The 57501-nt window shown below is 55.3% G+C and carries 51 protein-coding genes, 2 pseudogenes and 1 riboswitch (2 of these 54 only partly in view); of the genes and pseudogenes, 22 read left to right on the top strand and 31 right to left on the bottom strand.

Annotated elements, in window-relative coordinates; translation table 11 throughout:
- Together AC6I8E_RS05835 and AC6I8E_RS05830 are read right to left on the bottom strand one after the other, a co-directional pair.
- Positions 1-497: the 5' portion of a GNAT family N-acetyltransferase gene (locus tag AC6I8E_RS05835; protein WP_497824525.1), read on the bottom strand. It extends 22 nt beyond the left edge of the window; the window shows 497 of its 519 coding nt (coding positions 1-497); its start codon is at positions 495-497; the stop codon falls past the left edge of the window.
- Positions 494-1057 carry an XRE family transcriptional regulator gene (locus AC6I8E_RS05830; protein WP_013357229.1) on the bottom strand — a complete coding sequence of 188 codons (564 nt, stop codon included), beginning with the start codon at positions 1055-1057 and terminating at the stop codon, positions 494-496. The genes AC6I8E_RS05835 and AC6I8E_RS05830 overlap by 4 nt, the downstream gene beginning before the upstream one ends.
- A 149-nt stretch (positions 1058-1206) precedes the next feature.
- On the opposite strand from AC6I8E_RS05830, the gene AC6I8E_RS05825 reads away from it, so the two are divergent.
- Both AC6I8E_RS05825 and AC6I8E_RS05820 read left to right on the top strand, forming a co-directional pair.
- Positions 1207-1941 carry a MerR family transcriptional regulator gene (locus tag AC6I8E_RS05825; RefSeq protein WP_013357228.1) on the top strand — a complete coding sequence of 245 codons (735 nt, stop codon included), beginning with the start codon at positions 1207-1209 and terminating at the stop codon, positions 1939-1941.
- Positions 1942-2028: 87 nt separating this feature from the next.
- On the top strand, positions 2029-2136 hold the full coding sequence (locus tag AC6I8E_RS05820; RefSeq protein WP_013357227.1) for a YohO family small membrane protein: 108 nt from the start codon (positions 2029-2031) through the stop codon (positions 2134-2136).
- Here the strand turns inward: AC6I8E_RS05820 and AC6I8E_RS05815 are convergent.
- From AC6I8E_RS05815 to osmF, 4 genes are read right to left on the bottom strand one after another with little or no spacing between them, the layout of a single operon-like run.
- Positions 2117-2848, bottom strand: coding sequence for an ABC transporter permease (locus AC6I8E_RS05815; RefSeq protein WP_033782410.1), 732 nt, complete (start codon positions 2846-2848; stop codon positions 2117-2119). The two genes, AC6I8E_RS05820 and AC6I8E_RS05815, sit on opposite strands and share 20 nt — an antisense overlap.
- A complete protein-coding gene (locus AC6I8E_RS05810; RefSeq protein ID WP_033782408.1) occupies positions 2836-3783 on the bottom strand; it encodes an ABC transporter ATP-binding protein in 948 nt (315 codons plus the stop codon). The genes AC6I8E_RS05815 and AC6I8E_RS05810 overlap by 13 nt, the downstream gene beginning before the upstream one ends.
- Positions 3776-4951, bottom strand: a complete 1176-nt coding sequence (locus AC6I8E_RS05805; protein WP_497824524.1) for an ABC transporter permease — start codon at positions 4949-4951, stop codon at positions 3776-3778. Before AC6I8E_RS05805 ends, AC6I8E_RS05810 begins: the two co-directional genes overlap by 8 nt.
- 3 nt (positions 4952-4954) lie before the next feature.
- Positions 4955-5866 carry a glycine betaine ABC transporter substrate-binding protein OsmF gene (gene osmF, locus AC6I8E_RS05800; protein ID WP_201251539.1) on the bottom strand — a complete coding sequence of 304 codons (912 nt, stop codon included), beginning with the start codon at positions 5864-5866 and terminating at the stop codon, positions 4955-4957.
- A gap of 306 nt (positions 5867-6172) precedes the next feature.
- On the opposite strand from osmF, the gene AC6I8E_RS05795 reads away from it, so the two are divergent.
- On the top strand, positions 6173-7648 hold the full coding sequence (locus AC6I8E_RS05795) for an MFS transporter (protein WP_497824523.1): 1476 nt from the start codon (positions 6173-6175) through the stop codon (positions 7646-7648).
- Between the two features lie 55 nt (positions 7649-7703).
- Here AC6I8E_RS05795 and idi read toward each other — a convergent pair whose 3' ends face one another.
- The 3 genes from idi to AC6I8E_RS05780 all read right to left on the bottom strand — a co-directional run bounded on the left by idi (position 7704) and on the right by AC6I8E_RS05780 (position 11589).
- A complete protein-coding gene (gene idi, locus AC6I8E_RS05790) occupies positions 7704-8246 on the bottom strand; it encodes an isopentenyl-diphosphate Delta-isomerase (protein ID WP_013357221.1) in 543 nt (180 codons plus the stop codon).
- A gap of 146 nt (positions 8247-8392) precedes the next feature.
- Positions 8393-10288: a methyl-accepting chemotaxis protein gene (locus AC6I8E_RS05785; RefSeq protein WP_110331573.1), complete on the bottom strand. Its 1896-nt coding sequence runs from the start codon at positions 10286-10288 to the stop codon at positions 8393-8395.
- A 191-nt stretch (positions 10289-10479) separates the two neighbouring features.
- Positions 10480-11589: a suppressor of fused domain protein gene (locus tag AC6I8E_RS05780; RefSeq protein WP_201251538.1), complete on the bottom strand. Its 1110-nt coding sequence runs from the start codon at positions 11587-11589 to the stop codon at positions 10480-10482.
- A gap of 675 nt (positions 11590-12264) precedes the next feature.
- On the opposite strand from AC6I8E_RS05780, the gene AC6I8E_RS05775 reads away from it, so the two are divergent.
- On the top strand, positions 12265-13044 hold the full coding sequence (locus tag AC6I8E_RS05775; RefSeq protein ID WP_497824522.1) for a BPL-N domain-containing protein: 780 nt from the start codon (positions 12265-12267) through the stop codon (positions 13042-13044).
- 33 nt (positions 13045-13077) lie between these two features.
- Here the strand turns inward: AC6I8E_RS05775 and AC6I8E_RS05770 are convergent, their stop codons facing one another.
- Positions 13078-13656 carry a TetR/AcrR family transcriptional regulator gene (locus tag AC6I8E_RS05770; protein WP_230299970.1) on the bottom strand — a complete coding sequence of 193 codons (579 nt, stop codon included), beginning with the start codon at positions 13654-13656 and terminating at the stop codon, positions 13078-13080.
- Between the two features lie 155 nt (positions 13657-13811).
- Here AC6I8E_RS05770 and AC6I8E_RS05765 point away from each other — a divergent pair, with 155 nt between their 5' ends.
- From AC6I8E_RS05765 to AC6I8E_RS05750, 4 genes and pseudogenes are all read left to right on the top strand, one after another.
- Positions 13812-14144, top strand: coding sequence for a hypothetical protein (locus AC6I8E_RS05765; protein WP_497824521.1), 333 nt, complete (start codon positions 13812-13814; stop codon positions 14142-14144).
- 461 nt (positions 14145-14605) lie between these two features.
- Positions 14606-14752, top strand: a pseudogene (locus tag AC6I8E_RS05760) (molecular chaperone DnaJ); the annotation flags it as partial.
- A gap of 199 nt (positions 14753-14951) precedes the next feature.
- Positions 14952-15242, top strand: a complete 291-nt coding sequence (locus tag AC6I8E_RS05755) for a Bor family protein (protein ID WP_013357216.1) — start codon at positions 14952-14954, stop codon at positions 15240-15242.
- A 346-nt stretch (positions 15243-15588) separates the two neighbouring features.
- Positions 15589-16470, top strand: coding sequence for a hypothetical protein (locus AC6I8E_RS05750; protein ID WP_147788493.1), 882 nt, complete (start codon positions 15589-15591; stop codon positions 16468-16470).
- 287 nt (positions 16471-16757) lie between these two features.
- On the opposite strand, the gene AC6I8E_RS05745 is transcribed toward AC6I8E_RS05750, so the two are convergent.
- Both AC6I8E_RS05745 and AC6I8E_RS05740 read right to left on the bottom strand, forming a co-directional pair.
- Positions 16758-17168: a hypothetical protein gene (locus tag AC6I8E_RS05745; RefSeq protein WP_201251536.1), complete on the bottom strand. Its 411-nt coding sequence runs from the start codon at positions 17166-17168 to the stop codon at positions 16758-16760.
- The gene (locus AC6I8E_RS05740; RefSeq protein ID WP_497824520.1) at positions 17149-17688 is read right to left on the bottom strand and encodes a hypothetical protein; all 540 of its coding nucleotides are present in this window, start codon (positions 17686-17688) and stop codon (positions 17149-17151) included. The genes AC6I8E_RS05745 and AC6I8E_RS05740 overlap by 20 nt, the downstream gene beginning before the upstream one ends.
- A 554-nt stretch (positions 17689-18242) precedes the next feature.
- Between AC6I8E_RS05740 and AC6I8E_RS05735 the strand changes: the two genes are divergently transcribed.
- Entirely contained in the window at positions 18243-18980 is a 738-nt protein-coding gene (locus tag AC6I8E_RS05735; protein ID WP_497824519.1) for a metallophosphoesterase, read from the top strand.
- A 178-nt stretch (positions 18981-19158) separates the two neighbouring features.
- Here AC6I8E_RS05735 and AC6I8E_RS05730 read toward each other — a convergent pair whose 3' ends face one another.
- A complete protein-coding gene (locus tag AC6I8E_RS05730; RefSeq protein WP_497824518.1) occupies positions 19159-19515 on the bottom strand; it encodes an ArsR/SmtB family transcription factor in 357 nt (118 codons plus the stop codon).
- A 130-nt stretch (positions 19516-19645) separates the two neighbouring features.
- On the opposite strand from AC6I8E_RS05730, the gene AC6I8E_RS05725 reads away from it, so the two are divergent.
- Positions 19646-21079 (top strand): MFS transporter, encoded by a 1434-nt coding sequence (locus AC6I8E_RS05725; RefSeq protein WP_497824517.1) that lies wholly within the window; start codon positions 19646-19648, stop codon positions 21077-21079.
- A gap of 351 nt (positions 21080-21430) precedes the next feature.
- On the opposite strand, the pseudogene AC6I8E_RS05720 reads toward AC6I8E_RS05725, so the two are convergent.
- From AC6I8E_RS05720 to bglX, 4 genes and pseudogenes are all read right to left on the bottom strand, one after another.
- A pseudogene (locus AC6I8E_RS05720) lies at positions 21431-22405 on the bottom strand (alpha/beta hydrolase).
- A gap of 1094 nt (positions 22406-23499) precedes the next feature.
- Positions 23500-23976 (bottom strand): GNAT family N-acetyltransferase, encoded by a 477-nt coding sequence (locus tag AC6I8E_RS05715; protein WP_497824516.1) that lies wholly within the window; start codon positions 23974-23976, stop codon positions 23500-23502.
- 169 nt (positions 23977-24145) lie between these two features.
- Positions 24146-25018: an oxygenase MpaB family protein gene (locus AC6I8E_RS05710; RefSeq protein WP_313679128.1), complete on the bottom strand. Its 873-nt coding sequence runs from the start codon at positions 25016-25018 to the stop codon at positions 24146-24148.
- 96 nt (positions 25019-25114) lie between these two features.
- Positions 25115-27412, bottom strand: coding sequence for a beta-glucosidase BglX (gene bglX / locus AC6I8E_RS05705; protein WP_110331552.1), 2298 nt, complete (start codon positions 27410-27412; stop codon positions 25115-25117).
- Between the two features lie 155 nt (positions 27413-27567).
- Between bglX and dld the strand changes: the two genes are divergently transcribed.
- The 3 genes from dld to AC6I8E_RS05690 all read left to right on the top strand — a co-directional run bounded on the left by dld (position 27568) and on the right by AC6I8E_RS05690 (position 33653).
- The gene (gene dld / locus AC6I8E_RS05700; protein ID WP_497824515.1) at positions 27568-29271 is read left to right on the top strand and encodes a D-lactate dehydrogenase; all 1704 of its coding nucleotides are present in this window, start codon (positions 27568-27570) and stop codon (positions 29269-29271) included.
- Positions 29272-29553: 282 nt separating this feature from the next.
- Entirely contained in the window at positions 29554-30951 is a 1398-nt protein-coding gene (gene chiP, locus AC6I8E_RS05695; RefSeq protein WP_497824514.1) for a chitoporin ChiP, read from the top strand.
- A 50-nt stretch (positions 30952-31001) separates the two neighbouring features.
- On the top strand, positions 31002-33653 hold the full coding sequence (locus tag AC6I8E_RS05690) for a beta-N-acetylhexosaminidase (protein WP_497824513.1): 2652 nt from the start codon (positions 31002-31004) through the stop codon (positions 33651-33653).
- An 80-nt stretch (positions 33654-33733) separates the two neighbouring features.
- Here the strand turns inward: AC6I8E_RS05690 and AC6I8E_RS05685 are convergent, their stop codons facing one another.
- The 3 genes from AC6I8E_RS05685 to AC6I8E_RS05675 all read right to left on the bottom strand — a co-directional run bounded on the left by AC6I8E_RS05685 (position 33734) and on the right by AC6I8E_RS05675 (position 38116).
- On the bottom strand, positions 33734-36175 hold the full coding sequence (locus AC6I8E_RS05685; RefSeq protein ID WP_497824512.1) for a DUF3772 domain-containing protein: 2442 nt from the start codon (positions 36173-36175) through the stop codon (positions 33734-33736).
- 226 nt (positions 36176-36401) lie between these two features.
- Complete coding sequence (gene pbpG / locus AC6I8E_RS05680; RefSeq protein ID WP_013357207.1) at positions 36402-37349, bottom strand: D-alanyl-D-alanine endopeptidase; 948 nt, start codon at positions 37347-37349, stop codon at positions 36402-36404.
- A gap of 179 nt (positions 37350-37528) precedes the next feature.
- Positions 37529-38116, bottom strand: a complete 588-nt coding sequence (locus tag AC6I8E_RS05675) for a Yip1 family protein (RefSeq protein ID WP_013357206.1) — start codon at positions 38114-38116, stop codon at positions 37529-37531.
- Between the two features lie 205 nt (positions 38117-38321).
- Between AC6I8E_RS05675 and AC6I8E_RS05670 the strand changes: the two genes are divergently transcribed.
- From AC6I8E_RS05670 to AC6I8E_RS05655, 4 genes are all read left to right on the top strand, one after another.
- The gene (locus AC6I8E_RS05670; RefSeq protein WP_033782384.1) at positions 38322-38903 is read left to right on the top strand and encodes a DedA family protein; all 582 of its coding nucleotides are present in this window, start codon (positions 38322-38324) and stop codon (positions 38901-38903) included.
- A gap of 202 nt (positions 38904-39105) precedes the next feature.
- Positions 39106-40920: a glycoside hydrolase family 15 protein gene (locus AC6I8E_RS05665; protein WP_135909649.1), complete on the top strand. Its 1815-nt coding sequence runs from the start codon at positions 39106-39108 to the stop codon at positions 40918-40920.
- A gap of 214 nt (positions 40921-41134) precedes the next feature.
- Entirely contained in the window at positions 41135-42247 is a 1113-nt protein-coding gene (locus tag AC6I8E_RS05660) for a L,D-transpeptidase family protein (protein ID WP_013357203.1), read from the top strand.
- 187 nt (positions 42248-42434) lie between these two features.
- The gene (locus tag AC6I8E_RS05655) at positions 42435-44036 is read left to right on the top strand and encodes an inorganic phosphate transporter (protein ID WP_147788501.1); all 1602 of its coding nucleotides are present in this window, start codon (positions 42435-42437) and stop codon (positions 44034-44036) included.
- A gap of 20 nt (positions 44037-44056) precedes the next feature.
- Here AC6I8E_RS05655 and AC6I8E_RS05650 read toward each other — a convergent pair whose 3' ends face one another.
- The 4 genes from AC6I8E_RS05650 to AC6I8E_RS05635 all read right to left on the bottom strand — a co-directional run bounded on the left by AC6I8E_RS05650 (position 44057) and on the right by AC6I8E_RS05635 (position 48242).
- Complete coding sequence (locus AC6I8E_RS05650; protein ID WP_147788502.1) at positions 44057-45244, bottom strand: MFS transporter; 1188 nt, start codon at positions 45242-45244, stop codon at positions 44057-44059.
- Positions 45245-45314: 70 nt separating this feature from the next.
- Positions 45315-46265, bottom strand: coding sequence for a tRNA dihydrouridine(16) synthase DusC (dusC, locus tag AC6I8E_RS05645; protein ID WP_095707520.1), 951 nt, complete (start codon positions 46263-46265; stop codon positions 45315-45317).
- Positions 46266-46267: 2 nt separating this feature from the next.
- The gene (rhlE, locus tag AC6I8E_RS05640) at positions 46268-47632 is read right to left on the bottom strand and encodes an ATP-dependent RNA helicase RhlE (protein ID WP_312217447.1); all 1365 of its coding nucleotides are present in this window, start codon (positions 47630-47632) and stop codon (positions 46268-46270) included.
- A 217-nt stretch (positions 47633-47849) separates the two neighbouring features.
- Positions 47850-48242, bottom strand: coding sequence for a YbhQ family protein (locus AC6I8E_RS05635; protein ID WP_031594396.1), 393 nt, complete (start codon positions 48240-48242; stop codon positions 47850-47852).
- 179 nt (positions 48243-48421) lie between these two features.
- On the opposite strand from AC6I8E_RS05635, the gene AC6I8E_RS05630 reads away from it, so the two are divergent.
- From AC6I8E_RS05630 to AC6I8E_RS05620, 3 genes are read left to right on the top strand one after another with little or no spacing between them, the layout of a single operon-like run.
- Positions 48422-49183 carry an endonuclease/exonuclease/phosphatase family protein gene (locus tag AC6I8E_RS05630; RefSeq protein ID WP_497824511.1) on the top strand — a complete coding sequence of 254 codons (762 nt, stop codon included), beginning with the start codon at positions 48422-48424 and terminating at the stop codon, positions 49181-49183.
- Positions 49180-50424: a cardiolipin synthase ClsB gene (gene clsB, locus AC6I8E_RS05625; protein WP_312217446.1), complete on the top strand. Its 1245-nt coding sequence runs from the start codon at positions 49180-49182 to the stop codon at positions 50422-50424. Before AC6I8E_RS05630 ends, clsB begins: the two co-directional genes overlap by 4 nt.
- On the top strand, positions 50424-51389 hold the full coding sequence (locus AC6I8E_RS05620) for a lysylphosphatidylglycerol synthase transmembrane domain-containing protein (protein ID WP_013357195.1): 966 nt from the start codon (positions 50424-50426) through the stop codon (positions 51387-51389). The genes clsB and AC6I8E_RS05620 overlap by 1 nt, the downstream gene beginning before the upstream one ends.
- A gap of 49 nt (positions 51390-51438) precedes the next feature.
- Here AC6I8E_RS05620 and AC6I8E_RS05615 read toward each other — a convergent pair whose 3' ends face one another.
- A complete protein-coding gene (locus tag AC6I8E_RS05615) occupies positions 51439-52146 on the bottom strand; it encodes a Bax inhibitor-1/YccA family protein (RefSeq protein WP_095707523.1) in 708 nt (235 codons plus the stop codon).
- Positions 52147-52244: 98 nt separating this feature from the next.
- Complete coding sequence (locus AC6I8E_RS05610; protein WP_135909669.1) at positions 52245-53339, bottom strand: DUF1615 domain-containing protein; 1095 nt, start codon at positions 53337-53339, stop codon at positions 52245-52247.
- A gap of 106 nt (positions 53340-53445) precedes the next feature.
- Here AC6I8E_RS05610 and AC6I8E_RS05605 point away from each other — a divergent pair, with 106 nt between their 5' ends.
- Entirely contained in the window at positions 53446-54231 is a 786-nt protein-coding gene (locus AC6I8E_RS05605; protein WP_147788505.1) for an OBAP family protein, read from the top strand.
- 95 nt (positions 54232-54326) lie between these two features.
- Here the strand turns inward: AC6I8E_RS05605 and moaE are convergent, their stop codons facing one another.
- From moaE to moaA, 5 genes are all read right to left on the bottom strand, one after another.
- Positions 54327-54779, bottom strand: coding sequence for a molybdopterin synthase catalytic subunit MoaE (moaE, locus tag AC6I8E_RS05600; RefSeq protein WP_147788506.1), 453 nt, complete (start codon positions 54777-54779; stop codon positions 54327-54329).
- A 1-nt stretch (position 54780) separates the two neighbouring features.
- Positions 54781-55026: a molybdopterin synthase sulfur carrier subunit gene (gene moaD / locus AC6I8E_RS05595; protein ID WP_147788507.1), complete on the bottom strand. Its 246-nt coding sequence runs from the start codon at positions 55024-55026 to the stop codon at positions 54781-54783.
- Positions 55019-55504, bottom strand: a complete 486-nt coding sequence (gene moaC / locus AC6I8E_RS05590) for a cyclic pyranopterin monophosphate synthase MoaC (protein ID WP_147788508.1) — start codon at positions 55502-55504, stop codon at positions 55019-55021. Before moaC ends, moaD begins: the two co-directional genes overlap by 8 nt.
- Before the next feature lie 2 nt (positions 55505-55506).
- Entirely contained in the window at positions 55507-56022 is a 516-nt protein-coding gene (gene moaB, locus AC6I8E_RS05585; protein WP_013357188.1) for a molybdenum cofactor biosynthesis protein B, read from the bottom strand.
- Between the two features lie 14 nt (positions 56023-56036).
- The gene (gene moaA, locus AC6I8E_RS05580) at positions 56037-57023 is read right to left on the bottom strand and encodes a GTP 3',8-cyclase MoaA (RefSeq protein ID WP_061061958.1); all 987 of its coding nucleotides are present in this window, start codon (positions 57021-57023) and stop codon (positions 56037-56039) included.
- A riboswitch (molybdenum cofactor riboswitch) is annotated at positions 57013-57146 on the bottom strand. (Overlaps the previous gene by 11 nt.)
- 204 nt (positions 57147-57350) lie before the next feature.
- Here moaA and AC6I8E_RS05575 point away from each other — a divergent pair.
- Positions 57351-57501: the 5' end (the start) of a gluconeogenesis factor YvcK family protein gene (locus AC6I8E_RS05575; protein WP_033782368.1), read on the top strand. It continues 773 nt past the right edge of the window; 151 of the gene's 924 nt are visible here — the first part of the coding sequence; it begins with the start codon at positions 57351-57353; the stop codon falls past the right edge of the window.

The raw sequence follows: 57501 nt of genomic DNA, 5'->3' as shown, positions 1-57501 counted from the left end.
TAGGTGGTGGCATCCAGCACGCCTGCGATGGATTCGGCATAACAGGGAATCGACCCCGCTACCTGCCAGCCCAGCGAGCGATAGAGGTCGCTCGCGACATCGCCGCTGCGTGTATCCAGCACCAGCAGGGTTTTGCCCTGCGCGCGTGCTCGCCGCTCCGCACGCTGCATCAGTTCACGGGCGATACCCTGACGGCGCGCCTGCGGATGCACCAGCAGTTTACTGATCTCTGCGCGGTGGCGGCCATTAGGCATGCCGCTACGGCTGAGGATGACCGTGGCCACGATGCGACCGTGCTGACGCGCGACGATAAGTTCGCTGTCGCCACTGGTGATGCTGGCGATCCGCTGCTGCCAGAATCGCACCATCACCTCACTATCTTCGGGATCAATAAAGCCGACGCTGGCACCGTCTGCCACGCAGCCCTGCAAAACGTCGGTCAGTTCGCCCAGCAGCTGTTGTGCCTGGGTCGCGCTGAGCGTTGCGTAATCCGTCATGGTTTCGCCACCACCAGTAAGTAACGCGCGCCGTCAGTCAGGTGCGCCTCAAAAGCCGATTTTCCGATCAGATGAAACCGCAGGCAGTCGCCGGGCTGTAGCGTCCACGCCTGAGACCCCATCGTGACGGTGAGACCACCCTCGCGCAGCCAGATATGCTGCTCCAGCCCCTGAATGGGTGGCGCATCATAATCGATACGCGCACCAGGCCGTAACTTGCCCTCTACGAGTTCGCATCTAAAATGAACGGCAGGTGGTGAAATATTCCGGCGGACAAAGCCGCTGGCGTCATCCTGCCACACCGGCTGTTGCTCATTTCTGACCAGCAGCCTGGACTCTTCTTCCACTTCACTGAGCAGGCGCGACATCGTTAAGCCGTAGGCGACACACAGACGATTAAGCAATGCAGCCGTGGGACTGGTCTCGCTTCGCTCAATGCGCGATAATGTCGCGCGGCTGATGCCGGTAGCGACAGACAATTCATCAAGAGACCAGCCGCGTTGCAGGCGTAATTCCGCCAGCCGCACCGCCAGTCGTTGCTCCGTATTCAGCTCCGTCATGGTTTTTTCTCATTTTTGGGAATAATTCTCTTTATTGAGATATAGCTTGGAAAAGCCGTATCAGTCAAGTTGTACATTGAGAAATGTATTGTACAACTTAGTTTGCTTCGTTATGGTAATCGCACTCAGACCAATCGAAAGAGGAATTTATGACCTTATACAGTATCGGTGACGTCGCCGAGCGCTGTGGCATAAACCCAGTCACCCTGCGCGCCTGGCAGCGTCGTTATGGCTTACTGAAGCCGCAACGTACCGAAGGCGGACATCGTCAGTTTGACGAAGAGGATGTGCAGCGCATCGAAGAGATTATGCGCTGGATTGAAAGTGGCGTGCCGGTCGGTAAAGTGAAGGCACTGCTGGAAGGTGGCGATGTTGATGCACACGATGGCTGGACTACCCTACAGGATGAGCTGATTAGCGTACTGCGCCACGTCAGACCTGCTAAACTTCGTAATAAAATTGCCGCGATTGGTCGCGAACATCCTATTGATGCGCTGATTGATCACGTTTTCATGCCGGTGCGCCAGAAGCTGAGTCTGGATCAGAACACGGCCCGCACCATGTGCAGTCTGCTTGATGGTCTGCTGATCGACTATGTTGCATTCTGCCTGACCGCCAGTCGCAAAAAATCGGGTAAAGATGCGCTGATTATTGGCTGGGGCATCGACGATCGGACACGTATCTGGCTGGAAGGCTGGCGTCTGTCGCAGCATGGCTGGCGGATTGATGTACTGGCAGAACCGCTGGATGTTCCCCGTCCTGAACTCTTTCCCGGCATGAATATGTTTGTCTTTACCGGTAAAAAACTGACCCGTCGTCAGCAGGAGCAGCTGTCACACTGGCAGGAACAGGGCTATGGCGTGCGGTTACACGAACCGGCCTGATAACAAAAACGCACGCCGGGCACTTTGCCTCCTGCCTTGCGCGCGCTATTATCCCCGCCTCACTGTTAACAAGCTCAGGTTTCATCTATGAATGTCAAAAAAGCCTTTTTCGCCACGCTGTTTTTCATTATGGCTCTCGGCGGCACCAGCGGTCTGATGCTGGTGGGATACTCTCTTATTGTTCACTCACGCTAAGCCAGCGCTGCAGGCGTTCAAACAGGCGATCGCTCACTATTGCCAGCAGCGCCACCAGTAGTGCTCCCTGAATTACATAAGCTGTATTAAACCCGCTCAGGCCGATAATCACCGGCGACCCCAGACTTTTCGCGCCCACCGTCGAGGCGATAGCCGCGGTGCCGATGTTAATGATTACCGACGTGCGTATCCCGGCGATGATCACCGGTGCAGCCAGCGCCAGTTCAATCTGCCACAACCGCTGCCAGCTACTCATGCCGACCCCGATGGCAATCTCCCGGCTGCTGGCGGGTACGCTATCAATGCCCGCCAGCGTACCCTGTAAAATCGGCAGTAATCCGTACAGCAGCAGCGCCACCACCGCCGGCCACGCGCCAAAGCCCATTACCGGCACCGCAATCGCCAATACCGCCACCGGCGGAATAGTCTGCCCCGCCGCCACGATAGTTTCCATCAGCGGCCGGAAAGCGCGCCCCGCTCGCCGGGTCACCAGCACACCGCTGCCAATGCCGATAACAATGGCCAGCAGGCTGGCGGTGACCACCAGAAACAGATGCGCCAGCGTCAGCTGCCAGAAGCTCTCCTGCTGATAGAGTGGCCGTGCCAGTTCGGGAAACCAGCGGTGAAACAGCGGCCCGCTGTAAGGCATCAGGGTCAGCAGCGCGCCATAGAACAGCACCAGCCACAGCAGCGGATCCCTTAGCCTGCGCATGTTAAGCCCTCGCGCAATTGCAGCAGGTCGCCAAAGTGGAGCACGCCCAGCGGCTGCTGCCGATCGTCAACGACCGGCAGTTTATCAGTGCGCCGGGCGATAAACTGCGATAGCGCATCCCGCAGCGTCAGTGCGGCAGCGATCGGTTCGCCTGCAAACCATTCTCCACGCCGTACCGCATTTCCGACCTGTTCCAGCGACAGCAGCCGGACGCCCATCTCGCTGCGGCCAAAGAAGTCGCGCACAAAGTCATTTTTTGGCTGGGTCAGCAGCTCTGCCGGCCTGCCCTGCTGGACAATTTCACCGTTATCCATCAGCACGATGCGATCTGCCAACGTCAGCGCTTCGTCGATGTCATGCGTCACCAGCACGATGGTGCGGCCCGACAGCCGATGAATACGCAGCATCTCCTGCTGCAGCACGCCGCGCGTCACCGGATCGAGTGCGCCGAACGGCTCATCCATCAGCAGCACTTCCGGGTCAGCCGCCAGTGCCCGCGCCACGCCCACCCGTTGCTGCTGCCCGCCGGAGAGCTGATGCGGATAGCGATTCAGTAGCTGCGCGTCAAGGTTCAGCAGCGCCAGCAGCGCCGCGATGCGCTCATCGATCTGCGCTCTGGACCAGCCCAGCAGGACCGGCACCGTGGCGATATTCTTCCGCACCGTCCAGTGCGGAAACAGGCCAATCGACTGAATGGCATAGCCCATGCGTCGGCGTAATATACGGGCATCGAGCTGGCGAATCGACTCACCGGCAAAGCGGATCTCACCGCTATCAAACTCCACCAGCCGGTTGATCATTTTCAGCGTGGTCGATTTGCCGGAGCCGGAGGTACCGAGCAGTACGCAGAATTCCCCTTTTGCTACCTGCAGCGACAGATTTTTTACCGCCGCTTTACCGTTAAAGGCGCGGGAAACGCCATCAAACTCAATCATCTTTTCTCTCCAGCAGTGAGATCAGCAGGCGGAACAGCGCATCAATGACGACCGCCAGCGCAATCACCGGGATAACGCCCAGCAACACCAAATCCAGCGCACTGCTTAACAGCCCCTGGAAAATAATCGCCCCAAAGCCACCCGCGCCAATCAGCGCCGCCACTACCGCCATGCCCAGCGTCTGCACGACGACGACACGCAGGCCCGCCAGCCAGACCGGCAGCGCCAGCGGCACATCCACCGCGATAAACTGCTGCCAGCCGCTCATGCCCGTACCGCGCGCGCTTTCGCGCACCTCCTGCGGCACCTGTTGTAAACCTACGACCACGCTGCGCACCAGCGGCAACAGTGCATAAAGCACCAGGGCGATCAGCGCCGGGGCCATACCAATGCCGCTGATACCCCAGTCACCGAGCCACGGAAAATGCTGAGCCAGACCGGCCAGCGGCGCAATCAGCAGACCAAACAGCGCCACTGACGGCACCGTCTGAATCACATTCAGTACACCGAAGACGCTTCCCTGCCAGCCGGGCCGCCGGAACAGCATGACGCCCAGCGGCAGCGCAATCATTAACGCAGGCAAGACCGTACCGGCCAGTAGCGTAAGATGACGGCTCAGCGCCGCATCAAACACCGCATGACGGTTGGCATACTCTTTCAGCAGGGAGAGATCGGCGAGCTGGCCACTGAACAGCAGCAACAGCGGCAGGAGCCAGACCTGCAGATTAAGCAGCAGCTGTGCCAACCGATGCGGGGTCAGCTGCCGCACCTGATCGGTGATCAGCAGCAGGATCAGCGCACCGCTGCACCACAGGCCGCTGGCAAAGCTGGTGCGCGCCAGACGGCTGCCCTGCTGACTCAGCAACGTCGCCTGATGACCGCTGAGCCAGATGATCGCCGCCAGCATCAGTTCAGCCGCCAGCAGCGCCACCATCAGCGTGACGCGCCCGGGCTGACGCCACAGCAGCAGCCACAGCGTCACCAGCGGCAGCAGCAACAGCCCGAAGCGGTTTATCTGCCAGCCCATCAGGGGTTCACCCGCCACCAGACGATTCGGGGCGAAGTTAAGGAACGGCAAGGTCACCAGCGTCAGGCTCAGCAGCGTCAGCAGCAGCAAAGCCACCGGCTGCTGAGCCGGACGGCGTATCGCGTCCCGCGATATCTGCATCGGTTACAGCAGCTTTTTCTGCTGCAGCCACTCGGTCGCTACGCTGCTGGCGTCCTGGCCGTCGACCGCAATTTTGGCGTTGAGCTGTTGCAGTGTTTTCTCATCAAGCGCGCTGAACACTGGCTTCAGCCAGTCGGCAATCTGCGGATAGGCTTTAAGTACTGATTCGCGGATCACCGGCGTCGGCGCGTAAATCGGCTGAACACCTTTGGGATCGCTGAGCGTCTGCAGACCCAGTGCCGCCACCGGACCGTCGGTGCCGTAGGCCATCGCCGCGTTGACGCCAGAGGTCTGCTGCGCCGCCGCGCTGATGGTGACAGCAGTATCGCCGCCCGCCAGCGACAGCAGCTGATCCTGCTTGAGGTCAAAGCCGTAGGCTTTTTCAAAGGCCGGTAAAGCATCGCTGCGTTCGATAAATTCGGCTGAGGCGGCCAGCTTGAAGGTGCCGCCCTTTTTCAGAAAGACGCTGAGATCGGCCAGCGAGGTGAGCTGGTTTTTCTCTGCCAGGTCTTTACGCACGGCAATGGTCCAGGTGTTGTTGGCCGGAGCCGGTGTCAGCCACACCAGATGGTTTTTCTCCGCATCCAGCTTCTTCACCTTTTCGTAGCCAGCGGCGGCATTCTTCCAGGCGCTGTCTTTTTCATCATTGAAGAAAAACGCGCCGTTGCCGGTATATTCGGGGTAGATATCAAGCTCGCCCGCCGTGATGGCACCGCGTACCACCTGTGTTGTGCCGAGCTGGATTTTATTGACGGTTTTTACGCCGTGCTTTTCCAGTACCTGAAGGATTACGTTGCCCAGCAGTGATCCTTCAGTATCAATTTTGGAGCCGACCCGCACCGGATCCGCTGCCTGTGCCATCCCCATACTGAGCAGCAACGCGCTGACTCCCACCCAACCCCGAATTCTGACCATGGTCTTTTCCTTATCGCAGTTTGTTGTTTTTGCATGATGTTTTCGCGTGATGACTCGCAAGGCATGAGACGCCTTAACGTTGAGGCTGCTCGCCTGCCGCTGAGAGGGAGACTGACAAGGCGTGCAGCGGAAATAATCTGCCTTAAAAGCGTAGCCTGGCGCGGCGGCGATGCAGCTGACTTTATCGCAAATTGATAACGATTTGGGATTAAAAAATTATTATCTATAACCGAAATGAATTTACGTCTGGGCGTCTAAACGGCTATTCTCGAAAATCTGTTTTTATAATAAAAGACGTACAACATCATGTCCGACCTGACCTCTTCCGCCCATGTGGCAACAGCAGGGAGTTCGCCCGGTGGCGAAACACAGTGGATTCGCAGCGCAGCTGACGTCTCCCGTTTAGTGAACAGCGGCGACAGCGCCCGTAACAATGCCCGTATTGTGGTGGCGATTGCACTGGGCGGCGTGTTCCTTGACGCCTACGACCTGGGCGCGCTGGCGTTTGGCATAAAAGACATCACGCGCGAGTTTAGTCTCACTCCGACCGGCACCGGCATGGTCGCCTCGGCCATCACCTTCGGCGCGATCATCGGCGCGCTGATTGGCGGCTATCTCACCGACAAAATTGGCCGTTATCGGGTCTTTATGGCCGATATGTTCTTTTTCGTGGTGGCCGCCATCGCCTGTGCGTTTGCCCCGAACGAGTCTGTGCTGGCTGGCGCGCGCTTTGTGATGGGACTGGGCGTCGGGATCGATCTGCCGGTGGCGATGGCGTTTCTGGCGGAGTTTTCAAAGCTACGCGGCAAGGGGAATAAAGCCGCCAGCGTGGCGATGTGGTGTCCGACCTGGTACGCGGCGATCAGCATCTCTTATCTGCTGGTGCTGCTGCTTTATGCGGTGTTGCCTGAAAGCCACACCGACTGGCTCTGGCGGCTGATCCTCGGTTTTGGGGCCGTTCCGGCGATTGTTATCATCGCCATCCGCAGCCGTTACATGAGTGAATCGCCGGTATGGGCGGCTAATCAGGGCGATCTGAACGGGGCCGCCGCGATTTTACGCAGTGCCTGGAACATCAACGCGCAGGTGGCACCCGACGCCGGGCTGACCGCTGCCACCCCCGTGCGCAAGGCGAGCTGGCGCAACTATGGCGCGCTGCTGCAGGGCGTTTATCGCCGCCGCACGCTGCTGGCGACCATCACCTCTATCGCCTCGTCGTTTGCCTATAATGCGGTGGCGTTTGGTCTGCCGGTGATTATCTCCAGCTTCTTTGCTCAGTCGATGCTCACCACCATTCTGGTGTCACTGGCGCTGAATCTGCTGTTCGCCTTTGTCGGCGGGATTCTGGCGGTGCGACTGGTGCCGCGTCTGGGTGCGTGGAAGATGTCGGTGGCGGGTTATGGCTGTCAGTGCGCGGCGCTGCTGGGTCTGGCGCTGATTGGTCGTCCGGAAGGCGGTCAGGAAGCCGCGCTGGCGATCGGCATGCTGGCGCTGTTCCTGTTTGGTCAGGGCTTCGGGCCGGGGTCTCATACCATGACCTTTGCGTCGCTGAGCTACCCGACTTCGCTGCGCGGCGTGGGCGTCGGCTTCAACCAGACGCTGATGCGCGGCAGTTCGACTGTGTCGCTGTTTCTGTTCCCGGTGCTGGTTGCCGCGCTGGGCACTAGCGTATTCTGGGTGATCTTCCTGGCCCCGCTGGCCGGACTGCTGGCGCTGCTGGCGATCCGCTGGGAACCATCAGGCTATGATGTGGATGCAGAGGATTTTGAGCTGCCGCGTTAAACAGCGGTCAGGGCGTAAATAGAGCGCAGGAAAACCGCACCTCGGTGCGGTTTTTTTATGCCGTTACGGCCGGGAAAGGAAACTGCTCCAGATAGTCCGGGATACGCGGGAAGGTATGCAAAAACCACGGCGTAAACTGCTGCGGCTGCTGCTGCATCTGCTGCTCAATCAGCGTCATCGGACGATAATCGAAGGCATCTGCTTCCTGCGGATTCAGCTGCGGCAGGCTGTCGCAGACGGCAAAGAAGACATGGCCATATTCATGCTCGGTCAGGCCGTTGCTCAGCTTCAGGTTATAGCTCAGCTCAAATACCGGCGTCAGCGTCACGATCATCCCCATCTCTTCACGCAGACGGCGCTCGGCGGCGTCGCGGGTCGATTCATGCGGATAAGGATGACCACAGCAGGTATTACTCCACAAGCCACCACAGTGATATTTATCGCTGGCACGCCGCTGCAGTAACAGCTCCTGCCGGGAATTGAAGACGTAGACCGTCACCGCGCGGTGCAGTAATCCTTTTTCATGCACTTCCAGCTTTTCCATTTTGCCGGTGGGACGATCGAGGTGGTCAACGAGGATAACTTCAATAGCAGACATGGCTTTTCCTTGAGATTATTCCCAACTATTCTGGCACAGAATGAGCAGTCTGGGGGGAACATCGCGGAATTTTTGCGCGTCTCAGGCGGAGATAAGCAGATGAAGCAGAGAGAAAATCAGGCCAGCAAGGCTGGCCTGAAAGAGGATTACAGTCGGAAGCTCTGAACCACCTGCTCAAGCTGGGTGCTCTGCGACTCCATCGCCTGCGCGGCAGCAGAAACCTGCTCTACCAGCACGGCGTTCTGCTGTGTGGTGCCATCCAGCTGAGTAATCGCCACGTTAACCTGTTCGATACCCAGGCTCTGCTCGCGGCTGGCGGACATGATTTCGCTCATCAGGGTCGTTACGCTGCTTACCCCCTTCATCAGCTCATCCATGGTCTGACCTGCCTGCTCAACCAGCGCGCTGCCGGTATCGATGTTTGCCACGGATTCTTCGATTAGCTTTTTAATCTCACGCGCCGAGTTAGCTGAACGCTGCGCCAGGTTACGTACTTCCGATGCAACTACCGCAAAACCACGGCCCTGTTCACCGGCCCGGGCAGCTTCTACCGCAGCGTTGAGTGCCAGGATGTTGGTCTGGAAGGCGATGCTGTCGATCACACTGATGATGTCGACCACTTTACGGGACGAGTGATGAATCTCACCCATCGTGGTGACCACCTGACGGACTACTTCGGTGCCACGCGCGGCCACCTGCGAGGCATCGCCCGCCAGCTGGTTAGCGTGAGTGGCGTTGTCGGCGTTCTGACGCACGGTGCCGGTCAGCTGCTCCATCGACGCGGCCGTCTCAACAATCGAGCTGGCCTGATCTTCGGTACGGGAGGAGAGATTGGCGTTGCCGCTGGCAATTTCGCGCGAGGCAGCGGTAATCGCCAGTGCGCTGTCGCCCACCTGCTGCAACAGTCCCTGCAGATAGCTGATGAACTGGTTAAAGCTCTGCGCGACAGCGTTGAACTCCGGGCTGTTGCTGGCTGGCAGACGCTGGGTCAGATCGGCACCACCGGTCGACAGCGCTTCGATGTTGCTGTTCAGCACGTTGAGGCGTTTCATCATGGCGCGGACAAAGCCCAGCGACACCAGCAGCAGAATGACCGCCAGTGGGATCTGCACCAGACCCAGACGGGTCAGCATGTTGTGCGACTGCGCTTTCAGCAGGCTGGTTGGCAGGCTGCTGGCGAGATACCACGGGCTGCCAGGAATGGCCTGCACGAACAGGGTCTGCTCGCCTTCGCTGCTGTCATAGGTGGTTTCCAGCGGCTGATTGCCCACGCCGTTCAGCAGCGTTTTCAGCGGTGCGGCCATCGACATCTGCACGTCAGCCAGGTTCTCCAGCTTCGGCGCGGCATTCACCAGCGCGCCATTGCCCACGACTTTGCCGTCGGCTTCGACGATCAGCACATTGCCGTGAATAGTTTCACCCATCTGCTTCGCCAGCTGGTTAAAGAACCCCAGGGTCACGTCGATGGTGGCAACACCCCAGGCCGAGCCATTGCGGTAGATAGCCATGGCGCAGTTGGTACGCGGCTGCGGGCTGGCGGCATCCTGATAGGCTTTTGCCCAGGCGCACTGCCCTTTCGCGGCAGCCAGACCATCTTTGTACCAGGGTTGCTCCCAGTATTTATCGGCGGCGTCGGAGTTCCAGTAGGTGTTGACCTGCAGTTCATTGCTGGCATTGCGGGCAAAGAAGCTGCTGTCTTTCTCTTTGGCCGGATCGCGACGGTTTGGCAGTGGCCAGATACCACCACCAAACACGTTGCTGTCCTGATACTGGTTCACCAGCGTCGGTAACAGGGTGTCGATAGTGGCGCTGTCCATGACAGAGGCGGCTTCGGTAATCGCACGCTGCTGTGCCTGCACGCGGTTCATCTGTTCAACGATGCCGGAGGCGAGTGAATCAACCTGATAGCGGACCAGACGACTTTCGCTGTCGACCAGCTGTGGCGCGACGAACTGATTGATGACCCAAACTGTAACGAGTAAAAGCGCAACAAAGAACGCGATCATTGTTGCGGTGAAGCGGGATTGTGTTGTTTTAAACATCTTTGTTCCCCTGAACCTGGTGCGGCGCGATTGCCTGATCCGGGTTAACGGCTCGCTAAACAGGAACTTGAGATGAGCGGGATCACATATTTGAGAAATGTTTGATTTTTGTAAAAATTTAATTTCATGACGGGACTATCACGTCCCCGACTGTTGCCGGGGATCGCATGAACAGGCGCGTTGTTGCCGGCCTATTCCTCAGGATTGATCACCTGCTGGCGCGGACGGAAGACATGATCGTTGCCCTCCGCTGTTAACAATTCCCGTAACTTCTGGCCGCCATGTTCATCGGCCTGCGCGAACAGACGCTCCGCTTCGGTGACAGGCGTGGTCCAGAGCAAAGCAGGTCGATCGCCATCGCGCTTGGGCAGCTTGAACTGCGCCTGTTCGGTTGCCAGTTCATTCGCCAGCAGGAAGCTTTCAAAGCCGACGGGAGCCACTTCCGACGCCAGCGTGTGGCCCTCACCCAGCCAGGTGAGCCGCGCCCACGGCAGATGCACGAACTCCGCCAGTGCACTCGCCATCTGCACCGCGTTGCCTTCGGTCATGATTTCACCGTCGACCGCCATGCCCAGTTCGATACGGCGATACTGCGGTGCCAGCTCATCAAACAGGTAATCGACCTGCGGCATGGGCCGGATGCTCATGCCGAGCGTCAGGAAATACCATACGCCCTGATGCCAGTGCTGCGAGATCGCCATCGGCGGCCAGCTGCCCTGATCGATCGCGTAATATTTCACTGACTCGCCAAAGCGCGCCTGATAGCAGGCCATAAGATCCTGCTGGACCCTGTCCCACTCGCTGCCGTCGTGCCATTCGCGCCAGAACTGACGCTGATGCTCCGCACGGGCGTAGTAGTCGTTGGTCGATGCTGAACCCAGCGGGGCCGTCAGCCGGTTCTTTTTGATACAGCCCGCAGAGAAGCTCACCTGCTTCTCCTGATAGAGGCTCCAGCCGGGGATCACCGCCAGCAGCTGGCCGTAATACCACAGCGCCGCGCCATCATCAGAAGGCTCCCACAGCACCTGCAGACCCGCCGGGTCCAGCGCGGGCTCCGCTTCCAGATTACGGCAATACTCGGCGCTGAGCAGCGGCGCGATGCCCTGCTCCATCGCCTCGCGATCTTCCTGTGCCGGTGCAGGCAGCAGGTTACGTAGCCAGCAGCCGCGCACCGCATACTGACTGCGGAACAGGTCGGTTGGCCAGATGTAAAAATAGGCGGTGCGCTCATCCTGTTCGACAATGGCGGTCAGGGTGCGCTGCTGATTGTGGACTTCGGCAATCAGGGATTTGTACGTCATAGTGCCTCGACAAAGCCTGGAGGAATCCATTTTCCCCGAGAATAGAGCAGGATCCTGGCTGCCGCCATTTGAGACAAGGGTAATAGTCTCAAAGTGTGGGGATTTGGGGGTTGGATAAAGCAGGGTAAAGGCTGTAAGAAGAAGCGAGGCCTGATTTCAACGTTATGCGAGATAGCGGCTTTGGGGCTATTGGAGCAAACAAAAACAGAGCCTGCAGGTTTCTGCCCACTCCTCACTAAGAATAAAAAGGCTAATCCGCACGCACATGAGTCCCTTGCGCAAGGTCTCCCGCCAATAAAAGTTTGTCCATTCTCCGGTGCTATTGAGTCGGATACGGAAGACGCGCCTGATTTCATAACTTACTGATAATCATCCTGACTGGCATCCTCTTAACTTTTATCCTTACTTTCAGGTCATAAGAAAAGCTCATGTTGAACAGGATCGGTACTATTCCCGATACATGACTCTTTTTTATGATATCCGGCAGTATTTACCTTGCTTAATCAACACAACCAATCTGAATGAAAGATAAATCACTTTCCTGTGAATAAATTAAAACTTGACAACTATGACCTCAACTGTAAATTAGGGCAACTGCTCTAATTTAGAGTTTTTACTATCATTCTCTTTTTCACTGTCTGTTTATTTTTTCTGTCGAACACTAAGGGATATGTAATGAAGTCCGATAAATTCCGTTGCAGACGCTACCTGGGCGCTTTTGTCTTTACCTCAGCATTGATGGCAGCCTCGGCAGGCTATGCGCCAGCAGCCTATGCTGCTGGCACAAAACCCGTTAACATCGCTGTTTACCGGGGGAAAGCTGGCTGTGAAGGTTGCTCAGAAATGGTGGTGAAATCGCTTGTAAAAACAGGATTGAATCTCTCTGTCAGCTATATTGGAGAAAATGAGAATTTAAAACTAAACAGCAGTAATCTCAAAAAATTTGACCTCTATATTCAGCCAGGGGGCGGACAGGATATTCCCGCAGCTTATAATGCTATAGGCGATGAGGGTGCAGAAGCCATCCGGAATTTTGTTCGCTCTGGTAAGGGATTTCTTGGCCTTTGCATGGGCGCTTATCTTGCTGATAAAGACTGGATAGGTCTGATCGACGCACCTCTGGATACCGAAGCAGGAAGACCGGGCGCAGAAGCTACGGATGAGGACGATTACACGCTAACAATACTGTGGGGAGGAAAGAAAGAGTCAGCTTATTATCAGGATGGTCCTTATCTGAATAACAGTTCCGCCAGCAGAGGGTTTACTCCCATCGCCTGGTACAGTAATGGCGATGTTGCCATGGCGGCCTATACCTATGGAAAAGGGAAAGTGGTACTGACCGGACCTCACCCTGAAGCTGACGAAAGCTGGATCGATGCCAGCCAGCCAGGATACATCCCCGCTGAACGCAAAATGATAAAACTACTGAAATATCTGGACGTCAGTCATCAATGAGCAGGGGTAAAGCCAGAACGCCTGCGCTCATCTTTATCTCACCATCTGAAGAGAAAACTTAAAAATTTCCTCAAGAAAGAGAGCGCGTTTTTCAGCAGAATAATCAAGTATGATCATGCTTGAATAACCATCAAGCACAGCCGCAATTTGTCGGGCTGAAACCTGACTATTGGCAGAAGTAAATTCCCCTACTTCGATACCACGCGTAATGATATCTTCGACGATGTCATTCCACTGCATTAAATTGGCGTGAATAAGGTCAGCATAACGCTGATCTCTTGCTGAAAGAGGCCATATTTCAAGATAGAGAATCCAGTGCGAAGAGGGAGCATCTGGCAGCAGATAATCTAAAAAAAACAATAGTTCCTCTGATATTGTGCCAGTTTTTCGCTCTTTTAATTTCAGGAGATAGTCATTAACATCATCATCCAGCATCTTTTTTATAGCGTCGAGCTTAAGCTCATCCCAGTTACTATAGTAATGATACATATGGCTTCTGGAAATATTAAGCCGGGCATTCAGGTCTCGCGTTGAGACATTATTCAGCCCCTTCTCTTTAAAAAGGTTCAAAGCGGCTTTCTTTATAAGATCTTTGAATGAATCGACTTTCATTTTCAATAACGTCTTTTTAAATTCTCATTTTCGCATAATACCAGTTTCAGGAACTCAACGCTAACAGCTATAAAAGGTAAGCTGCGGCATATATCAGCCTTAACTTATAACGCGACGCCTGCTTCGTCATTCTGATCGTCAGGCGCTTCTGGCTGATGCTGCTGCTTATACTGGCTGGTACGGTGGCAGCATCTTCGCTTCTGATTAGCATTAATCCCGCCTGGTCAGCGTTCGGCCTGGGTGTGGCTTTAATCGTATATGCTGTTTTAGCGATAGTTTCTCCATCGCTTACCGTTACTCAGGCTCGGGAGAAAGGGTTGTCACCCGTTACTGGCTTCATAACAGGCCTGCTAACCGGTGCGACAGGTCTATTAGTTATGCCAGCCGTTCTCTATCTTCAGTCGCTTCGCTTCAGTAACGATGAACACGTCCAGGCCCCTGGCCTGTCATTTACCGTGTCTACGATTGCGCTGGCGGCAGGACTTTAGCTTCATGACGCGTTCCGGATAGAGCAATTTTCACTTTCATTTATATCCATACTCCCTGCTCTGGCCGGAATGTGGCTCGGCCAGAAGGTGCGGGCACGTATTAGTCCCATGCGCTTCAGGCAGTGTTTTCTTCTGTTTTTAATTATGCTGGGCATAGAGTCGATTTCACGCCCTTTTATCTGATTTATCAGGCGTAAAGTAGCGGCGCACAGCCGAGAGGTTGCCTGATACTAAGGGTCACTAAGCAGTGATGATGAAATGAGCCGACACCCCTGTTGAACATTGCTGAAACGATCAGGTGAAGTGTTCTTAGTGGGCAAACGGACCACATTGGATTTTTGCTTGTGTTACATAGCGGACATTTCAGCCCGAAAAGAAATCGTAAAACTCCGTCACGAAAACGTTTGAGTCAGATGGCCCTTTCATGCGCACGCCATCGAACTGCATTTGTCGTGGTTTAAACGCCGGTTAGCCTTAACGAGAAACAAAAGGCGCTGCTACGTAAGCTGGAAGAGGGCTTTGGTGGTGTGGTGGGAAAGAAGAACAGTCGGCGTTCAAAAAGCTTTCCCGATGGCGTCAAAAAGTTTTTCGACAATTTGACTCGCTAAGCGGAAACGCAACGGTAAACATAAAAAGCCCCTGCAGTGCAGGGGCTTTTTTAATTGCTGTACTATTCAGCACAACGTATCCGTTAAGGCGTACTCAGAAATTTTTCTCAAGTTTCCGCTTTCGTTGTCGATAACCTGATTGCTGGCTGAGTGATGATTACACTCAGCTTTTTTTTCATTTCTGGCGATAAGGATATTTATGAACAAGCTTTGTGTTGCGGCGTTTTTGGCTCTGAGTTTAACAGGCTGTGCGCAGCAGACTTTCGTGATGAAACAGAACCAGGTTGGCGCGGCGACGAAAACGACCAGCCAGCCGTTCTTTGTTTCAGGTATCGGTCAGCGTAAGAGCATTGATGCGGCACAGGTGTGCGGCAGCCCGGAAAAAGTTAGCCGGGTTGAAGTGCAGCAGACGTTTGTTAATGGCTTACTGAGCGTGGTGACGTTTGGTATCTACACGCCACGTGAAGCGCGCGTTTATTGCGCCATCTGATAATGCCTCAGGCCGGTTCGCCGGCCTAATCCTGCCTGCTATTTTCCATGTTCAGTGATTAAAATACATTAATATGTTGTAACTATTAAATTGTGCTGTCGCACCGTTGCGCGGCTTGCCTGCTGACGACGTTACCCGGAACGAGTTCAGGTAACATCGTCCAGCCTGGTAAAAGCAGTGGTTAAGCTGTTAGACATTAAAGTCCGCTATGAGCGATAAGCGGACGTTTAACTGATGACGCCTGAGTCTCTTCACTCTGCTAAACATAATATCCCGACCAAGGATCATACCGGCTTCCACATTATGTTATGTTTAAAGCCCGCCCAGAACATAAGGACAACAAATAATGTTATTCAATAATAAAAAATTATTTATTACTCTCTTATCCCTCTGCACATTTCAGACTTATGCAGCACAATGCACAGCGGAAATCTTAGCTAAGAACAAACTGAACAACTTCATCCTTAGTAGCCAACAGACAAGAACTGGAATTCCCAAATCTATATTAATCACTATTAATAGTCCTGATGGGTATCTCCGCACATCGATTCAAAGCAACTTTAGTCAATGTGGTGAGCTAATTGACGGCCGTATGGAGGAAGTCAAAACCTCCACAGGGCAGAAGACTGTTTTCAGGGCAACCTCTGAAAGCCAGTTGAATAAAACGGAATTTGGCTGGCACATCCAGCTGGATTCAAAAGGGGTCATAGCCGATAAAAACAGTCAGAAAACCACTCAGGTATATCGGCAGACACTTGAGGGAATCTACCAGCTTAACGATAAAGGAATTATTAGCCGCGCGGTAAGTCGTTCGGTTATCGCGGCCACACAACCGGAAGATAAAGACAAAACCGCAGTGAGCACAATCGACTACGGCTTCAGTTCATCAGGACTATTGGCAAGCGCAACAAGCAAAGGAAGTATGGCGATAGATAATAATACGGTTGTATATAGTTATGATGTTAATCAGCGGCTGATCAAAACTCAATCACCATCAACAATTGAAGAGTTTGGCTATGATAACGAGGGCCGTGAGTTGACCATGAGCAAGACCCAGACCTATTTCACCATCGAAAAAACCCTGGTCACCTGCGAGGAGTGGAACTCACATAGAGAATGCATTCGCGCCAATATGGATATCACGATCACTCCCACTGATCGTACAGGTAAACAGTATGTGAACAAGCATAACGCCGTAATGACGGCGAAATATGAATACTGGAACTGACCCTATCACCTGCTACATAAGGCGTCAAAAGGGTATGGGATCCGAATCAGGGTTCTTTATTTCATCCAGACTCCGAACTGAACCGCCTTGGCTAGCCCGGTCGAATGGCTGGCTTCCCGTTAATTGATCCAGCATCATTTCAGCAATGTCTGATTCTGGCACAAAGCGGACGGAATCAGATGAACGTCCGCTAAGAGCGAGGAGCGGACGTAAGTAACGTCCGCATTGCACCAATTGGAGGGGTGCAGGTCAACTGGTATGATAGAGCTGTCTTTAGTTAGTAAGGCTCACCTATTAAAAACCCCTTTAGGCTCATCACCTTTTTGGAAGTGAGGACTCTGCTCATCAAGTTTATAAGAAATAAGATGACCATCCTCGGTAAAGGATAAAGTAAGAATTTGTTCCTGACCCACTATTTTCGGTGAAATCGGAATTATTACGAGTCTGCTTTGTTGACTCCAGATATAGCGCCACCTCAGCGCCTCGCTAAAATTTTCAGGAGAATTGGGGGGGCCAAAACGGCTCAGGACTTCCCGTTTAGTTGTTTTTCCAGCGACTAACCAACTACTAAGGGATTTATCTTCAAAAGACGTTTCCGATACATTGTGTGAGCGTACGCCTCCAGATATACAGCCCTGCACGGAAGGTAAAACCAGCATTACTGAACAAACGATGCCTTTAATTAAATTCGTTTGCAAAGTAATCACCTTTTTTAAACGGCTCAGCTTTAAGGATTTTCACGCCTGTAGCTGGATCGGTTACAATTTCACTAAAGTGAAAAACACATTTAGTAAACTGTTCATGTGCATCAAAATTCACGTCGTAATCTTTTCCAGCCTCAAGATTTACTAACGCTGACATTGAGCAGTGTCCCTGGTCGGTTTCATCGGTAATGATGTGGAAAATGGTTGGACCTGGCTTTGCAAGCACTTCAAAATAGTAACTTTTATAATCCTGCTGACGATAGATTATTTTAGGCATGCCAATATCGCGGGAGTCATTATAATAACCAAATGATGTATGCGGGACTAATTCCTGAAACGTGCTGTTTCCTTTTGTAGATATCGATGTACCGGTGACATTCCCAATAAAACGAACGCGAGCCAGATGACTTTTCTCACCAACAGGGTCGTGATAAAGCGGCGCGGAATAATTGAAAACTGAACAGCCACTTAATAAAGCAACGCTCAAGAAAGTAAAAGGCAAACATTTTTTCATAATAATAAAAACCCAAGTTTAATTTATCCGGAGTTATCGGAAAAAATAGCCCTTACTTTAATTTTTTCTGCCTGTTGCTTTTTATATTATCTGAACTTCAGACTTTCAATCTTATGCCAGAGAAAACCGTAACCACCCTTCCCCCTACTCACATAAGAGAACCGATCCGGAAGTAAAGAGAAATCCTGCGCTGCGGGCGCTTTGACGCGCAACCATTCCGTTAGAATGCACCGGAAACCCCTGGGGCGTTTCCGACCCGACTGCAGGCTTTCGCACAAAGCGAACTGATAATAGTCTAATGTTCGCTAAGAGCGAAAAGCGGACCTTACTCATCCCTGCTAACATTGGCTCTGAGTAGTCGGAAGTGAACTTAGCGATTAATTGTGAATTTCCGACCGTCTTTTCTACCAGTCTGACTCACCGTAACAATTGAATAACTGATCTTAATTAACCTATCCATTGTTGCCATATTGGTGAAAAAAATGAAATTTGAAACCGGATTCTTGACCATGAATAACGGTTTTGTTCCCACACAATAATCGTATGAGGTCTTTATGCTGATAGCCCAGGTTTCAGACATTCACGCCTCAACCGAAAATGATCATCTGTTTCGGTTCGACCGGGTACTAAATTGGCTTACGCATTTGCAACCGGACTTACTGGTACTTACTGGCGATCTAACGGATGGGCATTGGCAGGAAGGTTATAAACAGATAGCTGACCGCCTGAATCAGCAAAATTACCCTTCGTTGATCCTGCCAGGTAATTCAGACGACCGAAGTCTGATGCGTTCTGTTTGGGATGAGAACAAGTGGGCGCTTGATGCCCAGGGAGAGGCCCTACACTTTACCCATAACATGGGTGGCATTCATCTGATTGGTCTGGATTCGACGATTGATTATAAGGATTACGGCAGTGTGGCTGACCATCTGAGATGGTTAGATAATCAACTTAGCGACGCAGACAACCCTCCGTCATTGCTGTTTCTGCACCATCACGTATTTGCATCTGGCATACCAACGCTAGACGAAACGATGTGCAGAGGTCTACCTGAGATGGAAGAGTTGATTAGGCGCGCCCCGGCCAGATTACTTGCCATTTCTACAGGTCATGTCCATAGACCAATAGCAGGTACATTTGCGGGCATACCTGCTTACATTTGTGGCTCCGTCTGCCCGGCAAATCCAGTCTGGTTTGGAACAGTAAAAGCTCCTCCTGCGAATGACCCGGCAGCGTTGATGATTCACCGCTACGTCAGTAACTCTCTTACCAGTCATTACGTTTGCGTTTAACTGACATTCAGAAAACGCATAGATCACATAGAAAACGACCACATCCCCAGTGTTTAACACATAATATTGTGAGGAATCAGCGTCCGCCCTTGGCACACAGCGGACTGACATCAGGACAAGATCCGCTATGTGAAAAGCGGATATATGCGCTTAGTTCACTTCATTCTGTATGTGCCTGCTATTCAGAGGATGGCGGCGGCAGATTCCTTGTCGTTGATTCCTGTGTTAGTTCATCGTTTTGCACCGCACCCAACAGGACATCAAGCAGGCCGGGGAAGCGGGCATCCAGGTCTTCACGACGTAGAGACAATAAATTTTCTCGGCCAAAAGGACGCTGCCAGATAACGCCACTGTCTCGTAGTACACGCCAGTGGTGAGTCAGCGTTGATTTGGGAATACCACTCAGCACGGCGCTACAGGCATGTTCACCGCCGCCAGCCAGTACACGGACCACAGTCAGACGTAGCGGATTTCCCAAAGCCGTCAGCACATTCTCAAGCCGTATTTGTTCCTTATCAGGATGATTAGCAAGCATTAGATTTCTCATCAGGTTAGCAACATACCGACACTCTACTTTAAATTTTATCTGTTGACTAATGTACGAGTACATACATACATTAATTGTACGCATGTACTCGTACTTTAGTTTAAATGGAGGTTGTCAAATGGCTATTGCCTTACCGGATTCATTCACCCCTCGCTTACAGCACTGGAGCCTTGCGCTGCTCGCTTTTTCCCAGCTTATTTACTCCCTGGATATCAATATCGTGTTTGTAGCACTGCCGGAAATTGGAGCAGGACTGGGCTTTTCAGAGCACACACTTCAGTGGGTGGTCAGTGCTTATACGGTGTGCTGCGGGGGTTTTTTATTGTTCGGTGGACGGGCTGCCGATCTTATGGGGCAGCGCCGCGTTTTTATCGGTGCGTTATGGCTGTATGCGCTATCTTCGCTCGCCGGTGGGTTCGCGTGGAGTCCTGTGGTCATCGTAATTGCACGAGCCATACAGGGCATTGGCGCAGCATTACTTTTTCCAGCCACACTTTCGCTTATAAACAGACTGTTTAAGGAAGGACCGTCACGCAACCGGGCACTGGCTATCTGGGGCGGTGCAGGCGCAAGTGGGCTTACCCTGGGATCACTTGCCGGCGGGGTACTCACCAGTGCCTGTGGCTGGCCGGCGGTATTTTTTGTCAACGTTGTACTGGCAGCCATCGCAATTTTTGCAGCTTTTTTTGTCTTACCTAAAGACAGGTTCCAGAACGACCGCCGCAGCTTCGATTTTCCGGGCGCTTTGACCGTAACCCTGGGATCAACCCTGCTGGTTTATGCTCTGATTCAGGGGCCGGATGTGGGCTGGCTAACGGGACAAGTTCTATTATCGCTGGGTCTGGCAATGGTATGTCTGCTGACGTTTACTGCTATTGAATTTCGCAGCCACGATCCACTGATGCCGGTACGCTTATTCAGAAACCGCTGTCTGGTTACAGGCATGGTGATTACGTTCATTTATATGGGAACCTTTGGTGCTCTGCCTTATTTTCTGACGGTCATGTTTCAGAGCATTATGGGATACAGCGCTTTGCAGACCGGCCTTTCGTTTATTATTCCTTCGCTGGCAATTTTTGCCGGAACGCAACTCGGAGCCCGACTTGCAAATCGTCTGCCGGTGCGCACGATATTACTGGCCGGTTTTTTAACCGGAATTGCGGGTACGCTGGCACTGGTGCCGTCAGCCTTTTCTGATGCATCTTATGCGAGCATATTGCCCGGGCTGGTCATTTCAGGAACAGGCCAGGGGGTTGTATGGACGGCAATGTGGATAGCTTCTGGTTCAGGGGTAACACATAACGAACAGGGGATCGCTTCGGGGATGGCATCTACAACGCTGAATGTGGGTAATGCTGTCGGTATTGCTTTGTTGATAGCTTTTTCCGGAAGCGGGGGCGAAAATCTGCAGCAGGAAACGTCTGTGAGCAGTCTCGAAAATGCCTTACAGCTTGCTTTTTATCTGGCTGCGGCTGGACAGTTTGCAGGCCTTCTTGTCTCCCGACTGTTACCACGTAAAGCTGCAACTGTTTTATCAGCAGAAAAAACGTAACTGAAAATCAGTTTTCTAGTGTAACCGCTTCCGGATGAAAAAAATAAGCACATCAAAGATCTGCTGATAAGCGGATCTTTTCGTTACCAGCTCGAATTGACGGTTGCATAAGAATCTTAACGTTCTGCTGAACCGGCCTGTAAATAAATGTCCGCTTCTGGCACAAAGCGGACGCTATCCAGCCTAACGTCCGTTATGAGCGAACAGTAGACGTTATTTTCCGGCGTAATAGTCTTTCGGGATGAAATGTCTGATTTGCTGGATTGCCATAACCGCACTGATCTACGGCATGAAGAAGGGTTCAGGAAGAGTAAAACCGGGCTGGTCAGCATTCTGAGCAGCCCGCTAAAACTATTTCAGATGCTCACGAAGCAGACTACCCGCCTGAGTCAGTGAGGCCTGAACTTCAGGAACTTCGGCGAGAGCATTCAGCAGTCCGTAATCATGTATCATGCCGTTATAACGCACCTGAACCACGTTCACGCCGGCTGCGTTAAGCTTACGGGCGTAAGCTTCCCCTTCATCCCGCAGCACATCGTTCTCTGCCGTCTGTACAAGCGCTGGCGGGAGACCTTTCAGCTGGGTTTCTGAAGCACGGAGCGGTGAAGCGTATATTTCATTGCGCTGCGCATCGCTGGTTGTGTAATTATCCCAGAACCATTTCATCATATTCCGGGTCAGGAAGCGCTTTGTCGCATATTTTTCGTAGGAGGCTGTGTCAAATTTTGCATCGGTTACCGGCCAGAACAACACCTGGTAACGCAGGTCAGGTCCGTGTTTTTCTTTTGCCATCAGGCTTACCACTGCCGCCATGTTTCCGCCAACGCTGTTTCCCGCGACCGCGAGGCGCTTACCGTCGACACTGATTTCATCGCCATGTTCAGCGACCCACTTTGTGGCACCGTAGGCCTGGTTTATGGCAACCGGATAGTGTGCTTCCGGACTGGGGGTATAGTTTACAAAGACGGCCACCGCACCGGACGCAAGGACCAGGTCCCGGACCATGCGCTAATGCGTCGGGAAATCTCCCAGAACCCATCCTCCTCCGTGGAAAAACATAAAGGCCGGCAGCTTTCCTGAGGCATTTTCAGGCCTGACGATGGTCAGTTCTACGGGCTTACCATCGACCTGAATGGTTTTGTTTGAGGTTGTCACGCCGGAGAGGTCAACTTTCACTGAAGACTGTGCACCGGACAGAACCTTGCGGGCTTCCTCCGGCGAAAGTTTCTCAATGGGTTTTCCATTACCGCTGTTCAGCTGGTCAACGAAAGACTGCGTGTGATGCTCCAGATGAACATCGTTTGAGGCCGCGCCGGCCGCACTCATAGCCAGAAAAATACTGCTGCTAATCAGGGCAGAGGTCACTTTATTCATGATATATCCTTAACAATTAACTGTATCAGGTCAGTGAAAAACCATCCGTACGAATCCAGATGATGAAACCTGATTATAGTTTAAATGCCAGATACACCCTGATTTTAAGGTTTTTTTTGTTGAAGGCATGAAAATATGGAAAGGATGAACGTCACAGATTAAATGAAAATATTTTATATATTTTGGATTGCGAAGCCAAATTTTAGTCAGACCTGAAACTGAAGAATCGCTTGCGTCCAGCTTCAGGGCAGCCACTGCAGTGCCGGGCTGTCAACGTCTGCTTCTGGCACAAAGCGGACGCTATCTAGCCCAATGTCCGCTATGAGCGAAAAGCGGACGTTAAACGGATTTACTTCAAGATGAATTTCGGGTCGATTTCAACTCCTGCGCAGCAGCATGTGGCCAGCAACGTCCATAGATTATGGACGTGTAATCTCTACCGGCATCACTCGTTATCTGACAGGTGCACTGGAAAGGTTCGCCTGAGGTGGTGTATTCGTACAGTTGTGCCAGTTCCATATTAGGATTAAAGTCAATATTAATGACAGCGTTACTCACCCAAAAGTTAGGTAATTTCTGTCTGGTTAACAAGCTATTGAGCATGTTAGCGTAGTGACAAATAGTGTAACTTTGTAGTTCCGATGTGGGATTAGCCTTGGATAGCATAAGAGGGAAAGTCATTGAGGTGAGGCCATTATTAAGAGCTAGTGATTTTATCTGTCCAATAGACCAGTATCCTTTGAAGTCGTTGTTTCTACTAACGAAACTCTCATTACTAGCATTCGCTATGCCTTTTAATTCCCTTCGGCTGGCCATAAGTTATTCTCTGATCTTACCCATAATATTTATGAGCAACTTTAATGTTCATTATCTTGATGATGCAAATTTTAAGGCTGCCATCTCCGAAATAAAGGGAGCTATCAACCATTACCACTGGGGAATCTTTTATGTCCGCTTTTGGCACAGAGCGGACTGAATTGGCGCAATGTTCGCTATGAGCGAAAGGCAGACGTAGTTTTCAATTACTGATTCTGTTATTTAATATCCTAACGTACGATGGCCTTGCTCATATTGATACCCGTTACTCCAAAACCGCTGCTCTCGTATACATGGAGAGCGCGGGCATTATCTCCAGCTACACGTAGTCTAATCTCTTTAAAACCCTTATCCTGAAGATCCTCTTCAAAAGCGCGAAGAGCCTGTTTACCCAATCCCTCTCCCTGAAATGAATTAAAAATATGAAAATCATAGATAAATACTGTGCACATTGCCGCATCTGGTTTGTACCAGAGATAGCCTACGTGCCTCTCAGATACATCTAATTTCGAGAAAATGGACAGCAAAATTTGCCCGTGCGTATTCACTCCTTCCGCAAGCAATTTTGATATTTCCTGCCTGGCCATTGTTAGAGAATCACTTTTAGACATTCTATAATTTGACGCTATCTCAATTGCATAATCAGGAATAAAATATTCAAGATAAGCAGAGTACTCTTCTTCTGTCATTGAGCGAAACGAGACCATCTTGTAATCCTTATTGAGGAAGTCCTAGAGACAGAAAGGACCATACTAATAGCGCTAATAGCAATACAACGTCAAATTATTCGTTTATGGAATAACAACACTTCCGATCGATTACATGAAAGGGATACTCAATGTCCGCTCCTGGCACAAAGCGGACATTCATAGCCCCTCACCCCAGCCTGCCCATCCTCAGCATCGCCCGATACCAGGCCCCGCGCTGAATTGACCACCTTAACCCCACCGCAATCGCATTAATCTTCTTGTCAATCATCGCCTGCTCAAAGCGGCCGATTTCACGGCCGGACATCGCCTGCGCCCACGCGGGCATCAGCCCGAATCCCGATTTCAGCATGATTTTCATCACCGGTTTCGCCTGCCAGCTCGGAGCAGGGGCATTCATCAGCAATCGCGTCACTTCGGCGGTGCGTTCATCAAAGCGCAGCTCCGGACGCATCTGTTGCAGATAATCTGCCACATCGACGACGCTTTTCGGCACCTTCTCTGCACCCAGCGCTTCGGCAATCAGTGCCGCTTCCTGATAGTACTGATCCTGTTCCGCCCGGGTAAGCTGCGGATTTTTGTAGCGCAGATGAGCGGCCAGAAAACGGCTGGTCTCTGCCACATGCACCCAGGTGAGCAGATGCGGATCGCTGGCGGCATAAGGTTTGCCCGCGCTGTCGACGCCGCTGACTTTCAGGTGAATACGTTTCACCCGCTCGATCAGCGTCTGTGCATCCTGCGAATTACCGTAGGTGGTCACGGCAATAAACTGACTGGTGCGGCGCAGACGGCCCATCATATCTTCGCGGAAATTGGAGTGATCCCAGACGCCCGCCAGCGCCGCCGGATGCAGCATCTGCAACAGCAGCGCACTGATGCCGCCGCACATCATGGAGGTGAAGTCACCGTGGACGCGCCAGATTACGCTGTCCGGGCCAAAAAGGCCGGGATCGCCAGGCGGTTTAGAGAGGTCAAATTCATTCATCGACAGGCCGTTAAGGCGGAAGACCTGCTGCTGAATGCGGTCACGCAGATTAATCATGGCGGCTCTGATAGTGGATATGATGCGGCGCGCGGTAGCAGGACGCTCCCGACGCGCCGCATCACCTTCCCCTGAGTTCAGGGAAAAGGCTGACGGTTATTGATAGCTGAACTGCGCATTCTCGGTACGGACGGAATCGAGTCCAATCATCACGTTGAATTTGCCGGGCTCTGCAACGTGCTGCATCTGCTGGTTCCAGAACTTCAGCGCATCCACGTCAATTTTAAAGGTCACGGTTTGCGACTCACCCGCTTTCAGCATGATGCGCTTAAAGCCACGCAGCTCCTGCACCGGACGGCTGATGGACGCGACCGGGTCGTTCAGATACATCTGCACTACCGTCGCACCATCGCGCTTACCGCTGTTGGTTACTGTCACGCTGGCCTCAACGCTGCCGTCGCGCGGCATGGTCGGTGAGGACATTTTTACCGGCGACACGGTGAAGCTGGTGTAGCTCAGACCGTAACCAAACGGATAGAGCGGGCCGTTAACCGCATCATAGTAATGCGAGGTGTACTTGTTCGGCTTCGCAAAGTTGTAAGGACGACCGGTTGGCAGATGGTTGTAGTAGATCGGAATCTGACCCACTGAACGCGGGAAGGAGACCGGCAGTTTGCCCGACGGGTTGTAGTCACCGAACAGCACATCGGCGATAGCGTTGCCGCCCTCGGTGCCGCTGAACCAGGTTTCCAGTACCGCATCAGCCATGCGATCTTCATTCACTATCGACAGCGGACGTCCGTTCATCAGGACAATCACCAGCGGCTTACCGGTGGCTTTCAGTGCCGCGAGCAACTTCTGCTGGCTGGGCGGGATCACCAGGTCGCTGCGGCTGGAGGCTTCGTGCGCCATCCCCTGCGCTTCGCCCACGGCGGCAACCACCACATCGGCCTGCTTCGCTTTGGCAACCGCGTCATCGATCATCTGCTCAGCTGAACGCGTATCCACGGAAACCGCCTGCTCATAGAGGTTCAGGAAGTCCTGAATCCCTTTGTTGTCGCTGACGTTAGCGCCCTTCTCATAAAGCAGCGTCGCTTTGCCTTCGGTGGCATTGCGCATGCCCTGCAGCAGCGAAACGGATTGCTTCGCCACACCTGCGGCGGACCAGCTGCCCATGATGTCGCGCTGGCTGTCTGCCAGCGGACCAATCAGAGCAATGGTGCCCGATTTTTTCAGCGGCAGGGTTTCCAGCCGGTTTTTCAGCAGTACGATGCTTTTACGCGCCACATCGCGTGCTTCAGCGCGATGCAGACGGCTTTCCGCATTGGTGTCCTGCGGGTCGCTCTCTTTCGGACCTAAATGGCTGTAGGGATCGTTAAACAGGCCCATGTCATATTTGACGTTAAGCACATGACGCGCCGCATCATCAATTTCGGCCATCGTGACATCGCCGCTCTTCACCAGGTCCGGCAGATACTTGCTGTAATATTCGTCGCTCATGCTCATATCAACGCCCGACTTCAGGGCGATGCGTACCGCTTCCTGCGGATCGCTGGCGACGCCATGTTTGATCAGCTCTTTAATCGCACCGTGATCGCTGATGGTGATGCCTTTGAATTTCCACTTATCGCGCAGCAGATCTTTCAGCAGCCAGCTGTCCGCCGTGGCGGGGACGCCATTGATGGAGTTCAGCGCCACCATCACGCCGCCGCTCCCCGCATCCAGTGAGGCTTTATACGGTGGCAGATAGTCCTGGAACATGCGCTGCGGGCTCATGTCCACGGTGTTGTAATCGCGTCCACCCTCAACGGCTCCATAGAGCGCGAAGTGTTTCACGCTGGTCATCACGCTGTAGCGATCGGCGGCACTTTTGCCCTGCATCGCCTGCACCATGCTGCGACCCATTTCGCTGGTGAGATAGGTATCTTCACCGAAGCCTTCGGAACCACGACCCCAGCGCGGTTCACGGCTGACATCCACCATTGGCGCCCAGGTCATATTCAGGCCATCGTCAGCCGCTTCATAGGCAGAGACGCGCCCTACTTCTTTAACGGCATCCAGATCCCAGCTGGCCGCAAGAGCCAGAGGGATCGGGAAAATAGTGCGCTGACCGTGAATCACGTCGAAGGCGAAAAACAGGGGGATCTTAAGGCGGCTGAGCTGCATCGCCTGATCCTGCATCGCGCGGATATCCTGACGCGTGACAGTGTTAAAAATCGCGCCAACCTGACTCTTCTGAATCATGTCGCGAATGGCTTCTTTCGGATTATCAGGTCCGACACTAATTAAACGCAGCTGACCGATCTTCTCATCCAGCGTCATTTTTTTAAGCAGCTGGTTAACGAAGGCATCACGCGCCTGTTCGGTCATCGGGTGGTTACCTGGCACTGTCTCAGCCAGTGCGGGTTGCATCGCGAGGGAGACAGCGAGACTAACAGAGTAAATCCATTTCATCAGGTTGGGTTCTCTTAAGTAACTGCGCAATATCGAATAAACAGGCGGCAGTGTGCCACAAGATGAGAATAGCAGGTAGCTGCCGCTGTCACACTGCGTTGAGGTCAGTTGACGTGCTACAGTTAGGACGCACTGATAAGACAAGGGAATTGCTCATGATACAAACCTCTGCCCTGCTTTCTGACCTTCGCCGCCTGGTCGGCCCTGCCCATCTGCTGACAGAACCTGAACAGACTGCCCGCTATCGCAAAGGCTTTCGCTCCGGCGAAGGTGAGGCGCTGGCCGTGGCGTTTCCCGGTACGCTGCTGGAGCTCTGGCGGGTATTGCAGACGCTGGTGAAAGCGGATGTCATCATCCTGATGCAGGCGGCGAATACCGGCCTGACCGAAGGTTCAACACCACATGGCAATGATTACGACCGTCCGCTGGTGATTGTCAGTACCCTGCGACTGGATAAGCTTCAGCTGATCGAAGAAGGCCAGCAGGTGCTGGCGTTCCCCGGCAGCACACTCTATCAGCTGGAAAAAGCGCTGAAGCCGCTGGGACGTGAACCCCACTCGGTGATTGGCTCCTCATGCATTGGGGCCTCGGTGCTGGGTGGCATCTGTAATAACTCCGGCGGATCGCTGATTAAGCGCGGCCCGGCCTACAGTGAGATGGCCCTGTATGCGCAGATTGATGCACAGGGAAGACTGAAGCTGGTGAACCATCTGGGTATCGATCTGGGGACCTCGCCGGAAGAGATTCTGGGACGACTGGATGACGACCGCTGGCAGCCCGGCGACGTGCAACACGATGCCCGTCACGCCTCCGATCATGAATATGCCGACCGGGTCCGTGAAGTCGATGCGGATACGCCCGCCCGTTATAACGCCGATGCGCGTCGCCTGTTTGAAGCGTCCGGCTGTGCCGGGAAGCTGGCGGTCTTCGCGGTGCGACTCGATACGTTCACCAGCGAACCGCAGCAGCAGGTATTTTACATCGGCACTAACGAACCCGGTGTGCTTAACGATATCCGCCGTCACATCCTGGCGCATTTCACCCATCTGCCGGTGGCGGGCGAATATATGCACCGCGACATTTATGACATTGCGGAAGTCTACGGCAAAGACACCTTCCTGATGATCGACAAGCTGGGCACCGACAAGATGCCGCTGTTTTTCACGCTGAAAGGACGGGTTGACGCCTGGCTGAGCAAGCTCTCCTTCGTTAAACCGCACTTCAGCGACCGGCTGTTGCAGCGCCTGAGCAAACTGTTCCCGGCGCATCTGCCTAAGCGTATGAAACAGTATCGCGACAAATATGAACATCATCTGATGCTGAAGATGTCGGGCGACGGCGTGGCAGAAGCGCGTAACTATCTGCGCGACTACTTCCGTGAAGGCGGTGGCGAGTTCTTCGAGTGTGAAGGCAAAGAAGGTGCGCACGCGTTTCTGCATCGCTTTGCGGCAGCGGGTGCGGCCGTGCGCTACCACGCAGTCCATGCAGATGAGGTCGAGGATATTCTGGCGCTGGACATCGCGCTCCGTCGCAACGATGCGGACTGGTTCGAAACCCTGCCCGATGCGATCCGTGCATCATTAAGCCATCGCCTCTACTATGGTCACTTCTTCTGTCATGTCTTCCATCAGGATTACATCGTCAGAAAAGGGGTGGATGTGCATGCACTTAAAGCGCAGATGCTGGAGATCCTGCAGGCGCGCGGGGCGGAATATCCCGCTGAGCATAATGTCGGCCATCTCTATCAGGCAAAACCGCAGCTGGCGGCGTTCTATCGCCAGCTCGATCCGACCAATAGCTTCAATCCTGGCATTGGCAAAACCAGCAAGCAAAAAGGCTGGGCGGTGAAGCAGGTTTAATCGCGTTATCGGTCAGCCTGCCGGTCCGGGCAGGCTGATCGTCACACTTCTTTTTGACCCGCTCACTCCCCTTTACGGCCCATATTTATTACTAACAACTTCATCAAAAAATTAATTCCTCTTCCCAGATTGCACCTTCTTTATTTTCTCTCATTGGGTTCTGCGCAACATCTCACAAATCATCATCCTGCCAATTGATAATTCGCGTCGCGAAAAATAGATTGTCGCCACTAAAACAAAAAGCCGTGTAATTGCCTTTATTTCATTCAGGGAGGAATGACCATGCGGAAAAATAATTTCGCGTTAGCGTTAACAGTAATAGCCACTGTGGTAATAGCCCTGTCAGCAATAAATTCATCACCCACTCATGCGGCCGGATTTATTGACGACGCATCGCTAAAAGGCAATGTTTTTTACTGGCAGCGGCAGCGGGATCGCAGAGACACCGACCCCGCCAGTGACTATCAGGGACAGTATCGGGCTAATTTACATCACGCCTCGCTCAACAGTAATCTCGACTTCCAGTCAGGCTACGCCGGAGAGTGGATAGGTCTGGACCTCGCCGTTTTTGGCGCTGCCGAACTTGCCAACAGTGGCCCCGCCGCGCCCAACGAAATTGGCTTCAGTAAGGCACATACCCGCTGGGATGAAAAATGGAATGGCGACGGCGGCGGTGCTTCGGTTTATAAAGCCGCGCTAAAGCTTAAATATAACGATTACTGGTTACGCGCCGGATATATTCAGCCAACCGGCCAGACGCTGATTGCACCGCACTGGAGTTTCTTACCCGGCACCTATCGCGGTGTCGAAGTGGGTGCGCTATATGATTTTCAGGAAGCCGGAGCATTATCATTCTCGTGGATGTGGAGTGATAAATATAAGGCACCCTGGTATCGTGATTTATATGATTTCCGGCAGGCTGATGGCAAAACGCATATCAGCTATCTGCACTCATTCGGCATGAAATATGACTTCAAAAATAAACTGGTGCTGGAAGGTGCATTTGGTCAGGCGGCAGATTATATGGATCAATATTTTGCCAAAGCCTCCTGGTCGGCCACGCCTTACGGCAATGCACTCTCCACCAGCTATCAGTTTTACGGTGCACACGACAACGTGCAGGGCGGTGCGGCTAATTCCCGGGATGTTTATGACGGCCTCGCCTGGCTACAGGCAATCACGATCGGTTACAACGTCGGCCCGGTGGATCTGCGCCTCGAAGGCAGCTGGGTCAAAGCAGAGGGCAATCAGGGCTTCTTCCTGCAGCGCATGACGCCGGGCTATGCCAGCTCCAATGGCCGACTGGATATCTGGTGGGATGCCCGTTCCGACTGGAATGCCAATGGCGAAAAAGCGATCTTTGCCGGTGCGATGCTCGACTTAACACCGTGGCAGCTGGCGGGATGGAAAGTGGGCGCATCGTACGTCTGGGGCTGGGATGCCAGACCCGCCACCCTGCCCACCGTTGACCAGAGTCAGCGCCTGAAAGAGTCCGCCTGGAACCTCGATCTGATCTATCAAATCCAGCAGGGCCGCGCCAAAGATACCCTGTTTAAACTGCACTACACCCGCTACGACAATCACAGCGATCTGCCCAGTTACAGCGGCGGTTACGGCAACATTTTCCAGGACGAGAAGGACATCAAATTTATGGTTATCGTGCCGTTTACGCTGTTCTGATGCCCTGCGGACTTACGGATATCTCTTCACCAGCAAGGATAAAAATCAACATGTTAAAATTAAGTCTTATCGCGCTCACTCTGTTGGGCGTTGCAGTCACAGGCCGCGCCAGCCCGTCAGAGCAGCAGGTGGTGAATCAAATCAGCCAGTTTGGCATTACTTATGAAGTAAATGACAACCAGGCCGCTCTGAATGGCACCGACTGCGCCGCGCTGGGAGCCGATTATGCCGCCTGCAATCGCGCCACCATTACCCTGACCAATAACGGCCCGGCTCTGACCGACAAACACTGGGCCATCTACATGAGCAACGTTCACCAGACGCTGCGGGTCGAAAACGATCAGTTTAAAATGACGCATCTGGTAGGCGACTTAACCCGGCTGGAGCCGACGGAGAAGTTTACCGGCATTGGTGCAGGTGAGTCGGTGCAGATTCCCATCGTTAACGAATACTGGCAGCTGTTTGTCACTGATGTGATGCCGCGCTGGTATGTTACGTCCGGGCAGGCAGCGCCCAAAATTATTGCCAGCACCGATCATGAAGACTCCAGCCAGTTTGTATCGCCGCTGGGTGACCACTGGCGACGCAGTGCCGATGACCACAATGTCCTGATGCAGCCCGCCAGCCGGTTTGATAAAAACAGCGATGTTGCTGCCCTGCCCGTCTCTGCGCTGCGCGGTCAAATCACCCCCACGCCGCTTGAGGTGAAGCTCCGCCCGCAGGATGCCGATCTCAGCCGCGGCGTCAGGCTGATGCTTACCGGGCTGACACCTGAAACCGGTGAGGCGGTAAAACAGCGCCTCACCCTGCTCGGCCTGAAAGAAGCACCCGATGGATTCGCCATCACGACACAGATCAAGCCAGGCCACTTCAGCGGCAAAACGGCGAAATCGGGTGCATACAATCTGGATATCACGCCTCGCCGCGCCGTTGTGGTGGCCTACGATGCTGCCGGGGCTTTCTATGGTCTGATGTCGATTCTCTCACTGGTCCCTGGCGAGGGTGCGGCGCGTATCGCCGCGCTGGAAGCCCATGATGCGCCGCGCTTTGCTTATCGCGGCGCGTTTCTTGACGTTGCCCGTAACTTTCACAGTAAGCAGGCGGTGATGCGGCTGCTTGATCAAATGGCGGCGTGGAAGATGAACCGCTTTCACTTTCACCTGAGTGACGATGAGGGCTGGCGGCTTGAAATTCCTGGCTTACAGGAGCTGACTGACGTGGGCGCTAAACGCTGTCATGACCTGACTGAACAGCGTTGTCTGCTGCCGCAGCTCGGTTCCGGCCCGTTCAGCGATAACAACGGCAGTGGCTTCTTCAGTCGTGCTGATTACATCGACATTGTGAAATATGCGCAGGCGCGCCACATTCAGGTGATCCCGGAAATCGATATGCCCGCCCATGCCCGCGCGGCGGTTATCGCCATGGAAGCACGCTATCAGCGGCTGATGAAGGAGGGAGAATCTGAACAGGCCAGCGCGTATCGCCTGATTGATCCTACTGACGACTCCAATACCACCTCCGTGCAGCTCTATGACCGCACCAGCTATCTTAATCCCTGCATTGACGGCTCACAGCGCTTTGTTGACAAGGTGATCGGTGAAGTTCAGGCGATGCATCAGGAGGCGGGACAGCCGCTCGATGTCTGGCATTTTGGCGGCGACGAGGCGAAAAACATCCGGCTGGGCGCAGGCTACTCTGACAAAAATAGCCCTAAACCGGATACCGGACTGCGCGACTGGAGCCGTGAAGATCTGCCGTGGGCAAAATCGCAGGTCTGTCAGGCACTGGTGAAGAGCGGCAAAGTGGAAGATCTGGCACACCTGCCGAGCTATTTTGCCCTGACCGTCAGTGAGATTGTTAACCGGCACGGCATCGGCAAAATGCAGGCGTGGCAGGATGGTTTAAAAGATGCCAGAAATGCCGCAGCCTTCGCCACCCCGCGGGTTGCGGTCAACTTCTGGGACACGCTCTACTGGGGCGGTTTTGACAGTGCAGCTGACTGGTCACAGAAAGGTTACGACGTGGTGATCTCCAGTCCCGACTATCTCTATCTGGACTTTCCGTATGAGGTGAACCCGCTGGAGCGCGGCTACTACTGGGGCACGCGTTTCAACGACGAGCGTAAAATCTTCGGCTTCGCACCGGACAACCTGCCGCAGAATGCGGAAACCTCGGTGGATCGCGACGGCAACGTTTTCAGCGCTAAATCAGAGAAGCCGTGGCGCGGTGCTTATGGCATGTCGGCCCAGCTGTGGAGCGAAACCGTGCGAACAGATGCCCAGATGGATCACATGATCTATCCGCGCCTGTTTGTGGTCGCGGAACGAAGCTGGCACCGCGCCAGCTGGGAGCGGGATTACCAGCCAGGTCAGGAATACACGGGAGGCAAAACCCATCTCGTCGATCAGCAGGCACGCCTGCATGACTGGCAGCGATTTGCCAACCTGCTGGGACAGCGGGAACTGGCGAAGCTGGATAAGGCGGGTATCGATTATCGCCTGCCGGTGCCGGGAGCAAAAATCGTTGATGGCATCCTGTCGATGAACGTGGCCTTGCCTGGGGTAACGCTGGAGTACAGTCTGGACAAGGGGGTTAACTGGCAGCGCTACGATACCAACAGACCACCGCAGGTCAGCGGTGCCGTGGCAATCCGCTCGGTGAGCCGCGACGGGCAGCGCACCAGCCGCGTGGAAACTTTGTAGTAAGCGAGAGTGAGAGAACAGGCCGGGAAACCAGCGTTGTGAACATAAAAAAGGCCGACAGAAGTCGGCCCCTTTCACACCTAAACCAGCTTCCCTTCGGATACCGGCTCCACACCCGGCATCTGACGGCGCTCGATAATCATGGTTTGCGGTGTGGAGAGCAGAATGCCCTCTTTACGCAGACGCGTCAGAATATCGAACAGCAGGTCGCTCTTCGCCCCTGAGATCTGGCGCTGACCCGCTACGTTACCCGTGACGCTCAGAATAATGCCCTGCTGGGTCAGATCTTTAAACGAAACAGACGGCTCCGGCGTTTCCAGAATACGTTCGTTCTCGTTGTAAACTTCCAGCAGAATATCGCGCACCTTCACCGGATCGATATCCAGCGGGAAAGTCAGCGTAATCGTGACCACCCCCTGCGCATTGCCCATGGTCGCATTGCGCACGTTCTGCGAGATAAACTGCGAGTTCGGCACAATCACCGTGGACTTGTCGCCCAGCTGAATCTCGGTGGCGCGCACGTTAATGCGGCGGATGTCCCCTTCAATGCCGCTGATGCTCACCAGATCGCCGACTTTCACCGGACGCTCGGTTAACAGAATCAGCCCCGAGATAAAGTTCTTCACGATCTCCTGTAAGCCAAAACCGATACCAACCGACAGCGCACTGACAATCCACGCCAGTTTGTTCCATTGCAGACCCATGATCGACAGGGTCAGCAGGATAATCAGCACGTAACCGATGTTGCTGAACAGCGTCACCAGCGACACGCGCATCCCCGCATCCATGGTGGTTTTTGGCAGGAAATCGGTGTCGAGCCAGCGGCGCACCGAGCGCAGCACATAGATTCCGACAATCAGGCAGATTATCGCATTCACCATGTGTGCCGGTACGATGTTCAGGGATTCAAGGCCTTTACCGCCCCAGAATTCAATCGCTTTCTGCAGCAGCTCAAGCGGCGTTGAGGAGGCAAAGGTGCCGTTGACCAGCGCCAGTGCCACAACCAGCACCAGGAAGGTTTTACCGATGGCCGTCAGCAGCGTGGCCGTCTGCTGCAGGTGACGCTCATTAATGTTAAGTGAACTCTGGATGCGGCGACCGGTCGGGTTACTGGTCGAAAACAGGCTCTCACAGCCATCTTTCAGCAGGTGACTGAGGAAGTAGAACGAGCCAAACAGCAAGCCGCACCAGATCAACTCATAACTCAGGAAGCGCGCCAGCGTAACGTAGCCAATCAGCAGCGAGACCAGGATCGCAATTGCGGTCAGCGTCAGGCCCATCTGAATCAGACCGACCAGCGTTGAGCGCGCTTCAGGCGGGGTGCCCGCCAGCGTCATGCGACGACGCACACGGTTGGTGCGCATGCTGATCGCCAGCGCAGTACAGCCAATCAGCAGAGCTGTCAGCCCGTTGGCAAAAATGGTGGTATTCAGGCTGGTGCCGACGCTGTAATTGAACGCCTCGACCGTCTGGAAGATAAAGACCAGCACCGCAGTAATCGGTGGAAACGGTTTTAACGCCATCGCCACTTCATTAGAGATGGTTGGTAATCGCCAACTGGGCCGACGGGTAGAAAGGAACGCGCGTCCCAGTCCGGCAATCAGGCCACAAAAGACGCTGAGCCGAACCAGTTGATCCACAAAGTCCTGAACGTTTTCAGAGACCTCATCACGGCGGGTGAAAGCCAGGGAGATAAAGTTAAAGGTGAGGACAACCGCCACCAGCGTGGTGAGCGCTATCGCTGCCGCCAGGAAACTGCGACGCAGCTTCCCTTCCGGCAGTTTATTAATGCTGACCCAGGCCAGAAACTCTTCACTGTAACGACGGCCCACCGTCATTACCAGCAGCGCTGCCAGCAGCCAGAAGACACTGCCCACGCGCCAGCCCGGCTCCCAGGAGAGCGCAGCGGTGTCCTGCAACTCCTGCAGAAACTCACCAATTTTCTCGCCATCCAGATCCTGTGTGCTGAGCAACGGTGACCAGAAGCGCGCCCCGAGGATGCTGCCGGAGTTCAGCGCCAGCTGGCTTTTCAGCTGATCGCGACGCAGGTTAACAATCTGCGAGGAGAGCATCAGTGCGCCATTTTTAATGCCTTCAGCCTGCTTAATCTGGTCGTCGAGTTTGCTTTTCTGACTCTCCAGCGTGTTACGCTTGCGCGTCACTTCCGGCGTCTCTTTGACGCCGCTGTCCGCTTTCGGGGCCGGACCCAGCACCTGCAGCTGGGCTTCCAGTTGCTGGCGATCGGGAACCAGCGCCTGACCCAGCGTATCGGCATTACCGGAGAGCTCCAGCGCCATTTCATTCAGCTGCGTCAGCTTGTTTTCGCCAGCATCGACAGAAACCTGACTTTTAATTTTGTCGAGGATCTTCTGCATTTTCGGCAGTTCAACCGCGGCATTCAGCTTCGGCGGAGCATCCTGTTCCTGAGCAGCACCGGCCGTATCATCCGCGGCCAGCGCCAGCGCCGGGGCAAACCCTGCCAGCGCCAGCATTAACAATGCAAAAAGGGATCGTATAAACATATGTGTAAGATTCCGGCAGCTTAAATCAGGCGATATTCCCTCGCCAGTCGCGCGTAAGTTTAGGGCTTTGCAAGGGATGGCAATATAGGAATAACGGGCATTTTCGGGCTGATTCGGGACAGGCAGCGGCATGAACATCGCTGTATGCCTCCGCCTGTTTCTTCCCGGCTACCTGCTCAGCCTGCAGGCAATGCCGGTGCGCGCCGTGCGCAACACCGGCTATTTTCTACTCAACGTCGGCACTGCCGGCACCATTGCTGGCAACCTGGCCCGACTTCTGCTTTTTATACGCCAGCGCAGCGGCAGGCACTGGCGCGGCTTTGCCGGTCTCAATCCAGCTGCGCAGACGGTTAGCGTCGGCGAAGTGGGTATATTTGCCAAAGGCATCCAGCACCACCAGCGCCACCGGACGATTGTTAATCATCGTGCGCATCACCAGGCAGTGGCCGGCCTCGTCGGTATAACCGGTTTTGGTCAGCTGAATATGCCAGTCATTTTTATAGACCAGATGGTTGGTATTGCGGAACGGCAGCGCGTAGCTCGGATGGGCAAACACGGCCGTCTCTTCTTTTGTGGTGCTGAGCGCCCCAAGCATCGGATATTCCCGCGTCGCTTTGAGTAACTTCACCAGGTCCTGCGCGCTGGAGACGTTCTGCGTTGAGAGGCCGGTTGGCTCCACATAGCGGGTCTGTTTCATGCCGAGTGACCGCGCTTTAGCATTCATTGCCTGGATAAAGGCGCGATAACCGCCCGGATAGGCGTGGGCCAGGCTGGCGGCGGCACGGTTTTCTGAAGACATCAGCGCCAGTAACATCATATTGCGGCGGCTGATCTGGCTGTTGAGCTTAACGCGCGAGAATACGCCACGCATTTCCGGCGTCTGGCTGATATCGACGTTAATCATCTCATTCATCGGCAGATGCGCATCCAGCACCACCATCGCGGTCATCAGCTTGGTGATAGACGCAATGGGCCTGACCCGATCCGGGTGACTGGAGAAAAGCACTTTATTGGTGGTGAGGTCGACAATCATCGCACTGCCAGAAGCGATCTGCGGCTGAGCAATAGGCGTAAGTTGCGACAATGAAGTCGTCGCCTGCGCCGGAAGTGAAACAATCTGCCCGGAAACGAGCAGCGCCAGCGAAAGCAGGGTGGAGCGAATTTTTGCAGGCATCGTAGAAAAAAACCCGGTTATGATTGTGTACTGTGTCAGACCGACACAGGCCGCCCGCTTCAGTCACGTCGGCGCGCGGGCTGGCAGCAGCATCATACGCTTTAGGTTAAGAAATTTCCTGGTGAGATTGTTTCCGGGCGTAAAAAGAGAACTGCCGCCAGAGCGGCGGCAGCGGTCAGTCAGAACAGATGCGGTCCATATCCCCACAGCACCACGGTTAATGCCAGTAACACTTCAAAAACCAGCACGCCGATGGCAAGCGTTGAGCCGGAAAAACGCAGGCTCTCTTCGCGATCGATATTCAGAAACAGCGGAATGCCAATATAGAGCAGATAGCCGGTGTAGAGCAGCGCCAGCGCCCCTGCCAGTACACAGAGCCAGACCAGCGGATAGAGTGCCACCAGCCCACTCAGAAACAGTGGCGTTGCCACGTATCCCGCAAACACGGTGCAGCGCTGGACGCCGGGACGCTGCGGATAATCACGCGCCATCCAGTGGATCACGCGCCCCATAACCGCGACGCCACCCAGAATAATCAGGTAGAACAGAATGCCCAGCGCGATGCCGGTTGCCAGGTTAAGTTGCACATATTGCCCCTCGCCCAGATTCCAGCCCAGCTGAGTTGTACCGACAAAGGCGCAGATCACCGGGATCGCCGCCATCAGCAGAACATGGTGGGTGTAGTGGTGCGAGACGCTCTCATTCTCTTGCTTGATATGACGCATTTCCTGGTTCGGATGCGCCAGAAGTCCCCAGACATGGTTCATACAGTCACTCCTCTGATGCGATGGGCCGCCCGGTGATGCATGCGTCTTTGGGGGCAGCGTCTCCTCAAGTATAAACGGCAGTGAAATTTTCGTGGTGACCGGACAAAAAAACAGCATAAATAAACAGACCCGTGGTGGCCGGGCGGAAGCGAAGCCAAATCGCGTATAGACTGAAAGAAATCATCACCGAACAGGGAGAGTCATTTTGCATCTGGATATCAACGCATTAATTACGCAATACGGTTATCTGGCACTTTTTATTGGCTGTATTGCCGAGGGGGAGACATTTACGCTGCTGGGCGGCGTGGCCGCGCATGAGGGGCTGCTGCATTATGTGGGGGTCGTGCTGGCGGCAATGGGTGGCGGCATTGTTGGCGATCAGCTGCTCTACTGGGTCGGTCGCCGCTGGGGCACGCGGATCCTTCGCCGCTTTAAAAAGCATCAGGACAAAGTGGTGAAGGCAAACCGCCTGATCAAACGCCGCCCCAGCCTGTTCGTGATTGGCGTGCGATTTATGTATGGCTTCCGGCTGATTGGTCCCATCATCATCGGTGCCAGCCGCCTTAACCCGATGAAGTTTTTTATTCTTAACGTCATCGGGGCGGCTATCTGGTCGCTGATCTTTGTGACGCTGGGCTATTTCGCAGGCGGCATCATCGCGCCGTGGCTGCATAAACTCGACCAGCATCTGAAACATCTGCTGTGGCTGGTCGGGGCGGTCGTCTTTGCCTTTGTGCTGCGCTGGGTGATCCGTCGCTGGCACAACCGCCGGGCCGATCAGCAATAAACGAATGGCGTATTCTCCTGATTACACAGAGGTCGCCAGACGCTGAAAAGCGTCTGGCGACCTGTTGACGATGACGTGAGTCTCACCCGCCCACCTTCCCCTCTCCTTCCTTATTCAATCGCGCGTTAACCATCTGTGCCCAAACGAAGCCGCATCGGATGGCTCAGCTATAGTTAGGATGGACACTGACAGGGAGATAAGAATGAGTAAGGTAAAACGTAAGATTGAAGACCACGGCGTCATCGGCGATTTGCGCACCTGTGCGCTGGTCGCTAACGACGGCACTATTGATTATCTCTGCTGGCCTGAACTCGACAGCCCGTCGGTGTTTGCCGCCCTGCTCGACAGCGATGATGCCGGCCTTTTCTCCCTCGCACCTGACTGGCCCAATGCGCGGCGTCAGCAGCTTTACCTGCCCGACACGAATATCCTGCAGACGCGCTGGCTGGATGATGAAGGCGTGGCGGAAATCACCGACTACATGCCGATTTGTGATGATAAGAACAAACTGCCGCGCCTGATCCGCCGGGTCAAGATGGTTCGCGGCAGCGCAACCTTTCAGCTGCGCTGTTCACCGCGTCATGACTACGCCCGGGCGCAGACCCGGGCCGAAGCGCACAACGGCTGCATCGACTTTCATGCTGAAGGTCAGCCGTCGCTGCGCCTGGCAGCCTCCGTGGTGATGACGCTTGAAGACGACAGCGCCACTGCCCACTTCACGTTACAGCCTGGCGAACATGCGCAGTTCGAATTTGGCAGCGTGGATGATGCACATATCGAAGCGCTGGCCACCGAGCACTGCTTTGAAGAGACACTAAACTACTGGCGGCGCTGGAGCGCCCGGAGCACCTATCAGGGACGCTGGCGCGAGATGGTGCAGCGCTCGGCGCTGGTCCTGAAGCTGCTGACATCGCATCAGCACGGCTCTATTGCGGCGGCGGCCACCTTTGGCCTGCCGGAAGAGTTGGGCGGCGAACGCAACTGGGACTATCGCGCCTCCTGGATCCGCGACGCCTCGTTCAGCATGTATGCTCTGATGCGGCTGGGCTACGTGGATGAAGCCAAACACTTTACCCACTGGGTCGGCCGCTGTGTTGAAAACAGCCATCATGATGAGATGCGCCTGCAGGTAATGTACCGGCTGGACAGCGGCACCGAGTTGCATGAGATGGAGTTACTCAATCTCTCCGGCTATGCCGACTCCCGTCCGGTTCGCATCGGCAATGACGCCTGGCAGCAAACCCAGCTCGATATCTATGGCGAGCTTATGGATGCGGTCTATCTGGCCAATAAGTATGGTGAGGCGATCTCGCAGCGCGGCTGGGAGCATGTGGTCAAAATGATCGACTGGCTGTGTGAACACTGGAATCAGCCCGATGCCGGTATCTGGGAGATGCGCGGTGAACCCGAGCATTTCCTGCATTCGCGTCTGATGTGCTGGGTGGCAATGGATCGTGCGCTGCGTCTCGGCATGAAGCGATCTCTGCCGATGCCTTATGAACGCTGGGATCGGGCGCGTCGCGAGATCCGCGAAGATATCTGGGCAAACTTCTGGAACAGTGAACGCGGCCATTTCTCTGCCACCCGTCATGGTGAACATCTTGACGCCTCCATGCTGCTGATGCCGCTGGTGCGCTTCGTCGGTGCCACCGACCCGGACTGGATTGCCACGCTGGACGCGATCAAAACCAATCTGGTCAGCGACGGTATGGTGCGGCGTTACAATACGCATGAAACACCGGCCGATGGCCTCAAGGGATCGGAAGGCTCCTTTGGTGCCTGCTCATTCTGGTATGTCGAGTGTCTGGCGCGAGCGGGCCGGATTCAGGAAGCGCATTTTGAATTTGAGAAGCTGCTGAGCTACGCCAATCCGCTGGGCCTGTACGCCGAGGAGTTTGACAGCCACGGTCATGCGCTGGGCAATACGCCGCAGGCGCTGACGCATCTGGCGTTAATCAGTGCCGCCTTTTTCCTGAATCGCAAACTCAGCGGTGAACAGACGCAGTGGCAACCTTAATCAGGACTGCCCCCGGAAAGCCGCATTTTACACGCCCTGCTTTCCGGAAATGCGCTAACATCCGCGGTGAATTTACGTAAAGTATTGCAGGCAGGTTAAATTCCCGATTCACAACGTCAGATTAATGAACATATAATGCGCAGCAGGTCACATTGGCCAGCATGAATTCGACACATAGACCAGCCTGAAATATGGCGATAAAGACTTGTAAAATATGAAAATTATTCGCGCTTTCGCTTCAATCGCTCTGGCTCTGGCGGCATTCAGCCAGTCAGCCTTTGCTGTGGTTTACCCGTTACCGCCGGCCAACAGCCGTCTGATCGGGGAAAATATTGAAATTACGGTTCCTGAAGACAGCAAGCTGCCGCTGGAAGCTTTTGCGGCGCAGTACCAGATGGGCCTCAGCAATATGCTGGAAGCCAATCCGGGTGTTGACGTTTATCTGCCTAAAGCTGGCAGCAAAATGATCATCCCACAGCAGCTGATTCTGCCTGACGCACCGCGTGAAGGTATTGTGATTAACAGCGCAGAGATGCGTCTTTACTACTACCCGAAAGGCAGCAAAACCGTCGTGGTGCTGCCAATTGGTATCGGTGAATTGGGTAAAGATACCCCGATTAACTGGACCACAGCGGTAGAACGTAAGAAAGATGGCCCGACCTGGACGCCAACCAAAGGTATGCATGCGGACTACGCGGCACGCGGTGAAACGCTGCCAGCCGTGTTCCCGGCAGGCCCGGATAACCCGATGGGTCTTTACGCGCTCTATATCGGTCGTCTCTATGCGATTCACGGCACCAACGCCAACTTCGGTATCGGCCTGCGCGTGAGCCACGGCTGTGTGCGTCTGCGCGCTGACGATATTAAATGGCTGTATCAGAACGTGCCGGTCGGTACGCGCGTTCAGTTCGTCGATCAGCCGGTAAAAGCGACCGTAGAGCCAGACGGTTCACGTTATGTTGAAGTGCATAACCCGCTGTCGACTACGGAAGAGCAGTTCAACTCACGTGAACTGGTGCCGATTACGCTGACGCAGGCAGTAAGCAAAGTGCTGGTTGATGCCAGCGTCAATCAGGATCAGGTTAACGGCGCCATTCAGGGCCGTACCGGTATGCCGGTAAAAGTGAACGGTGTGGAAAACAACATCCAGACTGCACCTGTACCAATGCCGGAAAACCCGCAGGCTGCACCACAGGAACAGCCGATGACGCCAGTGACTCCACAGGGTGCAAACAGTGATGCTGCACAGCCACAGCAGCCCGCCACTGAGCAGGCCGCACCGGTCACACCAGCAGCCCCTGCAGCCGCGGCCAATACCAACTCGTAACTGCCGCCCTGCTCTAAGAAGCCAGCGCCTGTCGCTGGCTTTTTTATTGCCTGGATTAAAGCAAATTACCGAACATTTCCGCCCTCTTTCCCCGCGTGACCATCATTAATCTGTCATATAAAGCGCGTATCACACTCCGTTAACCCGATGCAAATCAGCATCCGGCATCAGCCACGTGAGGTACACCATGAGCGAAAACAGTCTCTCCTCCTCATCAGCCCGGGGACGCCCCGATTTCAACGGCAAGGGCAGCCGCTTCAGCAAACCGCTGTTTTTCATTCTGCTGATCGCCGGGCTGGCCTTCGCCGGACTTAACCTGGTCAATGATGTTGAAGAAACCAACACCCCGGTTACCAGCTATCTGCCGTTCTTTCTGCTGGGACTGGCGCTGCTGATTGCGCTCGGCTTTGAGTTCGTTAATGGCTTTCACGATACCGCTAATGCGGTCGCCACGGTGATCTACACCCATTCGCTGACGCCCGGCGTGGCCGTGGTCTGGTCCGGTTTCTGTAACTTTATGGGCGTGCTGCTCTCCAGCGGCGTGGTGGCCTTTGGCATTATCTCACTGCTGCCGGTCGAGCTGATCCTGCAGGCCAGCAGCGGCAACGGCTTCGCCATGGTCTATGCGCTGCTCTTCTCCGCCATTATCTGGAATCTCGGCACCTGGTATTTTGGCCTGCCCTCGTCGTCATCGCATACGCTGATTGGTTCGATTATCGGCGTCGGGGTGGCTAACGCCATGCTGCATGGGCGCAGCGGACTGAGCGGCGTGGACTGGGATCAGGCACTCAAGGTCGGCTATGCCCTGCTGCTGTCGCCGGTGGTGGGTTTTGTCTGCGCCGGGCTGCTGCTCTGGGTGATGAAGATGTTTATCCGTAATCGCCAGCTTTATCAGGCCCCGAAAAGTGACCAGCCACCGCCGGTCTGGATCCGTGGTCTGCTGATCCTGACCTGTACCGGCGTCTCCTTTGCGCACGGCTCCAACGACGGCCAGAAAGGAATGGGGCTGATTATGCTGATCCTGGTGGGCACCATGCCGATCGCCTACGCCCTGAACCGATCGCTGCCGGCCGATCAGATCCCACGTGTGGCCGCACTGACTGAAGTGACCGCCCATCAGCTACTGCAACTGCAACCGGCGACGGCGCATCCCCCGGCGGCCCGCGACGTGCTGACCGGCTTTGTCGGCAGCAACCAGATGAACGCCGAGGTGTTACCGGCGCTGGCGCGGACGCTTAACGAAGTGGGCGATCAGATTCGCCGTTACGGCTCGATGGATAATATCCCTGCCCAGGCGGTGACCAATACCCGCAACCAGATGTATCTGGCTTCGGAGTCGATCAAGCATCTGCAGACCGCGAAGGTGACGCTGCCGCAGGAGACCGAACGCAATCTTAAGGCTGTGAAAACCGAACTCGACAGCGCCACCCGCTTTATTCCGATGTGGGTGAAAGTGGTGGTGGCGATAGCGCTGGGGCTTGGCACCATGGTCGGCTGGCGCAGAATTGTGGTAACGGTGGGAGAACGAATCGGCAAAACCCATCTGAGCTATGCCCAGGGTGCCAGCGCCGAGCTGGTGGCGATGATGACTATTGGCGCAGCCGATGGCTTTGGCCTGCCGGTGTCGACCACCCATGTGCTATCGTCCGGCGTGGCGGGCACCATGGCGGCCAACCGCTCTGGTCTGCAGTTTTCGACTCTGCGAAATCTGGCTGTCGCCTGGGTATTGACGCTGCCAGTCTCCATTCTGCTTTCTGCCCTGCTCTACTGGGTGTTTACCCATTTCTGATAGTCAGTGCTCACCACCGGTCAGGTGGTGAGCCGTTGCTGCGTATAGAGCCGCAGCGTAATCAGCAGCGCGCCCAGCACCATCACGGCGGCAGCCAGATAGACCGACTGCATCCCCCAGTGCCCGATAAACAAGCCCGCCACCGGGCCGGTTAAACCGAGTCCCAGATCGAGAAAGGCGGAATAGGTGCCCAGCGCCGAGCCCTGATCCTGGCGCTCAACCCTTTTTACCGCCTCAACGCCCAGCGCCGGGAAGACCAGCGAGAAACCGCTGCCGGTGAGGAACGCGCCCGCACCCACCAGCCAGGCGCTGTCCGCCTGCCAGATAATCAGCAGTCCCAGACACTCCAGCAGGAAAGAGAACAGCGACACACGCAGTCCGCCAAAGCGGGTAATAAAGCGACCAAAACCCAGCCGCACCAGCACAAACCCCAGGCTGAACAGCGTCAGCGCATAGGCCGCGCCCTGCCAGTCGCGGCTGGCAAAATAGAGAGTGATAAAGGTGGCAATGACGCCAAAGCCGATGGTGCCGAAGCCCAGCGCCAGGCCATAAAGCCAGACGCGGGAGAAGACGCGATGAAACGGAATGCGCTCGCCCACACTGACGGTGACCGCCGGTTTGCGGCTGGCCATCAGATACCCAACGACGCCCATCAGCGCAATCAGTCCGGCAAATCCGCTCATACCAAATTGACTGTTCAGCAGCACGCCCAGCGGCGCACCAACAGCCATCGCCAGATAGGTGGCGACACCGTTCCAGGAGATGACGCGCGCGGTCTGCAACGGCCCGACGATATTCATGCCCCACAGCGTGGAACCGGTGCTGCTGAAGCTCTCCCCCACCCCAAGAAACAGTCGCCCGATAGCCAGCAGCGCCAGACTCAACCACGGCCAGCTGCTCAGCAGTGCCGCCACGATAGTCAGCACCCCGCTCATGCCGCAGCAGAGCAGCCCCAGCATCACCACCCGTTTCGGCCCCAGGCGATCGGCCAGGCGGCCCGACTGCGGACGGCTGAGTAACGTGGCGAAGTACTGAATGCTGATAATCAGACCGGCGATAAAGGAGCTGAAACCAAGATGATTTTTGACGAAGCCCGGCAGCACGGCCAGCGGCAGTCCGACGGAGAGATAGCAGAAGAAAGTGAAGATGATAACTGAGAGGATTCGTTTGTTGAGCTGACTGTTGCTCAACACAGCGGTGTCAGACATAGCAGGCTTGTGGTGTGGGAAATTTTGCCCACTATACCGTCAGGCGGTTAAGGGGTCGCCTGATTTTTTATCACAAACCATGAACATGTGCATGACGGTCAATCGCCTGCGCGATGTCGCCCGAGTTTTTTAACGCACGGATTTCACTGAATAAGCCATCGGCTTCGCCATACGCTTTGCGCAGATAACCGAGCCACTGTTTGATCCGCGCCACGTGATAGAGGCCGGTATCGCCCTGCTTTTCCAGCCGGCTGTATTTCTGCAATAACCGCACCACATCGGGCCAGGCCATCGGCGGTTCGTTGTATTTCACCACCCGGCTCAGGTTGGGGATGTTCAGTGCACCACGGCCAATCATTACCGCATCGCAGCCGGTGACCGCCATACAGTTTTGCGCGCTTTGCCAGTCCCATATCTCGCCATTAGCAATCACCGGAATGCGCAGCCGCTGACGAATGTCGCCAATCGCCTGCCAGTTGATCGCTTCTGCGCGATAGCCCTCTTCTTTGGTCCGTCCATGCACTGTTAGTTCGCTGGCACCGGCCTGCTGGACCGCGTCGGCAATCTCCAGGCTGCGGGCACTGGAATCCCAGCCGAGCCGCACTTTTACCGTTACCGGCAAATCGGCAGGCACCGCTTCACGCATCGCTTTCGCGCCGCGATAAATCAGATCGGGATCTTTCAGAAGGGTTGCGCCGCCTCCGCTGCCGTTGACCAGTTTAGAGGGACAACCACAGTTGAGATCAACACCCCAGGAACCCAGCTCCACCGCGCGTGCGGCGTTCTCGGCTAACCATTCGGGATGCTGCCCCAGCAGCTGCATCCGCACCCGCGTGCCGGATGGCGTACGGCTAGCGTGATGCAGTTCGGGGCAGAGACGGGTGAAGGATTTTACCGGCAGCAGTTGATCGACTACGCGCAAAAACTCAGTGATGCAGAGATCGTAGTCGTTCACTTCCGATAGCAGCTGGCGCACCAGTGAGTCCAGCACGCCCTCCATCGGAGCCAGTAAAACCCTCATACTCAGACGTTTCCGGTGCGCTTCGGAGCCGGACGACGTGGACGGGCTGCGGGCTTATCGCCCTGAGGTGCCGCCTGGCTCTGACGACGCGCCTGAGGACGTTTGTCGCCGGATGAAGATGAACGCGATGCGCCTGCACCCTGTCCGCCCTGACCACGCCCACGACCACCTGCACCGCCACGAGACTGCTGCTGACGACCGTTGATGATCGGCTCGGCCTTGATGCTTGGATCCGGCTCATAGCCTTCAATCGCCAGACGCGGGATTTCACGCTTCAGCAGACGTTCGATATCACGCAGCAGTTTGTGCTCATCGACGCAGACCAGCGACAGTGCGACACCGGTTGCAGCCGCACGGCCGGTACGGCCAATACGGTGAACGTAATCTTCGGCGACGTTGGGCAGCTCGTAGTTCACGACGTGTGGCAGCTCTTCGATATCCAGGCCACGGGCCGCGATATCGGTCGCAACCAGCACGCGAATGCCGCCTGACTTAAAGTCGGCCAGCGCACGGGTACGGGCACCCTGGCTCTTGTTGCCGTGGATTGCGGCAGCGGTGATGCCATCTTTGCCCAGCTGCTCGGCAAGGTGGTTAGCGCCGTGTTTGGTACGGGTAAAGACCAGCACCTGCTGCCAGTTACCTTCGCCGATCAGCTGCGACAGCAGTTCCCGCTTACGCTTCTTATCAACGAAATGCACCTGCTGTGCCACCTGCTCAGAAGCGGTGTTGCGGCGAGCCACTTCAATCATTTCCGGGTTGGTCAGCAGTTTTTCCGCCAGGCCTTTGATCTCATCCGAGAAAGTGGCTGAGAACAGCAGGTTCTGACGTTTGGCCGGCAGACGTGCGAGTACGCGACGAATGTCGTGGATAAAGCCCATATCCAGCATACGGTCCGCTTCATCCAGCACCAGAATTTCGACCTGAGACAGGTCAACGGCATTCTGCTGCGCCAGATCCAGCAGGCGACCTGGCGTGGCCACCAGCACATCGACGCCGCCACGCAGCTTAACCATCTGTGGATTGATGCTGACGCCACCAAACACGACCAGCGAACGCAGCGAGAGATATTTGCTGTAGTCGCTGACGTTTTCGCCGACCTGCGCCGCGAGTTCACGGGTTGGGGTCAGGATCAGGGCGCGCACCGGGCGACGACCGCGGATGGGCGTCGCGGTGGCAGAGAGTTTCTGTAACAACGGTAAGGTAAAGCCGGCCGTTTTGCCGGTGCCGGTCTGGGCACTCGCCAGCAGATCGCGGCCTGCCAGCACCACAGGAATCGCCTGGCGCTGGATAGGTGTAGGTTCGCTGTAGCCTTGTTCGGCAACCGCGCGCAAAATATCGGCACTCAGGCCGAGAGAGTCAAATGACATTACGTGGTTTACTCCGGTCCGCTCTGGCCGTGATTCACGGTGTAGTTTTCAGAGGGATAGTGACGGCAGCTGGGGCTGACGCGTGAAAAGGGCACAAACTACGATGCGTAAGCGGGCGAGTGTAGCAGCTTTAAATGAAGTGTGCGAGATAGCTCACATTTACTGACATAACTTAACTGCGCAGAAACAGGAAGGCCACCTCGCGGTGGCCTTCAACTTAACTACGTTTATTTTCGATGCGCCGCGGTGGCTCTTTCGCCAGCAGCGAAACCAGCGCCGGACCCAGCAACATCACTACGCCGAGACAGGCCAGCAGCAGGTTGTTGTGGTAAATCCGCGACACCAGGAACAGTGTCATCATGGCGGCGCCAAAGTAGTAAGTGGTGGTCGCTTCTTCAAGATAATCGCCGAGCGTACGTAAACGGGCGATGCGCTGTGTCACCAGCATGGCAACAAAAACCAGTGCGTACATCGCCACCAGCGTGCTGCAGACATCAACCAGCGCCTTGTGTTTCCAGCCCCAGATCAGCGCAGCGATCACCAGCAGATGCATAGCGATATGCAACAACGTCTGACCCGTGATGATTTGAATACGATTAGACCATTTCATTCAATTCTCCTGGCAGACCCAACAGGTCGCCCAAGTGCTACCGGCACAAGCCGGAAACGGTTTCCTCAATGTAAAACAATTTTCGGATAACGCCCTAAATATCGCGCTCTCTCACCACCCATTTGTGACAAAGACTACACTTTGATTCTATTGATGATGAAAAGGAGTGCGTCGCGAGTATGCCACAAAATGCGCAAGGATTTTCAATAAAAGTCCTGACGATCAATACACACAAGGGGTTTGCCCCGTTTAATCGCCGCTTCATCCTGCCGGAATTGCGCGAAGCCGTTCGCGCAACCTCGGCGGATGTGGTCTTTCTCCAGGAGGTAATGGGCACCCATGCCATCCACTCCCTTAACCATGAAGAGTGGCCTGAATCGCCTCATTATGAGTTTCTGGCTGACACCATGTGGAACGATTTCGCCTACGGCCGCAATGCGGTCTATCCGGAGGGACATCACGGCAATGCCGTGTTGTCACGCTTTCCGATAACTGACTATAAGAACCGGGATATCTCGGTGGCAGGCAGTGAAAATCGCGGCATGCTGCACTGTCAGATCGCCCTGCCCGAGCCGCACGGCACGCTGCATGTCATCTGTGTTCACCTGGGTCTGAAAGAGGCGCATCGTCACGCGCAGATGAAGAAGATCTGTGAAATGGTCAACTCGCTGCCACCCGACGCGCCGGTCGTCGTAGCAGGCGATTTCAACGACTGGCAGCGACGCGCTAACGCCATATTAAAACAGGGCGCAGGCCTGAAAGAGGTATTCAGTATGAAGACCGGACGCCCGGCGCGCACCTTCCCGGCGCGCTTCCCGCTATTGCGGCTTGACCGCATCTATGTGCGCAACGCCACCGTCAGTCATCCGTGGGCGCTGCCGCGTAAGCCCTGGTCCCATCTTTCCGATCACGCGCCGCTGGCGGTGGAGATTCATCTATGAATTTTAACTGGCAGGAAGGCAACCGGCTGCTGTTGCTGGAAAATGGCGAAGCGTTTTTCCCGCGCGTCTTTGGCGCGATTCAGCGGGCAGAACGCTCAGTTTTGATCGAAACCTTTATTCTGTTTGAGGATGACGTCGGCAACGCCCTGCACCGCGAATTACTGGCAGCCGCCCAGCGCGGCGTGCGGGTCGAAGTGATGGTCGATGGCTACGGCTCCGCTGAACTCTCCGACAAGTTTGTGAACAGTCTGACCAGCGCCGGTGTGCGTTTCATCTACTACGATCCGCGCCCGCTGGTGATGGGGATGCGTACCAACGTCTTCCGCCGTCTGCACCGTAAAACGGTAGTGGTGGATGACGTGGTTGCCTTTGTTGGCGGCATCAACTTCTCGGCCGAGCACAATACTAATTACGGTCCGGAGGCGAAGCAGGATTACGCAGTGCAGGTTAAAGGCCCGGTCGTGGCAGACATCGCCCGCTATCTGCAACAGGCGATTGGCAGCGAACAGCATACCCGCCGCTGGTGGGGATCGCGTTCTCATCGTCCGGCGGTGAACGCCACGCCAGGCGATGCCCAGGTGCTCTATGTCTATCGTGATAATGACGAGCACCGCGACGACATCGAAGTGCATTACCTGGAGATGCTGCGCGAGGCGAAGCGGGATGTGATTATTGCCAACGCCTACTTCTTCCCGGGCTACCGGCTGCTGCGTGAGATGCGCAATGCCGCGCAGCGTGGCGTCCGGGTGCGGCTGATCGTGCAGGGCGAGCCGGATATGCCGATTGTGAAAGTGGGCGCAGAGCTGCTCTACAACTATCTGGTCGATGGCGGCGTTGAAGTCTACGAATATATCCGTCGTCCGCTGCACGGTAAGATCGCCGTAAAAGATGATTACTGGGCGACCGTCGGCTCCAGCAACCTCGACCCGCTGAGCCTCTCTCTGAATCTGGAAGCTAACCTGATCATCCACGACCGGCCATTCAACCAGACGCTGCGTGACAACCTGGAAGCGCTATTGGCCAACGACTGCCAGCGCGTGCAGGAGGATCGCCTGCCGCCGCGCAACTGGTGGCAACTGAGCAAAAGCGTGGTGGTATTCCATTTCCTGCGTCATTTCCCCGCCATCGCGGGCTGGCTTCCGGCACACACGCCGCTGCTGGCTCAGGTGGGTGAGCCGGTCCAGCCTGAAATGGAAACGCAGGATCGTGTAGAAGCAGACAACCCGGGAGCAAAATCCTGATGGCAAAAAAACATCCACGCTGGCAACTGGCAAAAAAGATCCTCACCGTGCTGTTTTTCGTGGCGGTGGTGGTTCTGCTGGTGGTTTATGCCCGCAAAGTGAACTGGGAAGATGTTTATGAGGTCATCGTTAACTACAACCGCTTTGTGGTACTGACCGCCGCCGGACTGGTGGTGCTGAGTTACCTGGTGTATGGCTGCTATGACCTGATTGGCCGCGCCTACTGCGGCCATAAGCTGGCGAAGCGGCAGGTCATGCTGGTGTCGTTTATCTGTTACGCCTTTAACCTGACGCTGAGTACGTGGGTGGGCGGTGTCGCCATGCGCTACCGGCTCTATTCCCGGCTGGGCCTCGACAGCGGCACCATCACCCGCATCTTCTCCCTGAGCATCGCGACTAACTGGCTGGGCTATATTCTGCTGGCGGGCGTGGTATTCAGTGCGGGCATGGTCTCGATCCCCGGCGGCTGGTTTATCGGTGAGACTACGCTGCGGCTGATTGGCGTGGTTCTGCTGGTGCTGGTGGCGATTTACCTCTGGGCCTGCGCCTTCTCAAAACAGCGTCGCTGGACGATTAAAGGCCAGACGCTGCAGCTGCCTTCACTGCGCATGGCGCTGCTGCAGTTTGCGGTTTCCTGTGCCAACTGGATGGTGATGGGCGCGATTATCTGGCTGCTGCTGGGACGCGACGTGGGCTATCCGATGGTACTGGGCGTCCTGCTGATCAGCAGTATTGCCGGGGTAATCATTCACATTCCGGCGGGCATTGGCGTTCTGGAAGCGGTGTTCCTGGCGCTGCTCAGCGGTCAGCACGCTTCGCATGGCACCATCATTGCGGCGCTGCTGGCCTATCGTGTGCTCTACTTTATCCTGCCGCTGCTGTTAGCGCTGGTGCTCTATCTGGGCCTGGAGAGTCGGGCGAAGCATCTGCGTCAGAAGAACGAGCAGAAGTTACAGAAATCGTAATAAAAAAAGGGAGGCGCAACCTTCGCGCCTCCCCCTTTTACACTGAAAATCAGCGGCGGTTACCGAGGATCCGCAGCAGCATCAGGAACAGGTTAATGAAGTCGAGATAGAGCGTCAGCGCGCCCATGATCGAATAGCGACGCAGGTTTTCCGTGTCGCGGGCATCAATCTGCTCACCGATGTTTTTCAGCTTCTGCGTGTCATAAGCGGTTAATCCCACAAAGAGCACCACGCCGATATAGGTAATCGCCCACATCAGCGCCGGGCTTTTGAGCCAGAAGTTCACCAGCGACGCCAGCACAATGCCAATCAGCCCCATAAACAGCAGGCTGCCAAAACGGCTCAGATCGCGTTTGGTGGTATAGCCGTAGAAGCTCATCGCACCAAACATCCCTGCCGTGACAAAGAAGGTACTGGCGATGGAGGAGTAGGTGTAGACCAGGAAGATACTCGCCATGGTAATGCCGGTCAGCGCCGAATAGAGCATAAACAGCCCGGTGGCTACGGCTCCGCTCAGACGATGCACCATGCCTGACAGGAAGAACACCAACGCCAGCTGCGCAATAATCAGCCCGAAGAAGGTAATGCGATTGGCAAACACCAGCTCCATCACTGCGGGCGTACGCGCCGCGAACCAGGAGACAAATGCGGTCAGTAACAGACCGCAGGTCATCCAGCCATAGACCTGCGCCATATAGGCTTGTAAACCGCGAGATGCGGGTTGAACGATGGAATCATTGCGTGGATATCGGTCCATGATGCACCTCTTGTTGAACGGATGAACAGCTCCCTGCCGGGAGCCATGCCAGAGTTAAGTGTGGCACAGCTCAGCTCAACTGTGCCATAACATGCCGGTTAACGCCGCGACAGACACTGCTGATAACGGCTGTCGACGCGCTGCGCAAACCATGCCGTCGTCAGATTACGGGTAATTTTCGGGCTTTCCAGCTTAATGCCCGGCAGCATTTCACGCGGCAGCTTACGGCCTGCCATTTTATCCGCCAGGGCAAAAACCTGTTTCCAGAGTTCGCTGTCGCTGAATGATTCTTTCTCCCCTTTCTCCAGATCGCGGCGAATGGCGCTGTTGCTCATGTCGATCTGCTTTGAGAGCGTCCGCACCGCCAGTTCGGTGCCGCCCGCCGCGTCTGAGCCATAGAGGATCAGATCGCCATCCAGCGCCAGCTTCATACCGGTGGCTTTTGACACTGCCGCCTGGAACGCCGCATTGCGGCTGGCGTACCAGCCTGCATTGTAGTCCGCAAAGCGATAGAGCGGCTGGCTGTAGTCAGCCGGATAGCCGAGCAGGTGCATCGTCCCAAAGTAGATCCCGCCGTGACGGGTAAAGACTTCACGCCGGATGGTGCCATCGATCGGCCATGGATAGCCTTTGGCGTGCGCTTCGGCAAACGCGATGCTGACCTGCATCGGCCCGCCGGTGTGAATTGGGTTGAGATTGCCGAACAGCGTCTGGCCCATCGGCACCATATCGATCAGATCATCGAAGATGGCGCTGAGGTCTTTTTCACTGCGCACCTTGTCCAGCCGGGCGGCGTAGCTTTCTCCGGTCGGCGATTTGATCAGCAGCGCGGTGCGCACCAGGAAGGCCGGGACGTGCACCTGCGCTGCACGGCGGTTGATCTCGCCCCAGGCGATTTTCGGCAGGCCTGGCACCGCGGCCTCGGCGCTGAAGTTACTCTCCTGATCCGCCACGGCGATCACCGCGCACAGGTTACTGGCGCTGGGGTCGATCTGCTGCGTGCGGAAGGTGGTGTAGATATCGTCGCTCCAGGCCGCTTTATTACTGACGTGCGACGGCAGCAGCCGCTGGATTTGCGCTTTGACATCTTCAGGCTGCCGTACCGGCGCCTCCGGAGTTTTCTTGCTGCTACAACCCGCCAGCACCAGGGCGGCGACCAGTGTCAGACGTTGCAGAATCGGGGTGGATGACATGCCTGTCCTCAGAATGAACCAAAGCCCTACTCTACCATTGCCAGAGTTTCACAGGCAGGAGAGAACTGAACTAAGGTTACCTTTTTTAACGTTAAAGGAACTTACGATGTTTAAACTCTGGCCTGTTGCGGCGTTCAGCCTGTTATTAACCGGCTGCGGCGCCAGTAATACCCCTGCCCAGGTGCAGTCACCGGGCGCGCCGACCTCCTCCTCGCTTAAGGTGCTGGAAACCGGCGCCAGCGTGATGCAGTCCCGTCCGCCTATCGACGCCATCAATACTTATCTCGATGGCTTCCATTTTTATAACGGCGATAAAAACGGTCAGATGGAGGCCCACCACTATGTCACCGTGCTGAACGACGATGTGATGCAGGCGGTGATTTACGACGGCAACACGCGCGACGCGCGGCTGATGGGCGTGGAGTACATCATCAGCGAACGGCTGTTTAAGACTCTGCCGCCCGAAGAGAAGAAGCTGTGGCACAGCCATCAGTATGAGGTGAAATCGGGCACGCTGATTGCGCCAGGCTTACCGAAAGTCGCCGACCACGCGCTGATGACCCGCATCGTGAATACCTATGGCAAAACCTGGCACACCTGGCATACCGATCGCGACAAAACGCTGCCGATCGGCATTCCGGCGCTGATGATGGGCTTTACCCAGGATGGTCAGATGGATCCACGGCTGCTGGCGGATCGCGATCGCCGCTTTGACGTGGACAGCAAGCAGATCCGGGCCGATCGGGCGGATATCGTAGCCAATCCGGCGGCGCCGGGTGCTAACGCCTGGGAAAAGGGCCAGGTTATTCAGCTTAAGCGCACCAGCGGTGGTGGTGAGCACAGCCACGGTCAGACCAACTTTGGTCCGGCGGAGCAACTGAAGCAGCCGTAGGCGTTGTGTCTGCGTGTTAGCGGGCTGTGACGCGGGAGGGATCAGCGGTAACGCAGCGGGCGGAGAAACCTCTGCCCGCTTGCGCCATTAATGCCTTAGTCCCAGCGCTGGACCGCCTGATGGTCGCTGTCGCGGGCATCCACCCAGCGATCGCCCTGCTCTGTCGCTTCGCGCTTCCAGAACGGCGCGCGAGTTTTCAGGTAATCCATGATGAACTCCGCGGCAGAAAAGGCGCTACCGCGATGGGCGCTGGTGACGCCCACCAGCACGATCTCATCGCCGGGAAACAGCTCGCCGACGCGGTGGATCACCGTGACGCGCTGCAGCGGCCAGCGTTCGCGCGCCGCATCAACAATCTCCTGCAGCGCTTTTTCGGTCATGCCGGGATAGTGCTCCAGCGTCAGCGCCGCCACGTTATCACCCAGATTGTGGTTACGCACTTTGCCGGTAAAAGTCACTACCGCTCCATCTTCATCACAGGCCGCCAGCCAGCGATACGCTTCCGCCATATCAAAGGGTGCGGGGCCGACGCGAATCTGCGTTTCCATCTCAGCCTCCGGTTACGGGCGGGAAAAAGGCCACTTCATCACCAGCATGCAGCGGGTGACTCATCGGCACCAGCGTCTGGTTGACGGCCGCCAGCAGTTTGCCCGACTCCAATGCCAGCGCCCAGCGATCGTCGCGTTCGGCCAGCGCAGCGCGCAGCGCCGCCACATCCGGATAGTCAGCGTTAACCTCAAGGGATGCGGTGCCGGTCAGCTCGCGCACCTGGGCGAAAAACAGCACCTTAATCATGCGCGACCGCCTGAAAATCGCCGCTTTTGCCGCCGCTCTTGCTCATTAACCGCAGCTGATCGATGACGATATCTTTCTGCACGGCTTTGCACATGTCGTAGATGGTCAGCGCGGCAACTGAAGCGGCCGTCAGCGCTTCCATCTCGACGCCGGTTTTGCCGGTCAGTCGGCAGAGCGTGGTGATGCGCACCCGGTTATGATCCGGTTCCGCTTCCAGATTCACTTCCACTTTGCTCAGCATCAGCGGATGACAGAGCGGGATCAGTTCCCAGGTGCGTTTTGCTGCCTGGATCCCGGCGATGCGCGCGGTGGCGAAGACATCCCCTTTGTGATGGCTGCCTTCCATAATCATCTGCAGCGTTTCCGCCTGCATCAGCACCAGCACTTCGGCGCGCGCTTCGCGCACGGTTTCAGCCTTGGCGGAGACATCTACCATGTGTGCTTCGCCCGCGGCGTTAATGTGTGTGAGTTGAGACATACTTACCGTTTCTTCAGATGTGAGACAAAATTACAGGGCGCGGTGCGTGCATCAAGCTGGTCAGCGATAATCCGCTCCCAGGCGGTGCGGCAGGCGCTGGTCGAACCCGGCACGGCCAGGATCAGCGTCCCGTTAGCCAGACCGGCAATGGCGCGCGACTGCAGCGTCGAGCCCCCAATCTCTTCATAGGAGATCATCCGGAACAGTTCGCCAAACCCGTCAATCTCGCGGTCAAACAGCGGCAGCAGCGCTTCCGGCGTGCTGTTTTTCAGGTTAAAGCCGGTGCCGCCATTGATGATCACCACCTGGACATCGTCACTGGCGATCCAGCGCGATACGGTGGCGCGAATGCGATAGAGGTTATCCGGCACGATGGCGTGATCGACCACTTCATGGCCCGCTTCCGCCGCTGCCTCGCGCAGATAGTCGCCGGAGGTATCGTTGCTGGCATCGCGACGGTCTGACACCGTCATCACCGCAATCTGCACAGCCTGAAATTCGCTGGCTGGTTTACCCATACTTCCTCCTGAAATTAGCCGCCAATGTAAGAGAGATTCTGTGTGATACCGGTGTTGCCCTGATGCAGGAAGTGCGTCTGCTTCTTCTGTCCCAGGCTGCTGGCGATGCGCGCCTGCAGTTCGGCCTGCTGCTCATCGGACGCCAGCAGGTCACGCAGCGGTATGCCGCCGTCACCAAACAGGCACAGGTGAAGGTTTCCCTGCGCCGAGACGCGCAGACGGTTGCAGCTGGCACAGAAATCTTTGGCGTAAGGCATGATCAGGCCAATCTCGCCGACATAGTCGGGATGATAAAAGACCTGCGCCGGGCCGTCGCTGCGTCCGCTTTCGCGACGCTGCCAGCCCTGGGCAATGAGCTGATCGCGGATCACCATGCCGGAAACGTGCTGGTCGCGGAACAGCGTGCCGCCGTCGCCGGTCTCCATCAGTTCGATAAAGCGCAGCTGAATCGGACGGGTGCGGATCCAGTCGAGGAATGTGGCCAGATTGCGGCTGTTGAGATCGCGCATCAGCACGCTGTTGACTTTGACCTGACGAAAACCGGCGTCCAGCGCCGCGTCGATGCCGCTCATCACCTGATGGAATTTATCCTGACCGGTAATAGCGTGAAACTGACGGGCGTCCAGGCTGTCAACGCTGACGTTGAGTGCGGTCAGACCCGCGTCGCGCCACTGTTTCACGTCGCGCGCCAGCCTGTAGCCATTGGTGGTCACTGCGATCTGGCGGATAGAGGCGTTTTCACGCACTGCCGCAATGATGTCGGTGAAATCACGGCGCAACGACGGCTCACCACCGGTCAGCCGCACTTTTTCGGTTCCGGCTGCGGCGAAAGCCCGCGTGACGCGGCGGATTTCATCCAGAGAAAGAAAGCTTTTGTTACGAATTCCCTGCGGTTTGTAGCCGTCAGGAAGACAATAGGTACAGCGGAAATTACAGACATCCGTGACCGACAGGCGCAGGTAATAGAACTTACGCGCGTATGCATCAGTAAATTGTGACACCAGAACACCTTTCCAGATTGGGAGATGCAGTCATTTCTTCCTGCACCCTGGCAGCTCGATGGCTACGGCCTGAACCCCCTATCCGCAGACTTAGGCATTCAGGCTTGAGTGTACGCTGACCCGTTGATCAGCGCGGTAAACATGATGGTAGCGTGAATTTCCTCACTCTTCCATTTGCTCTTTTCGCTATATATTCTTATACATATCGAATTTTCACCGCATTTTCGCGACAGGATACGTTAAAATGCGATCCAGATTTTGACGCAAGTCATCCGCGCGGGATTAGCGTTTAGAGCCACGCTACGCGACGAGATGTTAAGGAGAAGTATGAATCGCACACTGGCCGATCTTGATCGCGTTGTGGCACTGGGCGGCGGACACGGTTTAGGCCGCGTGATGTCGGCCCTTTCCCCGCTGGGCTCCCGTCTCACCGGCATCGTCACCACCACCGATAATGGCGGATCGACCGGCCGCATTC

The sequence above is a fragment of the Pantoea sp. X-Soil-YNGN-785 genome (genome assembly GCF_059730585.1).
The sequence above is the reverse complement of the archived record's forward strand: the minus strand, read 5'-3'. Positions and strand labels throughout refer to the sequence as shown.

Coding starts and splice junctions, on each gene's coding strand:
- AC6I8E_RS05830 (WP_013357229.1), bottom strand. CDS start 1,057: ATGACGGAGCTGAATACGGAGCAACGACTGGCGGTGCGGCTGGCGGAA.
- AC6I8E_RS05825 (WP_013357228.1), top strand. CDS start 1,207: ATGACCTTATACAGTATCGGTGACGTCGCCGAGCGCTGTGGCATAAAC.
- AC6I8E_RS05820 (WP_013357227.1), top strand. CDS start 2,029: ATGAATGTCAAAAAAGCCTTTTTCGCCACGCTGTTTTTCATTATGGCT.
- AC6I8E_RS05815 (WP_033782410.1), bottom strand. CDS start 2,848: ATGCGCAGGCTAAGGGATCCGCTGCTGTGGCTGGTGCTGTTCTATGGC.
- AC6I8E_RS05810 (WP_033782408.1), bottom strand. CDS start 3,783: ATGATTGAGTTTGATGGCGTTTCCCGCGCCTTTAACGGTAAAGCGGCG.
- AC6I8E_RS05805 (WP_497824524.1), bottom strand. CDS start 4,951: ATGCAGATATCGCGGGACGCGATACGCCGTCCGGCTCAGCAGCCGGTG.
- osmF (WP_201251539.1), bottom strand. CDS start 5,866: ATGGTCAGAATTCGGGGTTGGGTGGGAGTCAGCGCGTTGCTGCTCAGT.
- AC6I8E_RS05795 (WP_497824523.1), top strand. CDS start 6,173: ATGTCCGACCTGACCTCTTCCGCCCATGTGGCAACAGCAGGGAGTTCG.
- idi (WP_013357221.1), bottom strand. CDS start 8,246: ATGTCTGCTATTGAAGTTATCCTCGTTGACCACCTCGATCGTCCCACC.
- AC6I8E_RS05785 (WP_110331573.1), bottom strand. CDS start 10,288: ATGTTTAAAACAACACAATCCCGCTTCACCGCAACAATGATCGCGTTC.
- AC6I8E_RS05780 (WP_201251538.1), bottom strand. CDS start 11,589: ATGACGTACAAATCCCTGATTGCCGAAGTCCACAATCAGCAGCGCACC.
- AC6I8E_RS05775 (WP_497824522.1), top strand. CDS start 12,265: ATGAAGTCCGATAAATTCCGTTGCAGACGCTACCTGGGCGCTTTTGTC.
- AC6I8E_RS05770 (WP_230299970.1), bottom strand. CDS start 13,656: ATGAAAGTCGATTCATTCAAAGATCTTATAAAGAAAGCCGCTTTGAAC.
- AC6I8E_RS05765 (WP_497824521.1), top strand. CDS start 13,812: ATGCTGCTGCTTATACTGGCTGGTACGGTGGCAGCATCTTCGCTTCTG.
- AC6I8E_RS05755 (WP_013357216.1), top strand. CDS start 14,952: ATGAACAAGCTTTGTGTTGCGGCGTTTTTGGCTCTGAGTTTAACAGGC.
- AC6I8E_RS05750 (WP_147788493.1), top strand. CDS start 15,589: ATGTTATTCAATAATAAAAAATTATTTATTACTCTCTTATCCCTCTGC.
- AC6I8E_RS05740 (WP_497824520.1), bottom strand. CDS start 17,688: ATGAAAAAATGTTTGCCTTTTACTTTCTTGAGCGTTGCTTTATTAAGT.
- AC6I8E_RS05735 (WP_497824519.1), top strand. CDS start 18,243: ATGCTGATAGCCCAGGTTTCAGACATTCACGCCTCAACCGAAAATGAT.
- AC6I8E_RS05730 (WP_497824518.1), bottom strand. CDS start 19,515: ATGCTTGCTAATCATCCTGATAAGGAACAAATACGGCTTGAGAATGTG.
- AC6I8E_RS05725 (WP_497824517.1), top strand. CDS start 19,646: ATGGCTATTGCCTTACCGGATTCATTCACCCCTCGCTTACAGCACTGG.
- AC6I8E_RS05715 (WP_497824516.1), bottom strand. CDS start 23,976: ATGGTCTCGTTTCGCTCAATGACAGAAGAAGAGTACTCTGCTTATCTT.
- AC6I8E_RS05710 (WP_313679128.1), bottom strand. CDS start 25,018: ATGATTAATCTGCGTGACCGCATTCAGCAGCAGGTCTTCCGCCTTAAC.
- bglX (WP_110331552.1), bottom strand. CDS start 27,412: ATGAAATGGATTTACTCTGTTAGTCTCGCTGTCTCCCTCGCGATGCAA.
- dld (WP_497824515.1), top strand. CDS start 27,568: ATGATACAAACCTCTGCCCTGCTTTCTGACCTTCGCCGCCTGGTCGGC.
- chiP (WP_497824514.1), top strand. CDS start 29,554: ATGCGGAAAAATAATTTCGCGTTAGCGTTAACAGTAATAGCCACTGTG.
- AC6I8E_RS05690 (WP_497824513.1), top strand. CDS start 31,002: ATGTTAAAATTAAGTCTTATCGCGCTCACTCTGTTGGGCGTTGCAGTC.
- AC6I8E_RS05685 (WP_497824512.1), bottom strand. CDS start 36,175: ATGTTTATACGATCCCTTTTTGCATTGTTAATGCTGGCGCTGGCAGGG.
- pbpG (WP_013357207.1), bottom strand. CDS start 37,349: ATGCCTGCAAAAATTCGCTCCACCCTGCTTTCGCTGGCGCTGCTCGTT.
- AC6I8E_RS05675 (WP_013357206.1), bottom strand. CDS start 38,116: ATGAACCATGTCTGGGGACTTCTGGCGCATCCGAACCAGGAAATGCGT.
- AC6I8E_RS05665 (WP_135909649.1), top strand. CDS start 39,106: ATGAGTAAGGTAAAACGTAAGATTGAAGACCACGGCGTCATCGGCGAT.
- AC6I8E_RS05660 (WP_013357203.1), top strand. CDS start 41,135: ATGAAAATTATTCGCGCTTTCGCTTCAATCGCTCTGGCTCTGGCGGCA.
- AC6I8E_RS05655 (WP_147788501.1), top strand. CDS start 42,435: ATGAGCGAAAACAGTCTCTCCTCCTCATCAGCCCGGGGACGCCCCGAT.
- AC6I8E_RS05650 (WP_147788502.1), bottom strand. CDS start 45,244: ATGTCTGACACCGCTGTGTTGAGCAACAGTCAGCTCAACAAACGAATC.
- dusC (WP_095707520.1), bottom strand. CDS start 46,265: ATGAGGGTTTTACTGGCTCCGATGGAGGGCGTGCTGGACTCACTGGTG.
- rhlE (WP_312217447.1), bottom strand. CDS start 47,632: ATGTCATTTGACTCTCTCGGCCTGAGTGCCGATATTTTGCGCGCGGTT.
- AC6I8E_RS05635 (WP_031594396.1), bottom strand. CDS start 48,242: ATGAAATGGTCTAATCGTATTCAAATCATCACGGGTCAGACGTTGTTG.
- AC6I8E_RS05630 (WP_497824511.1), top strand. CDS start 48,422: ATGCCACAAAATGCGCAAGGATTTTCAATAAAAGTCCTGACGATCAAT.
- clsB (WP_312217446.1), top strand. CDS start 49,180: ATGAATTTTAACTGGCAGGAAGGCAACCGGCTGCTGTTGCTGGAAAAT.
- AC6I8E_RS05620 (WP_013357195.1), top strand. CDS start 50,424: ATGGCAAAAAAACATCCACGCTGGCAACTGGCAAAAAAGATCCTCACC.
- AC6I8E_RS05615 (WP_095707523.1), bottom strand. CDS start 52,146: ATGGACCGATATCCACGCAATGATTCCATCGTTCAACCCGCATCTCGC.
- AC6I8E_RS05610 (WP_135909669.1), bottom strand. CDS start 53,339: ATGTCATCCACCCCGATTCTGCAACGTCTGACACTGGTCGCCGCCCTG.
- AC6I8E_RS05605 (WP_147788505.1), top strand. CDS start 53,446: ATGTTTAAACTCTGGCCTGTTGCGGCGTTCAGCCTGTTATTAACCGGC.
- moaE (WP_147788506.1), bottom strand. CDS start 54,779: ATGGAAACGCAGATTCGCGTCGGCCCCGCACCCTTTGATATGGCGGAA.
- moaD (WP_147788507.1), bottom strand. CDS start 55,026: ATGATTAAGGTGCTGTTTTTCGCCCAGGTGCGCGAGCTGACCGGCACC.
- moaC (WP_147788508.1), bottom strand. CDS start 55,504: ATGTCTCAACTCACACACATTAACGCCGCGGGCGAAGCACACATGGTA.
- moaB (WP_013357188.1), bottom strand. CDS start 56,022: ATGGGTAAACCAGCCAGCGAATTTCAGGCTGTGCAGATTGCGGTGATG.